General features: G+C 62.3%; 53 protein-coding genes and 1 pseudogene (1 of these 54 cut by a window edge). 28 read left to right on the top strand and 26 right to left on the bottom strand.

The window, feature by feature from the left end; translation table 11 throughout:
* The 4 genes and pseudogenes from PQR54_RS00270 to PQR54_RS00255 all read left to right on the top strand — a co-directional run.
* Positions 1-749, top strand: partial view of a complex I NDUFA9 subunit family protein gene (locus PQR54_RS00270; RefSeq protein WP_408243599.1) — the 3' portion only. It extends 205 nt beyond the left edge of the window; only the last 749 of its 954 coding nucleotides appear in the window; the start codon falls outside the window, past its left edge; its stop codon occupies positions 747-749.
* Positions 750-775: 26 nt separating this feature from the next.
* Positions 776-1,429: a glutathione S-transferase family protein gene (locus tag PQR54_RS00265; RefSeq protein ID WP_408243598.1), complete on the top strand. Its 654-nt coding sequence runs from the start codon at positions 776-778 to the stop codon at positions 1,427-1,429.
* Complete coding sequence (locus PQR54_RS00260) at positions 1,426-2,658, top strand: multifunctional CCA addition/repair protein (protein ID WP_408243597.1); 1,233 nt, start codon at positions 1,426-1,428, stop codon at positions 2,656-2,658. The genes PQR54_RS00265 and PQR54_RS00260 overlap by 4 nt, the downstream gene beginning before the upstream one ends.
* A gap of 669 nt (positions 2,659-3,327) precedes the next feature.
* Positions 3,328-3,778: pseudogene (locus PQR54_RS00255) on the top strand (hypothetical protein).
* Positions 3,779-4,459: 681 nt separating this feature from the next.
* Here the strand turns inward: PQR54_RS00255 and PQR54_RS00250 are convergent.
* Positions 4,460-4,654, bottom strand: coding sequence for a DUF2905 domain-containing protein (locus tag PQR54_RS00250; RefSeq protein WP_408243596.1), 195 nt, complete (start codon positions 4,652-4,654; stop codon positions 4,460-4,462).
* Between the two features lie 22 nt (positions 4,655-4,676).
* Entirely contained in the window at positions 4,677-5,867 is a 1,191-nt protein-coding gene (locus tag PQR54_RS00245; protein WP_408243595.1) for a class I SAM-dependent methyltransferase, read from the bottom strand.
* 13 nt (positions 5,868-5,880) lie between these two features.
* Here PQR54_RS00245 and PQR54_RS00240 point away from each other — a divergent pair, with 13 nt between their 5' ends.
* The 5 genes from PQR54_RS00240 to glmS all read left to right on the top strand — a co-directional run bounded on the left by PQR54_RS00240 (position 5,881) and on the right by glmS (position 11,582).
* The gene (locus PQR54_RS00240) at positions 5,881-6,699 is read left to right on the top strand and encodes an SDR family oxidoreductase (RefSeq protein WP_408243594.1); all 819 of its coding nucleotides are present in this window, start codon (positions 5,881-5,883) and stop codon (positions 6,697-6,699) included.
* A gap of 89 nt (positions 6,700-6,788) precedes the next feature.
* The gene (locus PQR54_RS00235; RefSeq protein WP_408243593.1) at positions 6,789-7,184 is read left to right on the top strand and encodes a dihydroneopterin aldolase; all 396 of its coding nucleotides are present in this window, start codon (positions 6,789-6,791) and stop codon (positions 7,182-7,184) included.
* A 3-nt stretch (positions 7,185-7,187) separates the two neighbouring features.
* A complete protein-coding gene (gene ttcA / locus PQR54_RS00230) occupies positions 7,188-8,207 on the top strand; it encodes a tRNA 2-thiocytidine(32) synthetase TtcA (protein ID WP_408243592.1) in 1,020 nt (339 codons plus the stop codon).
* Positions 8,208-8,333: 126 nt separating this feature from the next.
* Positions 8,334-9,695: a bifunctional UDP-N-acetylglucosamine diphosphorylase/glucosamine-1-phosphate N-acetyltransferase GlmU gene (gene glmU, locus PQR54_RS00225; protein WP_408243591.1), complete on the top strand. Its 1,362-nt coding sequence runs from the start codon at positions 8,334-8,336 to the stop codon at positions 9,693-9,695.
* A gap of 69 nt (positions 9,696-9,764) precedes the next feature.
* On the top strand, positions 9,765-11,582 hold the full coding sequence (gene glmS, locus PQR54_RS00220; RefSeq protein ID WP_408243590.1) for a glutamine--fructose-6-phosphate transaminase (isomerizing): 1,818 nt from the start codon (positions 9,765-9,767) through the stop codon (positions 11,580-11,582).
* A 150-nt stretch (positions 11,583-11,732) separates the two neighbouring features.
* On the opposite strand, the gene PQR54_RS00215 is transcribed toward glmS, so the two are convergent.
* Positions 11,733-12,380 (bottom strand): DUF429 domain-containing protein, encoded by a 648-nt coding sequence (locus tag PQR54_RS00215; protein ID WP_408243589.1) that lies wholly within the window; start codon positions 12,378-12,380, stop codon positions 11,733-11,735.
* A 194-nt stretch (positions 12,381-12,574) separates the two neighbouring features.
* On the opposite strand from PQR54_RS00215, the gene PQR54_RS00210 reads away from it, so the two are divergent.
* Complete coding sequence (locus PQR54_RS00210) at positions 12,575-12,952, top strand: response regulator (protein WP_408243588.1); 378 nt, start codon at positions 12,575-12,577, stop codon at positions 12,950-12,952.
* 4 nt (positions 12,953-12,956) lie between these two features.
* Here the strand turns inward: PQR54_RS00210 and PQR54_RS00205 are convergent, their stop codons facing one another.
* The 3 genes from PQR54_RS00205 to PQR54_RS00195 all read right to left on the bottom strand — a co-directional run bounded on the left by PQR54_RS00205 (position 12,957) and on the right by PQR54_RS00195 (position 14,719).
* Positions 12,957-13,559: a hypothetical protein gene (locus PQR54_RS00205; RefSeq protein ID WP_408243587.1), complete on the bottom strand. Its 603-nt coding sequence runs from the start codon at positions 13,557-13,559 to the stop codon at positions 12,957-12,959.
* 74 nt (positions 13,560-13,633) lie between these two features.
* Positions 13,634-13,894, bottom strand: a complete 261-nt coding sequence (locus PQR54_RS00200) for a DUF6723 family protein (protein ID WP_408243586.1) — start codon at positions 13,892-13,894, stop codon at positions 13,634-13,636.
* Between the two features lie 177 nt (positions 13,895-14,071).
* Complete coding sequence (locus tag PQR54_RS00195) at positions 14,072-14,719, bottom strand: glutathione S-transferase family protein (RefSeq protein ID WP_408243585.1); 648 nt, start codon at positions 14,717-14,719, stop codon at positions 14,072-14,074.
* A gap of 115 nt (positions 14,720-14,834) precedes the next feature.
* Between PQR54_RS00195 and PQR54_RS00190 the strand changes: the two genes are divergently transcribed.
* From PQR54_RS00190 to PQR54_RS00160, 7 genes are all read left to right on the top strand, one after another.
* On the top strand, positions 14,835-15,818 hold the full coding sequence (locus tag PQR54_RS00190) for a helix-turn-helix transcriptional regulator (protein ID WP_408243584.1): 984 nt from the start codon (positions 14,835-14,837) through the stop codon (positions 15,816-15,818).
* 148 nt (positions 15,819-15,966) lie between these two features.
* Positions 15,967-17,196: an alkaline phosphatase family protein gene (locus tag PQR54_RS00185; RefSeq protein ID WP_408243583.1), complete on the top strand. Its 1,230-nt coding sequence runs from the start codon at positions 15,967-15,969 to the stop codon at positions 17,194-17,196.
* Positions 17,197-17,219: 23 nt separating this feature from the next.
* Positions 17,220-18,470 carry a cytochrome-c peroxidase gene (locus PQR54_RS00180; RefSeq protein ID WP_408243582.1) on the top strand — a complete coding sequence of 417 codons (1,251 nt, stop codon included), beginning with the start codon at positions 17,220-17,222 and terminating at the stop codon, positions 18,468-18,470.
* Between the two features lie 114 nt (positions 18,471-18,584).
* Positions 18,585-19,238, top strand: a complete 654-nt coding sequence (locus tag PQR54_RS00175; RefSeq protein ID WP_408243581.1) for a lytic transglycosylase domain-containing protein — start codon at positions 18,585-18,587, stop codon at positions 19,236-19,238.
* 156 nt (positions 19,239-19,394) lie between these two features.
* Positions 19,395-20,081, top strand: a complete 687-nt coding sequence (locus PQR54_RS00170; protein ID WP_408243580.1) for a DUF2242 domain-containing protein — start codon at positions 19,395-19,397, stop codon at positions 20,079-20,081.
* A gap of 565 nt (positions 20,082-20,646) precedes the next feature.
* On the top strand, positions 20,647-20,853 hold the full coding sequence (locus tag PQR54_RS00165) for a hypothetical protein (RefSeq protein ID WP_408243579.1): 207 nt from the start codon (positions 20,647-20,649) through the stop codon (positions 20,851-20,853).
* Positions 20,850-21,101, top strand: a complete 252-nt coding sequence (locus tag PQR54_RS00160) for a hypothetical protein (RefSeq protein WP_408243578.1) — start codon at positions 20,850-20,852, stop codon at positions 21,099-21,101. The genes PQR54_RS00165 and PQR54_RS00160 overlap by 4 nt, the downstream gene beginning before the upstream one ends.
* An 83-nt stretch (positions 21,102-21,184) precedes the next feature.
* On the opposite strand, the gene PQR54_RS00155 is transcribed toward PQR54_RS00160, so the two are convergent.
* Positions 21,185-22,117: a DMT family transporter gene (locus PQR54_RS00155; protein ID WP_408243577.1), complete on the bottom strand. Its 933-nt coding sequence runs from the start codon at positions 22,115-22,117 to the stop codon at positions 21,185-21,187.
* A 207-nt stretch (positions 22,118-22,324) separates the two neighbouring features.
* On the opposite strand from PQR54_RS00155, the gene PQR54_RS00150 reads away from it, so the two are divergent.
* A complete protein-coding gene (locus PQR54_RS00150) occupies positions 22,325-23,077 on the top strand; it encodes an IclR family transcriptional regulator domain-containing protein (protein WP_408243576.1) in 753 nt (250 codons plus the stop codon).
* 224 nt (positions 23,078-23,301) lie between these two features.
* Entirely contained in the window at positions 23,302-23,511 is a 210-nt protein-coding gene (locus PQR54_RS00145) for a hypothetical protein (RefSeq protein WP_095418012.1), read from the top strand.
* A gap of 154 nt (positions 23,512-23,665) precedes the next feature.
* Here PQR54_RS00145 and PQR54_RS00140 read toward each other — a convergent pair whose 3' ends face one another.
* Both PQR54_RS00140 and PQR54_RS00135 read right to left on the bottom strand, forming a co-directional pair.
* Positions 23,666-23,944 carry a hypothetical protein gene (locus tag PQR54_RS00140; protein WP_012434605.1) on the bottom strand — a complete coding sequence of 93 codons (279 nt, stop codon included), beginning with the start codon at positions 23,942-23,944 and terminating at the stop codon, positions 23,666-23,668.
* A 128-nt stretch (positions 23,945-24,072) separates the two neighbouring features.
* Positions 24,073-24,834, bottom strand: coding sequence for a Mut7-C RNAse domain-containing protein (locus tag PQR54_RS00135; protein ID WP_408243575.1), 762 nt, complete (start codon positions 24,832-24,834; stop codon positions 24,073-24,075).
* 94 nt (positions 24,835-24,928) lie between these two features.
* Here PQR54_RS00135 and PQR54_RS00130 point away from each other — a divergent pair, with 94 nt between their 5' ends.
* Both PQR54_RS00130 and PQR54_RS00125 read left to right on the top strand, forming a co-directional pair.
* The gene (locus tag PQR54_RS00130; protein ID WP_134457616.1) at positions 24,929-25,798 is read left to right on the top strand and encodes an NAD(P)-dependent oxidoreductase; all 870 of its coding nucleotides are present in this window, start codon (positions 24,929-24,931) and stop codon (positions 25,796-25,798) included.
* A gap of 89 nt (positions 25,799-25,887) precedes the next feature.
* Positions 25,888-26,523, top strand: a complete 636-nt coding sequence (locus tag PQR54_RS00125) for a LysE family translocator (protein ID WP_408243574.1) — start codon at positions 25,888-25,890, stop codon at positions 26,521-26,523.
* Between the two features lie 273 nt (positions 26,524-26,796).
* On the opposite strand, the gene PQR54_RS00120 is transcribed toward PQR54_RS00125, so the two are convergent.
* The 6 genes from PQR54_RS00120 to PQR54_RS00095 form a co-directional block, all read right to left on the bottom strand.
* Positions 26,797-27,621 carry an OmpW/AlkL family protein gene (locus PQR54_RS00120; protein WP_408243573.1) on the bottom strand — a complete coding sequence of 275 codons (825 nt, stop codon included), beginning with the start codon at positions 27,619-27,621 and terminating at the stop codon, positions 26,797-26,799.
* A gap of 172 nt (positions 27,622-27,793) precedes the next feature.
* Complete coding sequence (locus PQR54_RS00115; RefSeq protein WP_408243572.1) at positions 27,794-29,038, bottom strand: DUF2957 domain-containing protein; 1,245 nt, start codon at positions 29,036-29,038, stop codon at positions 27,794-27,796.
* A gap of 138 nt (positions 29,039-29,176) precedes the next feature.
* Entirely contained in the window at positions 29,177-30,607 is a 1,431-nt protein-coding gene (locus tag PQR54_RS00110; RefSeq protein WP_408243571.1) for a DUF2957 domain-containing protein, read from the bottom strand.
* 491 nt (positions 30,608-31,098) lie between these two features.
* The gene (gene argC / locus PQR54_RS00105) at positions 31,099-32,046 is read right to left on the bottom strand and encodes an N-acetyl-gamma-glutamyl-phosphate reductase (RefSeq protein ID WP_408243570.1); all 948 of its coding nucleotides are present in this window, start codon (positions 32,044-32,046) and stop codon (positions 31,099-31,101) included.
* 206 nt (positions 32,047-32,252) lie between these two features.
* On the bottom strand, positions 32,253-32,825 hold the full coding sequence (locus tag PQR54_RS00100; protein ID WP_408243569.1) for a flavodoxin family protein: 573 nt from the start codon (positions 32,823-32,825) through the stop codon (positions 32,253-32,255).
* Between the two features lie 223 nt (positions 32,826-33,048).
* Entirely contained in the window at positions 33,049-33,651 is a 603-nt protein-coding gene (locus tag PQR54_RS00095; protein WP_408243568.1) for a YbhB/YbcL family Raf kinase inhibitor-like protein, read from the bottom strand.
* A gap of 265 nt (positions 33,652-33,916) precedes the next feature.
* Here PQR54_RS00095 and PQR54_RS00090 point away from each other — a divergent pair, with 265 nt between their 5' ends.
* The gene (locus PQR54_RS00090) at positions 33,917-34,606 is read left to right on the top strand and encodes a response regulator (RefSeq protein WP_408243567.1); all 690 of its coding nucleotides are present in this window, start codon (positions 33,917-33,919) and stop codon (positions 34,604-34,606) included.
* Positions 34,607-34,698: 92 nt separating this feature from the next.
* On the opposite strand, the gene PQR54_RS00085 is transcribed toward PQR54_RS00090, so the two are convergent.
* Positions 34,699-35,385 (bottom strand): orotate phosphoribosyltransferase, encoded by a 687-nt coding sequence (locus PQR54_RS00085; RefSeq protein ID WP_408243566.1) that lies wholly within the window; start codon positions 35,383-35,385, stop codon positions 34,699-34,701.
* A gap of 375 nt (positions 35,386-35,760) precedes the next feature.
* Between PQR54_RS00085 and PQR54_RS00080 the strand changes: the two genes are divergently transcribed.
* The gene (locus tag PQR54_RS00080; RefSeq protein ID WP_408243565.1) at positions 35,761-36,993 is read left to right on the top strand and encodes an MFS transporter; all 1,233 of its coding nucleotides are present in this window, start codon (positions 35,761-35,763) and stop codon (positions 36,991-36,993) included.
* Positions 36,994-37,306: 313 nt separating this feature from the next.
* Positions 37,307-39,589, top strand: a complete 2,283-nt coding sequence (locus tag PQR54_RS00075) for an NADP-dependent malic enzyme (protein WP_408243564.1) — start codon at positions 37,307-37,309, stop codon at positions 39,587-39,589.
* A 222-nt stretch (positions 39,590-39,811) separates the two neighbouring features.
* Here PQR54_RS00075 and PQR54_RS00070 read toward each other — a convergent pair whose 3' ends face one another.
* Positions 39,812-43,411: an indolepyruvate ferredoxin oxidoreductase family protein gene (locus PQR54_RS00070; RefSeq protein ID WP_408243563.1), complete on the bottom strand. Its 3,600-nt coding sequence runs from the start codon at positions 43,409-43,411 to the stop codon at positions 39,812-39,814.
* A 357-nt stretch (positions 43,412-43,768) separates the two neighbouring features.
* Between PQR54_RS00070 and PQR54_RS00065 the strand changes: the two genes are divergently transcribed.
* A complete protein-coding gene (locus tag PQR54_RS00065; RefSeq protein WP_408243562.1) occupies positions 43,769-43,969 on the top strand; it encodes a hypothetical protein in 201 nt (66 codons plus the stop codon).
* A gap of 158 nt (positions 43,970-44,127) precedes the next feature.
* Here PQR54_RS00065 and hppD read toward each other — a convergent pair whose 3' ends face one another.
* Positions 44,128-45,225 (bottom strand): 4-hydroxyphenylpyruvate dioxygenase, encoded by a 1,098-nt coding sequence (hppD, locus tag PQR54_RS00060; RefSeq protein WP_408243561.1) that lies wholly within the window; start codon positions 45,223-45,225, stop codon positions 44,128-44,130.
* 155 nt (positions 45,226-45,380) lie between these two features.
* Here hppD and PQR54_RS00055 point away from each other — a divergent pair, with 155 nt between their 5' ends.
* On the top strand, positions 45,381-45,878 hold the full coding sequence (locus tag PQR54_RS00055) for an Lrp/AsnC family transcriptional regulator (RefSeq protein WP_116143819.1): 498 nt from the start codon (positions 45,381-45,383) through the stop codon (positions 45,876-45,878).
* A gap of 83 nt (positions 45,879-45,961) precedes the next feature.
* Here the strand turns inward: PQR54_RS00055 and PQR54_RS00050 are convergent, their stop codons facing one another.
* The 8 genes from PQR54_RS00050 to paaA all read right to left on the bottom strand — a co-directional run bounded on the left by PQR54_RS00050 (position 45,962) and on the right by paaA (position 52,238).
* Positions 45,962-46,630 (bottom strand): GNAT family N-acetyltransferase, encoded by a 669-nt coding sequence (locus PQR54_RS00050; RefSeq protein ID WP_408243560.1) that lies wholly within the window; start codon positions 46,628-46,630, stop codon positions 45,962-45,964.
* A 241-nt stretch (positions 46,631-46,871) separates the two neighbouring features.
* Positions 46,872-47,480 (bottom strand): TetR/AcrR family transcriptional regulator, encoded by a 609-nt coding sequence (locus PQR54_RS00045; protein ID WP_134457631.1) that lies wholly within the window; start codon positions 47,478-47,480, stop codon positions 46,872-46,874.
* A 14-nt stretch (positions 47,481-47,494) separates the two neighbouring features.
* On the bottom strand, positions 47,495-48,307 hold the full coding sequence (locus PQR54_RS00040; RefSeq protein ID WP_408243559.1) for a DUF1835 domain-containing protein: 813 nt from the start codon (positions 48,305-48,307) through the stop codon (positions 47,495-47,497).
* A gap of 147 nt (positions 48,308-48,454) precedes the next feature.
* Positions 48,455-49,543: a 1,2-phenylacetyl-CoA epoxidase subunit PaaE gene (gene paaE / locus PQR54_RS00035; RefSeq protein ID WP_408243558.1), complete on the bottom strand. Its 1,089-nt coding sequence runs from the start codon at positions 49,541-49,543 to the stop codon at positions 48,455-48,457.
* Position 49,544: 1 nt separating this feature from the next.
* Positions 49,545-50,096, bottom strand: a complete 552-nt coding sequence (paaD, locus tag PQR54_RS00030) for a 1,2-phenylacetyl-CoA epoxidase subunit PaaD (protein WP_408243557.1) — start codon at positions 50,094-50,096, stop codon at positions 49,545-49,547.
* Positions 50,097-50,103: 7 nt separating this feature from the next.
* Positions 50,104-50,907: a 1,2-phenylacetyl-CoA epoxidase subunit PaaC gene (gene paaC, locus PQR54_RS00025; RefSeq protein WP_408243556.1), complete on the bottom strand. Its 804-nt coding sequence runs from the start codon at positions 50,905-50,907 to the stop codon at positions 50,104-50,106.
* An 8-nt stretch (positions 50,908-50,915) separates the two neighbouring features.
* Complete coding sequence (paaB, locus tag PQR54_RS00020) at positions 50,916-51,200, bottom strand: 1,2-phenylacetyl-CoA epoxidase subunit PaaB (protein ID WP_007179854.1); 285 nt, start codon at positions 51,198-51,200, stop codon at positions 50,916-50,918.
* A 39-nt stretch (positions 51,201-51,239) separates the two neighbouring features.
* Positions 51,240-52,238, bottom strand: a complete 999-nt coding sequence (paaA, locus tag PQR54_RS00015) for a 1,2-phenylacetyl-CoA epoxidase subunit PaaA (RefSeq protein ID WP_408243555.1) — start codon at positions 52,236-52,238, stop codon at positions 51,240-51,242.
* 215 nt (positions 52,239-52,453) lie between these two features.
* On the opposite strand from paaA, the gene PQR54_RS00010 reads away from it, so the two are divergent.
* Together PQR54_RS00010 and PQR54_RS00005 are read left to right on the top strand one after the other, a co-directional pair.
* Positions 52,454-54,076 carry an NAD(P)/FAD-dependent oxidoreductase gene (locus PQR54_RS00010; protein WP_408243554.1) on the top strand — a complete coding sequence of 541 codons (1,623 nt, stop codon included), beginning with the start codon at positions 52,454-52,456 and terminating at the stop codon, positions 54,074-54,076.
* A gap of 89 nt (positions 54,077-54,165) precedes the next feature.
* Positions 54,166-55,437, top strand: coding sequence for an SGNH/GDSL hydrolase family protein (locus tag PQR54_RS00005; protein WP_408243553.1), 1,272 nt, complete (start codon positions 54,166-54,168; stop codon positions 55,435-55,437).
* Positions 55,438-55,849: the final 412 nt, after the last annotated feature.

The raw sequence follows: 55,849 nt of genomic DNA, 5'->3' as shown, positions 1-55,849 counted from the left end.
ATTGCGTGATCAACCTCGTGGCCACGCTGCACGGCAAACGCGGCACGCCGTACGGGCCGGAGTTCGCGCGGATGCATGTGGAATTGCCGACCAAAATCGTGGCCGCGTGCGAAGGCAAGGGCGTGCACCGGCTGCTTCATGTCAGCGCGCTTGGCGCCGACTCGAACGGCCCGAGTATGTACACCCGCTCGAAGGGCGACGGCGAGAAGGCCGTGCACGCGGCGAATCTGGCGTGGACGATTTTCCGGCCCTCCGTGGTGTTCGGCCCGGAGGATCAATTCCTCAACAAGTTCGCCGTTCTGCAACGGATGTTTCCGGTGATTCCGCTTGCCATGCCGGATGCGAAATTCCAGCCGGTCTATGTCGGCGATGTGGCGAAAGCGATCGTCAACGTGCTCGATCTCGATGCCGCCGGCGGCCGAACGTACGAACTTGGCGGCCCGACCGTTTACTCGCTCGAAGATCTGGTCAAGTATTGCGGCGATGTGATCGGCAAGCATGCACGCATCATCCGCTTGCCGGAGGCGCTCGCGCGCCTGCAGGCGCTGACCTTCGAAATGGCGCCCGGCGAACCGGTGATCTCGCGCGACAATCTCGATTCGATGAAAGTCGACAACGTGTTGAGCGGACCGCTTGCGCCCGAACTCGGCATTGAGCCGGCCAGCATCGAAGCGATCGCGCCGATCTATCTGACCGGCACGTCGACGCGTTCACGCTTCGACACATTCCGCGCCAGCGCGGGACGTTAAATTTTCTCCCATTCCTTATACAAAGCATGAAGCTGCTTATTGGTGATAAGAACTACTCGTCGTGGTCGATGCGGCCGTGGCTGCTATTCAAACACTTCGGCATTCCGTTCGAGGAAGTGTTGATCCATCTGAATCAGCCGGACACCAACGCGAAAGTGCTCGCGCTTGCGCCGTCGGGTCCGGGCAAGATCCCGTGCATGGTCAACGACGACGGTTCGGCCACGTGGGATTCGCTGGCGATCGCCGAAACGCTGGCTGAGCGCTTTCCTCAACACGCGCTGTGGCCGCGCGACGCGGCGGCACGCAGCCGCGCGCGCAGCGTGAGCGCGGAAATGCATTCGGGCTTCGGGGATTTGCGCTCGAACATGTGGATGAACATTCGCGCATCGTTCCCTGGCAAGAACGCGACGCCGGGCGCACTCGCCGATATCGCGCGTATCGAGGCGATCTGGCGCGACTGTCTCGACACTTACGGCGGCCCGTTTTTATTCGGCGAGTTCAGCATTGCCGACGCAATGTACGCGCCGGTCGTGATGCGCTTCAACACGTGGCGGCCGGCGTTGTCGGAGGTCTCCAAAGCTTATATGCGACGCGTGACTGAGCTGCCGGCGGTAAGAGCGTGGATCGAAGATTCGCTGAATGAAACGCACGCGATTCCATACCAAGACGTATGCCCATGAACATCTACGCAGTAGGCGGCGCGATCCGCGACGAGTTGCTGGGCGTACCGGTGCAGGACCGTGATTATGTCGTGGTCGGTGCGACGCCGGAGCAGATGGTGGCGCAGGGGTACCGTCCGGTGGGCAAGGATTTTCCGGTCTTCCTGCATCCGCAGACGCACGAGGAGTACGCGCTCGCCCGCACGGAGCGCAAGACGGCGGCCGGCTATCACGGCTTCCAGTTCTTCTATGCGCCGGACGTCACGCTCGAAGAGGACCTGGCGCGCCGCGATCTGACCATCAACGCCATGGCGCGCGAGGTGCGTCCGGACGGCGAGCTGACCGGCCCGGTGATCGATCCGTTCAACGGCCAGGGCGACTTGCAGGCGCGCGTGTTTCGTCACGTCAGCGATGCGTTTCTCGAAGACCCTGTGCGGATTTTGCGGGTCGCGCGGTTTGCAGCACGCTTTGTGGATTTCACCGTCGCGCCGGAGACGCTGACGCTCATGCGCAAGATGGTGGCCGACGGCGAAGTCGATGCGCTGGTGGCCGAGCGCGTGTGGCAGGAAGTATCGCGCGGCTTGATGGAGAAGAAGCCGTCGCGCATGTTCGAGGTGCTGCGCGAGTGTGGGGCGTTGGCGCGGATTCTGCCCGAGATTGACGCGCTGTTTGGCGTGCCGCAGCGTGCCGATTATCACCCTGAGGTGGACACGGGTGTGCACGTGATGATGGTGGTCGATCATGCCGCGCAGCAGGGTTATGCCTTGCCGGTTCGATTTGCTGCGCTGGCGCATGATCTCGGCAAGGCGACCACACCTGAAGACGTGTTGCCGCGGCATATTGGCCACGAGGGGCGCAGCGTGGATCTGTTGAAGCCGTTATGCGAGCGGTTGCGGGTGCCGAACGATTGCCGCGATCTTGCGGTGCTGGTTGCGCGTGAGCATGGCAATATTCATCGCGTGATGGAGATGGGCGCTGCCGCGCTGGTGAGATTGTTGGAGCGTAGTGATGCGATTCGGAAACCTGCGCGGTTTGCTGAAGCGTTGCAGGCGTGTGAGGCGGATGCTCGCGGGCGGCTTGGGTTTGAGATGCGGGAGTATCCGCAGGCTGAGCGGTTGAGGGTGGCTCTTGTCGCTGCGCGTGGCGTCGATGCTGGTGCTGTGGCTAAGCGGCTTGCTGATGCGCCTGCTGGGATTAAGGATGCTGTGCATCAGGAGCGGGTGCGGGCGGTGGAGTCAGCTATCGCGTGAGGGTTGGGTCTGCTCGGCGGTTTTTTTGTTCTTGGGGTGTTGGCCTTTCCTTGAATTTTTAGTGGTCTATTAGCGTTGCCCCTGTGCGGGGCGGCACCTACTTCTCTTTGCCGCCGCAAAGAGAAGTAGGCGAGAGAAAGCGGCTCAAACCGCTAATTCTTAAGCGGGTCCCCCGCGCAGCCGCGGTAGTGGTGCATCTGGAATCGGTGTTCTCGCGCATTCCGCATTTGGTGACAAGGCGCTCATTCTTCCGGCGGCGCTACGCGCGCCGTCGCGGTCGTTCTTCAACGAATCGCTTCGTTTTTTTCTGGTTTCTGCTGCGTCGTAGTACTTCATTCGTGGGCGTGGCTGGGAAATTTCAGAAATCGGGCCGGTGCGCGGCTTTTAGCTCGTGCGGGTGATCACTCGTGAAGCAAGACGTTTAAACTCAACTTGCCGTCGTTCAAGGACGGTCAGGTTTGACAGCCTGCACCCAAACCCGCACGCTTGCCCGAGCAAGTATGTGCGTCTGTTTCTGCACGTCCATTTCCAATGGGCGGGCCGTGATAGGGAGACCTTTTGGGTCTGCTGGTTTGGTTTGGGCCAGTCTGTCAACCTTGTCACTGTGCCCGCTCACCACCGCGTAATCGCATGTGTGGGCGATCGAATACGTTTCAGGGAGATCGCGCCATGAGTAAATCTGCCAAGCATTCACGCACCACGTCGCGCCCACCCGTTGATGCACTTCAATACGAGAAACTCGCCCTCCGCTTTCAGACTGGTTGAGCAGTAGCGAAGCCTACTGGACAAGCTGGTGACACTTGTGGCATCGATAGTTAGGAGTCCGGCTGTGACACGAGAAGAAAGACACCACCAGCGGAAGCTGATGGAACTGCTGTTGGACACCGTCGAGGACTACCAACAGGAGGTTGAGAATGACCGCGAGTTATACCAGGTCATCGCACTCGACGCGAAGGGAATTCCACAGAGCCGCATCACGGCGCGCCACGCAGCGGACCTTCTGGCAAAGGCTACGCGGACAGCGGCGGATAGCCAAGAGCGTAACGGCGCAGCGAGGGGGACGCGGAACAAGCAGATGCAATTCAACACGATCTCGCGTCGGACAGTGACGGCACACTGACGGCGAGCCGCGAGCCGCGAGCCGCGAGCCGCGAGCCGCGAGCCGCGAGCCGCGAGCCGCGAGCCGCGAGCCGCGGCATCGCACCGCGGCCATGAAGAAAGGCGCATGCGCCTTTCGGCTTCCGAGGGTTACTGCCGCACGACGCGAAGCGCGAGCCGCGGCGACCGCGAATGTACTAGCGTTGACTTTGTCCCACGCAATTCCCGCTGAAAGAACCAAAAGCCTTTAGCAGCACTTCGCCGAGACGAATCCGACGACTCCCACCGCGCACAGATAAACCCAAGGACTCGTTAGCTCCCACTCCGCACTGCGTGCGTCGCGGATGGGTATGCTTGGGAAACCTAAGGTTTGACGAGTGCAGCGAATCAAGCAGCGGCAGCAAAAGCATTGTGGGCGCTGATGAATTCGAACGTATCGGGTGGCGTTAAGAATGACGCTTCGGCGCGCGTAGCGCCGCCGGATGTATGACTGCTTTGTCACGCACGCCGAATGTGCGAGAACACGGATTCCAGATGCACCACTACCGTGGCTGCGCGGGGGACCCACTTAAGAATTAGCGGTTTGAGCCGCTTTCTCTTGCTTACTTCTCTTTGCGGCCGGCAAAGAGAAGTAAGTGCCGCCCCGCACAGGGGCAACGCTAATAGACCACAAGCAAATCAAGGAAAGGCCAAAAACCCCCACTCACAAGAGCCTCACAACAATCGACAACACCATAGAAAGCACCAACGTCGACATAAACGGAAACGGGTACTCCCGCCCAAAAATCCGCAAAGTGACATCGCCAGGCAAACGCCCAATCCCAATCTTCCTAAGCCACGGCCAGCAAGACGACAGCACCGCCACGGCAATAAACGTAGTCAACAGCCAGCGAATCATGGCCAGCTCCTGAAGCAAAAATTCACAACGTATGCGACCGGTCGCCACTGGAAAACGCTTGCAGCGTGTCATCCAGTCCGCGCGAAAACGCGATCACCTTGAACAGTTCACCCATCTCCGCCTCCGACAACAACTTCTGCACCGCATTCGCCGCAGGCAAATACCTCGCCGTGTCCGCAGGATCGATTTCAGATAATACGTCGGTAATCCCGGCATTCAGCAGAAACCGCGCTTGCGACGTAAACCCCAGCAAATCCGCCCCCGTCTCGACGCCCGCTTCGGCGATGCCGGTAAATTCCACATGCGCCGTGATGTCCTGCAAACCCGGATAGAGGAACGGATCGCCATGCGCGCGGTGCCGGTAGTGACACATCAACGTGCCCTGCGCACGCTGCGCGTGGTAATACTCGTGACGCGGAAAACCATAGTCGATGAAAAAGGCCGCGCCGCGCGCAAGCATCGTGCAGATGGTCCGCGTAAATGCGCTCGCGGCTTCGTGCGTTTCGGTCACGTAGTCTTCGCCGGCGATTTCGATTTCAGACAGCAGCGCGAGGTCCGCAGCGGCGGACACAGGCCGGTCCTCGAATTCGAACGCCTCGTTGCGCCACACCACGCCGCGCTCGAGCCACGCCCCACCGTTGAACGCGAACAGCCGCACCGGCATCGCGTCCAACACCTCGTTGCCGATCACGACGCCCTCGAATCGCTCCGGCAAAGCATCCAGCCAGCGCACTTTGGCAGCGAGCGTAGGCGCAGCGGCTTCGATCGTCTCCCGCTGGCGTTCGCGAAGCTCGCCCGACAGATCCACGATCGAGTAGCTGTCGAATTCCGCGCTCAATGCGTCGAGCGCGTTCAGCACGCCTGCGGCGAGTTTGCCCGTGCCGGCGCCGAATTCCATCACGTCGCGCGTGCCGCTCGCTTGCAAGGCCTCGGCAACCGGGCGCGCCAGTGTGGCGGCGAACAGCGGCGACAGTTCCGGTGCGGTAACGAAGTCGCTGCCGTCGTCGCCGCGCAGCCCGAATTTGCGGGCGCCGCCGCTGTAATAGCCGAGTCCCGGCGCGTATAGCGCACGTTCCATGTAGCGGTCGAACGGCAACCAGCCGCCGGCGGCGTCGATCTCCGCACGGATCTGCGCGACCAGCGCTTCGGACTGCGCAAGCGCGCTCGGGCCGGGAGCAGGTAAACTATCGGGTTGGTGAGCTTTCGGATTCATCCCCGCATTGTAAATGACCGCCTCTCTGGACACCGCCGCCCCCCGCGCGCCCGAAACGCCGCGCGTCGTGCTGATTACCGGCGCCGCCCGCCGTATCGGGCGGGCGCTCGCGCTCGGCTTTGCCGCGCGTGGCTGGGACGTGGCCGTCCATTACGGCGCCTCGCGCGAGGAAGCCGACGAACTGGTCGATGAAATCACCGCCCTGGGCCGCCGGGCCGTCGCCTTGCAGGCCGAATTGGGCGATGAAGCGCAAGTCGAGCGGCTTTTACCGGCTTGTATCGACGCTTTGGGCCGGCCGTCGTGTATCGTCAACAACGCGTCGCGCTTCGAGGAAGACACGGCGCAGACCGTCGGTTACGAGCTGCTGCTGAAGTTGACCGCGATGAACGTCGGCGCGCCGCTGGTGCTGGCGCGCCAGCTGTTCGAGGCGACGCCGGAAGCCGCGCGCACCGACGAAAGCCTGCGCAGCGTCGTCATCAACGTGCTGGATCAGAAGCTGTACAACATGAACCCGGACTATCTGTCTTACACGCTGACCAAGGCGGCGTTGCAGACAGCCACGGTCGCGCTGGCGCAGGCGTTGGCGCCGAAAGTGCGGGTGGTCGGGCTCGCGCCCGGTCTGACGATGCAATCCGGCGATCAAACGCCGCAAGGTTTTGAAGCCGCTCACCGTACTACGCCCTTGGGCCGCGCGTCGCGGGCCGAGGACATTGTCGCCGCCGCGCTGTATCTCGCGGATGCAGCGGGCGTCACCGGAACGACGCTGGTGGTCGACGGCGGGCAGCACCTCGTGCCCCTGCCGCGCGACGTTATGTTTTTGACGGGCGCCTGAAGCGCGCGCGGCCGGCCGTAATACGGCGACCGCCGCGCCGTGAAACGCCCCTTTGCGTGCTCCGCACGCTTTTTTCGACTGGAACGAACATGTTTGCCGCTCTTTCGCATCCCCGGCTCGCCGATTGCCGCCGGCTCTTTCTGCGCAATTACGAAGTGCACATCAACATCGGCGTGCACGACTTCGAAAAGCGCGGCGAACAGCGCGTCGTGATCAACGTCGAACTGTACGTGCCGCTCGCGCTGTCCACGCCGGTTCAGGACAAGCTGAACGAAGTCGTCGACTACGACTTCATGCGCTCCACCATCTCACGCCGCGTCGAGCAAGGTCACATCCACTTGCAGGAAACGCTTTGCGACGACCTCGTCAAGACCATGCTGGAGCATCCGCAAGTGCGGGCCGCGCGCGTGTCGACGGAAAAGCCGGACGTTTATCCTGATTGCGACGCGGTGGGCGTCGAAGTCTTCCGTATCAAAGAGGATTGAGCCATGAATGCTCCGGAAATCCTGAACGGCGCCGCGACCGCCTCGACTACTTCGACTGCTGATGCCACCGAGGCCACGCAAGCGGCCGCGCGGACCAAAACGCCGCTCACGCGTCGTGAGCAGAAGGAAGCGTACGAGAACAACAAGCTTTTCAAGCGGCTTGCGCGCCAGGTCGGCGAGGCAATCGTCGACTTCAACATGATCGAGAACGGCGACAAGGTCATGGTGTGCCTGTCGGGCGGCAAGGACAGCTACGCGATGCTCGAAATCCTGATGCGGCTGCGCGAGCGCGCGCCGATCAATTTCGACATCGTCGCGGTGAACCTCGACCAGAAGCAGCCGGGCTTTCCCGAGCACGTACTGCCCGAATACCTGAAGCAGCTCGACATTCCGTTTCACATCGAGAATCAGGATACGTACAGCATCGTCAAGCGGCTGGTGCCGGAAGGCAAGACCACCTGCTCGCTGTGCTCGCGGCTGCGGCGCGGCATTCTTTACCGCGTGGCCGGCGAACTCGGCGCGACCAAGATCGCACTCGGCCATCATCGCGACGACATTCTGCAAACGCTGCTGCTGAACATGTTCTACGGCGGCAAGCTGAAGGGCATGCCGCCCAAACTGCAATCGGACGACGGCAAGAACATCGTGATCCGCCCGCTCGCCTACGTGAAGGAAGCCGATCTGGAGAAGTACGCCGAGCTGCGTGAATTCCCGATCATTCCGTGCAACCTGTGCGGCAGCCAGCCGAATCTGAAGCGCGCGGAAATGAAAGCGCTGATCCGCGATTGGGAGAAGCGCTTCCCGGGCCGCATCGAAAATATGTTCAACGCACTGTCGAACATCGTGCCCTCGCATTTAATGGATCACAAGCTGTTCCCGTTCGCGGGTCTGCATGCGACCGGCGAGGCCGATCCGCAAGGCGATATCGCGTTCGACGAGGAGCCGTGTTCGACCGATGCCGGCGACGGAGCAATGCCCGGCGCAACTAAGTCGATTTCCATCGTCCAGTTCGACGATCTTTGACGAAAAACGCCCGTGGTATGGGCGTTTCCGCACATTGCAGTACGCATCGAGGCCGCCACAGCGGCCTTTTTCGCTAGAGGGTGCGTGTTAGAATCGACGCCTCCAAACTCGTCTATTTGCCGTGCCATGAACATTGTGATTTTGGCGGCAGGCACCGGCAAGCGCATGCGGTCCGCGCTTCCCAAGGTGCTTCATCCCCTGGCTGGCCAGCCGCTCCTCGCTCACGTCATCGACACGGCTCGCACGCTCAAGCCCACGCATCTCGTGGTGGTGATCGGCCACGGCGCAGAAGCCGTGCGCAAAGCGGTTGCCGCGCCGGACGTACAGTTCGCCGTGCAGGAACAGCAGCTCGGCACGGGGCACGCGGTGCAGCAGGCGTTGCCGCTGCTCGATCCATCCGCGCCCACGCTGGTGCTTTACGGCGACGTGCCGCTCACTCGCGCCGGCACGCTGCAGGCGCTGACCGAGCGCGCGGGGCAGGGCGGCTACGGCGTGCTCACCGTCACGCTCGCGGACCCGAGCGGCTACGGCCGCATCGTGCGCGATGCGCAAGGCAAAGTGGCGCGCATCGTCGAGCAGAAAGACGCGACGCCCGAGCAGTTGGAGATCGCCGAGATCAACACCGGCATCATCGTCGCGCCGACCGAGCGTCTGGGCGGCTGGCTCGCCGCGCTGAAGAACGACAATGCGCAAGGCGAGTTCTATCTGACCGACGCGGTCGAAATGGCGATCGAAGCCGGACTCGAAGTCGTGACCACGCAGCCGGAAGACGAGTGGGAAACGCTCGGCGTGAACAGCAAGCAGCAGCTTGCCGAGCTGGAGCGGATTCATCAGCACAACGTGGCGGATGCGCTGCTGGTCGCGGGCGTGACGCTCGCCGATCCGGCGCGTCTGGATGTGCGCGGCACGCTCGAATGCGGCCGCGATGTTTCGATCGACGTGAACTGCGTGTTCGAAGGCCGCGTGACGCTGGCTGACAACGTCACCATCGGACCAAACTGCGTGATCCGCAATGCGAATATCGGCGCCGGTACGCGCGTCGACGCATTCACGCATATCGAAGGCGCCGAAGTCGGCGCGAATGCCGTGCTCGGACCGTATGCGCGCTTGCGCCCCGGCGCTTCGCTGCACGACGAGTCGCATGTCGGCAACTTCGTCGAGGTGAAGAACGCGGTGCTCGGCCGCGGTTCCAAAGCGAATCACCTCACGTATATCGGCGACGCGGATATCGGCGCGCGCGTGAATATCGGCGCGGGCACCATCACGTGCAACTACGACGGCGCGAACAAATTCCGCACGATCATCGAAGACGACGTGTTCGTCGGTTCGGATACGCAACTGGTTGCGCCGGTGCGCGTGAAGCGCGGCGCGACGATCGCGGCGGGCACCACGGTCTGGAAAGACGTTGAAGCCGACGCGCTGGTTCTGAATGACAAGACGCAAACGAGCAAAACGGGCTACGTGCGTCCGACCAAAAAGAAGAGCTGATAGGCGTGAGGCGCGTAACAAACGCGCTCATTGAATTCCAGCACTTAGAGCACTGAAAAGGAATGAGCCATGTGTGGCATTGTCGGCGCGGTAGCGCAACGTAACATCGTTCCCGTCCTGATCGAAGGACTGCGTCGCCTCGAATATCGCGGCTACGATTCGTGCGGCGTGGCCGTGCTCGGCAAGGACGGCCCACGCCGCGCGCGCAGCGTGGCGCGCGTGGCCGACCTCGACGAGCAGGTGCGCGAGAGCCACCTCGAAGGCATCACGGGTATCGCCCATACGCGTTGGGCGACGCACGGCGCGCCGGTCACGGACAACGCACACCCGATTTTCTCGAAAGATACATTGGCGTTGGTACACAACGGCATCATCGAGAACTACGAATCGCTGCGTGAAATGCTGCGCGGCAAGGGCTACACTTTTGTCTCGCAGACCGACACAGAGGTTATCGCGCATCTGATTCACAGCCTGTATCGCGGCGATCTGTTCGCGGCGGTGCGTGAAGCCGTCGGGCAATTGCACGGGGCGTATGCGATCGCCGTATTGCATAAGGACCAGCCGCATACGGTGGTCGGTGCGCGGCAAGGTTCGCCGCTGGTGGTCGGGCTCGGCGAGGGCGAGAACTTCCTCGCCTCCGACGCGTTGGCGCTCGCGGGCAGCACGGAACGGTTCATCTTCCTCGAAGAAGGCGACGTTTGCGAACTGTCGCTCGATGGCGTGCGCATCGCCGATCGCGACGGCAATGAAGCGCAGCGCGAAGTGCGTCAGGTAGCGGCGTATGGCGGCGCGGTCGAACTCGGCCCGTATCGCCACTTCATGCAGAAGGAAATTTTCGAGCAGCCGCGCGCGATCACCGACACGATTCCGCAAGCGGATTCGTTCGACGCATCGCTGTTCGGCGAGGGCGCGGGCAAGGTGTTCGCGGAGATCGACAGCCTGCTGATCCTCGCGTGCGGCACGAGCTACTACTCGGGGCTGACCGCGAAGTACTGGCTCGAATCGATTGCGAAGATTCCGACTCAGGTGGAAATTGCCAGCGAGTATCGCTACCGTGAGTCGGTGGCGAATCCGAAGCAACTGGTGGTCGTGATCTCCCAGTCGGGCGAAACGGCGGATACGCTCGCGGCGCTCAAGCATGCGCAGGCGCTCGGTCATAAACATACGCTGGCGGTCTGCAACGTCGGTACGAGCGCGATGGTGCGTCAGACGGAGTTCTCGTTCCTGACGCACGCGGGCCGCGAGATCGGGGTGGCGTCGACCAAGGCGTTCACCACGCAACTGGTTGCGCTATTCGTGCTGGCGGCGACGCTGGGCAAGATGCGCGGTCGTGTGAGTGAAGAGCAGGAAGCGGAATACCTGAAGCAACTGCGCCACTTGCCGGCGGCATTGAATAGCGTGCTGGCGCTGGAGCCGCAGATCATCGCGTGGTCGGAAGAGTTTTCGCGCAAGGAACATGCGCTGTTCCTCGGGCGCGGCCTGCACTATCCGATCGCACTCGAAGGCGCGCTGAAGCTCAAGGAGATTTCATATATTCACGCCGAGGCTTATCCGGCTGGCGAGTTGAAGCATGGGCCGCTCGCGCTCGTGACGGAAGCGATGCCGGTGGTCACGGTGGCGCCGAACGACGCGCTGCTGGAAAAGCTGAAGTCGAATATCCAGGAAGTGCGCGCGCGCGGCGGTGAGCTGTATGTGTTCGCGGATGCGGATACGAAGATCGTCAATGACGAAGGTCTGCATGTGATCCGGATGCCGGAGCACTATGGTTTGTTGTCGCCGATTCTGCATGTGGTGCCGCTCCAGTTGCTGGCGTATCACACGGCGTGTGCGCGGGGCACGGATGTGGACAAGCCGCGGAATCTGGCGAAGTCCGTGACGGTGGAGTAATTGCCGGGCTGGGTCGTTTGACGGTTGTTAGTGTGTAATCGAAGCGCCTCTACCTCGCAGGTAGAGGCGCTTCGCGTTATACGGCGTCTTATTCGTTGCCGGCGGCCCTTGAGCACGCGGGTATAAGGTCAATCGCTCAACGAGCCCGACTTAGGTCCTTCTGCCGTCAATTTGAGCCGGCACGACGATGAATCCGCCGAGCTCATCGCCATACGTCACGACTTTGCCTTCTTGCAGGAAATGAGCGGCCAACGCGCATAGCGCCGCATCCACTTCGTCGATAGACCTCAGCGAAGCTGCTTCAATTCCCGCATCTTTCAGAACCTCACGGCGTTGCGTTCGTTTTTTCTTTGCAGAAGCGACCTCAGTCTTGAGAAGCGCGCTGGTAATGGCGTGGGGAAACGTCTCAAAGCAGACTCGGCCGTTGGCTTCGCATCGATTGGTGAACAGAGGAAAATGCGGTGCGAATGCCTGATAAACACGCTCGCCGTTGAACATCCACTCGTAAAACCCGCTCTCACTAGCCATGGCCAGTTCACGAGTCGGCGTGGCAAATGAAAAGATTCGTTGCCGGGCAAGTTGTTTCTCGGCTTGCCTGCCGGCTTCACCAATTCGCCACAAACAGGGCGCATCAACACCTACCGCGGCCACCTCGAATTCAAGGCACTTTTCGAGCATGTAAGCGGGCGGCTCCTTGCTGATGTTGCACACAATCTCGGTGCCACGAAGAATGACGAGGTGATTCCCTTTCCGGTCTCCACCGATATCGATTCCAGCTACGACTCGTTCCGACTTCATCGTGCAATTGCTCCTGAATTGAATCCCAGCGTCGGCGCGCGATGTTCTCCCTGCGGCTATCGTTACTGGTGCGATGCTATTTCACTCAGTATCTTTTACTGCATTGGAGGTGATTGAGCTGAGCCTGAACGGCCGTGTGAACTTTGGCCGCGACCAAGCTGCCAAACGGAATATGGCGACTCGGATAAATGGGTATGGCAAGCGTACTGCTGGTAGACGATGACGAGGAGGCATTGGCCGCATGGAGCGCCATTTGTGCCGCTGATGGCTTTGAAGTAAGGAGCGCGAGCGACGGCCGGGCGGCCTTGGCTATGTTCATTGAAGCCCCAGTCGATATAGTGGTCGCGGATTGGCGGATGCCAGTCATGTCGGGTAGCGAGTTCTGCCATCGGTTGCGAACACTTCCTGGACTAGCCGACTTCGCTTTCATTCTGGTTTCGGGAGAGCCTAGTCCGCCTGCTTTCGTCAGCTACGACGGGTTCCTTCGTAAGCCGGTAGATGGGCCAATTTTATTAGCCACGATGCATCGGCTGCTGGCTGAGCATGTGACGCATCGGCAACGGCAGCGATAGGTCGCTATTCCCTCACCAGTTCCACCGCCGCCGCCGAAACAAATTCCGCGCGCACGCTATCGCCGACTTTCAACCCATCCAGCGAAATACCCTTCGCGGCCCTGAGCACTTGCTGATGCTTCGGGCCGCGCAGCGTCACCATGCGGCTCTTGCGATCGATCTTCATCACGGTGGCGACCACCTTCACGCTATGCGCCGACGACGCGTAGCCCGCCGACGCCGGAATTGCCGCGGTCGTCTCCACGCGCTCGCGCACCCCTTTTGTCGCGAGCTTGTCGATGTTCAACAGTAGCGCCTGCTGATAAGCAACGTTGAGCTTGTCGCCGACCTTGAGCCGGCTGACATCGGCCAGAGAAGGATTGACGTCGACATCGGCGAGATTGCCGCGTGGACCGCGCAGCGTGACGCTATTCGTGGCGGTATTGATGGCGACGACGCGAACCTGTGCGTGAATCACCTCGGCGCTTGCGAGTGCCTGTTGTCCGGCGGGTGCACTGGCGTCCTGCGCGAAGCTGGATTGAGAGAGCATGGCGGCGAGCACGCTCACGAGGTAGGCCGCACGCCGCACGACGGCGGCTGATGAACCGACTTTGCGCGCACAGATCATTTGCTGCTCCCGAAGTGATCACCACCGACGATGAAACTCGAGCGATCAACGCAACACCGGCCACGCACTCGCGTCTACAACTCCGGCCGCGCCAGGTCGCTGATAACAATATGTTCGCCGTACACCTGCGCCGCCGCGACAGCTTCGAGCTTGGTCGCGTACGGCCCGAGTTCAGGCGCGCCGTCGAACGGAAACAGCACGCGTCCGTCGGTGGTTCGAACCACTTTCAACACGCCGAAGAAACGCCGGTAGCCGGCCAGCTTCGACGTGGCTGAAATTTCAAAGTCGTCTTCCGACGTCGCGGGGATGCTGGGAATAAATGCGATCTTGCTCATACCTGAAAACATCTCTTGTTCGGTGGGCCGGCAGCGGCATGAAACGCCAAGCCTACACCCGGTTGTCCGGGGAAGATATTCGCCGGCGGGCTTCATTGTCTCAAATCCGGGCGGATTCAACCGGCGAGCCTACACGCGAGCCGGGCGGTGGTCGGTGACGGCCGCCCGCAAGTCTGGTCAAGCGTCTTTGACGGCCGCCGCGTGCTCGGCCGCCAGCGCCGCGTCCCGCTCGCTCACGCGCACGAAACTCGGCCGCGAGCAGATGCGGCCGCAATACTCGAGCAGGACCGGCGTTTCGGGCACCAGCTTGAACATCATTCCCCAATGCAAGGCGATGCCCCACAGGATATCCGCCGCCGACATCGTGTCCCCGAGCAGGTAGGGCGCGGCTTGCAGCTGGCTCGTCACCGTTCCGAGCATCGAATCGAAATCGCCGTAGGGTGACGTGGCGGCCGGGGCGGGCTCGCGCTTCATCGCCTTGTCGACCAGCGCGGGCTCGTAGCACGCCGCGTAGTACACCAGCCAGCGCAGATACGGTCCGCGCGATGGATCGTCGAGCGCCGGCGCGAGACCGGCTTCAGGAAACAGATCGGCCAGATAGATGAAGATCGCGACCTGTTCGGTAACCAGCGCGTCGCCGTGGAGAATCGCCGGCACTTTACCGAGCGGATTGATGGCGAGATAGGGCGCTTTACGCTGTTCGCCGGCTTTCATGTTCAGCACCTTTAACTGGTAAGGCGCGCCAAGTTCTTCTAGCAGCGTGAGTGCGCTGACGGAGCGGCATTGCGGCGAGTGGAACAGCGTGATCGTGCGATCTGTGGTCATGGCTTGAGCCTTCCCGAATGAGCGTGGTGGACTGAAGAACCGGGCTCGGAGGCAACGACGAGGCGCCGGAGATGTCTTTATCCTAAGCGTCCATACCTGTCAGTTTGTGGCAGGTATGACTACACTTGTCCGCATGAGAGCGAGCCGCCTTCTTTCCATCCTGATGACGCTGCAGGCGCGTGGCCGCGTCACCGCGCAATTCCTCGCCGATGAATGCGCGGTGTCGTTGCGCACCATCTATCGTGATATCGACGCCCTGAGCGCCGCTGGCGTCCCCGTTCATAGCGAGCGTGGGGCGGAAGGCGGCTACCGCCTGCTCGACGGCTACCGCACACGGCTGAACGGCCTGTCCTCGCAGGAAGCGGAGTCGCTGTTCCTCGGCGGCCTGGCCGGCCCGATGCAGGCGCTCGGCCTGGGCGCGGTGATGGCCGGTGCGCAGACCAAGTTGCTGGCCGCGCTGCCGGTCGAATTACGCTCGACCGCGGAGCGCATGCGCTCGCGTTTTCATCTCGACGCCCCCGCGTGGTTTTCGGACGCGGACGAGCCCGCCCATCTGCCTTTGATCGCGCGTGCGGTGTGGGAGCAGCATCCGCTGGAGATTCGCTATCAGAGCTGGAAGGCCGAGAAGTCTCGGCGGATCGAACCGCTCGGCATCGTGCTGAAAAGCGGCGCATGGTATGTGGTCGGGCGCGTCGGGCAGGATGTGCGCATCTACCGCATTTCGCGCATTCTAGAATTGAGCCTGCTGGACGAGACGTTCGAGCGGCCGCCCACGTTCGATCTTGGCGCCTACTGGCGGGACAGCACGCAGCGTCTCTCCGAAGAAATGCACGCGAGCGAAGCGACGCTGCGTCTGTCGCCTTGGGGCATGCGGATGCTCGACGTCTTTACGTCGCCGTTCGCGCGCTCGGCGGCGATCATCGGCGAGCCGGATCCTGCCGATGGTTGGCGCACCGTGACGCTGCCCGTCGGCTCCGTGAGACAGGCGTGCGCGGAGCTGCTGCGCTTCGGCACCGAGGCCGAAGTGATGGCGCCACCCGAGTTGCGCGCGCAGATGTCGGAGGTTGCGGCGGCGCTGCATCGCCGTTATGCGCAATGACGGCGTGACGCGATGTCCCGCAGGCGTCTCATACACTGCGTGAGATGACCGGCATACGGCAACCATGCGACACGATTCACGCCGACGTCATACACGCTGCATAAAGTTTGCCCCGCGAATAAAACACTAATCCCCAAGGGCAAAAAACATGTCACAACGCAACGGGTTGCGTGCATTTCTCATGGTCGTTTGCGCGGCCTTGATCGGTTTGGTCGTCGCTGCGTGCGGATCGTCGTCTTCGTCGCTGAAATTGAGCGGGCAGCAGCAGATCCGGCATGTCTTCGTGATCACGCTCGAGAACGAAAACTACGCGACCACGTTCGGCGCGAACAGCAAGGCGCCGTATCTTTCGCAAACGCTCGCCGCGCAGGGCGCGATGGTGCAGCAGTACTACGGCACTGGGCACGTGAGCCTTGACAACTATATTTCGATGATCAGCGGTCAGGCGCCGACGCCGGAAACGGACAACGACTGCATCACCTTCCAGGACTACAAGCTCACTGGCGTGACCGCGGACGGCCAGGCGATCGGCTCGGGCTGTGTCTATCCGGCGAGCATCAAGACGCTGCCGGACCAGTTGAAGGCTGCGGGCTACACGTGGAAGGGCTATGAAGGCGACATGGGCAACGACCCGGCGCGCGAAGCCGCCACTTGCGGCCACCCGGCGCTCAACACCACGGACCTGACGCAGTCGGCCGAAGCGCCGAGCGCGGCTGTGCCGCTGGGCGACCAGTACGCGACGCGTCATAACCCGTTCATGTACTTCCGCTCGATCATCGATTCGCCGGACTGCGGGCAGAACGTGGTCAACCTGAACAAGCTGACTACCGATCTGCAGTCGGTCTCGACCACCGCCAACTTCAATCTGATCACGCCGAACCTGTGCGACGACGGCCACGACGCGCCGTGCGTCAACGGTCAGCCGGGCGGCCTGACGAGTGCGAACACGTTTCTGCAGAAGTGGGTCCCGATTATCACGGCTTCGCCCGCGTTCCAGCAGGACGGCCTGCTGATCATCAACTTCGACGAAAGCAGCTACGCGACTGTGACGCAGTCGGGCACGAGCGAGGACCTGATCTTTTCCGGCGCGACCTGCTGCAGCCAGCAGCCGGGTCCGAATCTGCCGGCGTTCCCACAGACTTCGTCGCTGACTTACAAGGGTTTGACGATCAACCTGACCAAGCATAGCTTCGGCGGCGACCAGACCGGCGCGGTCATGATTTCGAAATTCATCAAGCCGGGCACGGTGTCGACGGTGCAATACAACCATTATTCAATGCTCAAGAGCATTGAAGATATCTTCCAGCTGGACCACCTCGGTTATGCGGGGCAGGCCGGTCTCGTCGGGTTCGGCGGCGACATTTTCACGAACCTGTAAGCGACGCGATGCCGTTTCCTGCAATGCGATTCATCGGGCGCGTCGGCGTGCAATGGGCGGGGCTCGCTGTTCTGCTTGTTGCAACGCTGCCGGCCGTTGCTGCAGCGGCTACTGCCGCGGCCGATCCGAAACCCGTCTATAGCGACGCCGCCGCGCTCGGCAAGCTGATCTTCTTCGACGCCACGTTGTCCGCATCGGGCAAGATGTCGTGCGCGAGCTGCCATAGCCCGTCGCATGCTTACGGGCCGCCCAACGGGCTCGCGGCTCAGTTGGGTGGGGCGGATATGCGCACGCAAGGCACGCGCGCCGTGCCGAGCCTGCGTTACGTGCTGAACCGCACGCCGATGTGGAGCCACGCGCAGGCGGCGAGTCTGTCCGAGCGTCTGAGCGAAACGGACAACGCGCCGGTGGGCGGTTTCGGTTGGGATGGGCGCTTTGACCGTCTGCACGATCAGGCGAGTTTCCCGCTGTTCAATCCGAACGAGATGGCCAACAAAGATCCGACTGCCGTGCTCGCGAAACTCGAGCAGGCGCCTTACGCGGCGCGCTTCAAGGAAGTGTTCGGGCAGAACATCTTCGTTGACCGCGCCAAGGCGTTCAGTCAGGCGATGTATGCGATCGAGCGCTTCGAGCTCGAGGACCCGAGCTTTCATCCGTATACCAGCAAATTCGATTACTACCTGGAAGGAAAAGCGCAACTAACGGCACGAGAGTCGAGAGGCAAGAAATTGTTCGACAATCCGGCGGGCGGCAATTGCGCCTCCTGCCATATCGACCAGGTGGGCGTCGACGGCTCTCATCCGTTGTTCACGGACTTCAATTTCCAGGCGCTCGGCGTGCCGCGCAATCCGCAGTTGCATGCGAACGCAGATCCGAAGTACTTCGATATGGGCTTATGCGGTCCACTGCGGACCGATCAGTCGAGCGACAAAAGCAATTGCGGGCTCTTCAAATCGGTGTCATTGCGCAATACGGCGACGCGCCACGTGTTCTTTCACAACGGCCGGTTCCATACGCTGAAGGACGCACTGCGCTTCTACGTGCAGCGCGACACCAGTCCGGCGAAGTGGTATCCGAAAGACACGCGCGGCAAGGTCGACAAGTTCAACGATTTGCCGGTCGCGCTGCGCGTCAACGTCGATACGACCGACGAGCCGCTCACACGCAAAGCCGGCGAGCGCCCGGTCTGGTCGGAGCGCGATATCGACGACGTCGCCGCTTTCCTGGCGACGCTGAACGACGGCTACGTGCCGAAGCCGAAGCCCTCGCACTGAAGGCGAAAGGCGAAAGGGCCGGCCGCGATTCCTAAGACGAATTTCGACTCTTTCTGGGTCTAATTTGGGGGCAGAGCTATAATGCCCGGATCCCCTTTTTTCCCGTCCTCCGCTATGAGCCGGTTACTTTGCCTGATCGTGCTTTCGCTCGGCCTGATGCAGACCGCGACGGCCGACGAAAACACCGACCGAATGTCCGCGTATCTCACGCAAAAATTCGGTCTGGCAAAAGAAAAAGCTCAAAAAATTTCCGACGCGGTGCAATCCGCCGCCTCGAAGTATTCCCTCCCGCCGGCGCTCCTGCTGGCGATCATCTCGATCGAATCCCGCTTCAAGGAAAAGGCCAAGGGCGCCAACGGCGCAACCGGGCTGATGCAGGTCGTGCCGGGCGCGCATCGCGGGCTGTTGAGGAACGTCAAGGACCTCACCGAGCCGACCGCGAACATCGAAGTGGGCTCGGCGATTCTGTACGGCTATATGCGCTCGGCCAACGGCGACATGAACGCCGCGCTCAAGAGCTACGGCGGGTCGCAAGCGTACGCGCAGAAAGTGAGCTTGCGCGTCGAAGACTTTGCCGCGGTCGCACCGTCGCAAGACGCCGCCCAGCAATCGGACGCGCCGGCCAGCATGTGCGCGGCAGGGCGCACATCTGACCGTTGCGCGGAACCGGGCAACTGGGCCAACGCGTTTACCGTTCCGGCCGTCAATGCTGCCGGGTTGAACGGCGCCGCTACGCCCGCAACCGGACTTCACGCGACGTCGCACTAAGCGACATTCCAGCGCTTTTCCCGCCGCGGCGTTGCTGTCGCGGCAATGCTCTGTCACGTCCTGTACGGCACCCGTTGCGCGCTTTTTACGCACAGTTCGCAACCGCTCTACAATGCATTCCCATTCGCGCTGACGCAGCGCCTCTTCCGATCGACCATGTTGACCTCGCTCTCCAGAATCACAGCCGCCGCGTGTGTCGGCCTGCTGACCCTTGCCGCCTGTGGCAGCACGCCGCAGCCGAAATTCCAGCAGGAATTGTTCGAAACGGGCGCGAGCCCCTATGCGCGCAATTTCAATTCGAGCACGACGGATAGCTGCGAGGCCGCGCGCCGGGCGCTCCTGAGCCAAGGCTATCTGACGACGATGACGCGCAACGACACCGTCGACGGCACCAAAAACTTCCAGCCGACGGGCGACACTCACGTGGTTGTCGAATTTCATGTGGTCTGCACGCCGGGAGAAGAGGCGAGCGACACCAGCATCGTCTACGTCAACGCCGTGCAGAACGGCTTTGCGCTGAAGAAAAGCGATACGTCGGCGAGTGTCGGACTGAGCGTACTGGGTTCGCTGTCGCTGCCGATTCGCTCGAACAGCGATGCGATGGTCAAGATTTCGAGCGAGACCATTCCGTCAGGCAAGTTCTACGACCGGTTCTTCGGGCTCGTGAACCACTATCTGCAAACGGTAGTGCGCACGCAACCGGTCGCCAATAACCGCATCGAGACGCGCCTCTTGCCGGTGCCGGTCGAAGCGACGCCGCCGGTGCCCGTTCCCGAGATGCCCGACGCGATCGGCAAGGCGGCGGCCGTGCAGCCCGCGAGCGGAGCCGCCGTAGTGCCCTGATCCATCCGCAGGATTTCGCGGCGTCGAGGCTGGTCAAGATCCGATCAGCCTTCAATCGCATCGCGATCCTATGTCTTTTACTTCATACGTATACATATGTAGTAATAGTTAACAAGGGTTAACCCCTTCTGTGGATAACTCGCAAATGTTCCGTCACATCAACGTCATGCAAACTCCATAACCCTGCGAATCACGTCTGTAGAAAAACTACCAAGTCGGGATAACTTTGATGGGGCTTGCCTCGCGAGGCGTCTTATCAAGAATCCGCACACAGGCTGTTCCATGCGCTATCCCAAAGTTATTCATAGGGAAATGTGGATAACTCGCGTTTGAAGTCGTTTTTCCAACAGATGCCGGGCAAGTTTTTCAACTTGCCCAAGCGCTCGCCAGCGTACAGACCGCCCCCCGCCATACGCGCACATTGAAGTCGGACGGTACAAAGATTGCGTATCTCTTTTTGCAAGCGCAACTGTTGCTATTTAGTCAAAACCATTTCGGCAACGGCTGATCCAGGCATAGAGTTAAAGTGTTTTCTGAAGTTATTGGTGCAGTGCGGGGGTGTGTAATGAAACGCAGAACAGCACGACAGCTTGTCCGTCTTCTCTCGGATATTCGACATGCCACCCATTGCAGCACGCTGCGGGCGGCAGCCACCAACCGGGCCATCGCGCTCGCCTCCACTGAACACGAAGCGGATGTCGCCGACAGCGACGACAACACCGAGGCCGCGCGCGACGCGCATCAGGACAAGCCGGCCCGGAGCAGATCATGAGAACGTCGAGCGAACAGTCACTGCGATTTCTAGTCGATAAATGGCTCGCGCCGGAGCCTTCGGCGGCGGTTCATGTCACCGAATTCAGCCGCACTCGCCTGGGAGGCCGGCGTTATGTGCGCGTCGAGACTTCGCTTCAGGCGGGCTCACGCGGCCTGTTCTTCTTTCGTCACGACGACGGCTGCTGGTGTGTGTTTCCGCCGACCGCCGATACACCGGCATTGCTTGCGTATCCGCGGGCGGCCTGAGGGCGGCAAGCAAGCCGACGACACCGACCACCTGCGCAAACACATTGCACGCGCCAGTGCAGAATGCGGCGCTGGCTTCGTCCTCAAGACGACGCGTGGGGCACACGTTCACGCCCGCGTTGCCACGCCGGCATCACCTGACACACGATCAAACCCGCGAGCATCAGCGCGCATCCGAACAGTGCGCGTGCCGACAGTGTTTCGCCGAGCACGAGCCACGCCGCAAGCGCGGCGAACACACCTTCCATGCTGAAGATCACCGCCGCGTGCGACGGCGCCGCATGCTTTTGCGCGACCACCTGAATCGTATAGGCGACGCCGACCGACAGCGCCCCGCCGTACAGGATGGTCGGCGCAGCGCGCACGATCACCGCGAAGCTGATTGGCTCGATGGCGAGACCGACGATGAGACATGCGAGCCCGCACGTCACGAACTGCACGAGCGCGAGCATCAGCGTGTCGTGGCGTAGCGCGAAACGTCCGACGAGCATCATCTGAATGGAGATCACGAGCGCGCCTGCGAGCTGATACCAATCGCCGTACAGCATTGAAAAATGTTCGTTGACGCTCAGGAAATACATGCCCACGGCCGCGAGCACCGCACCGAGCCACGCGCCGATTCCCGTCCGATGTCTGAACAGCACGCCCAGCAGCGGCACGATCACTACGTACAGCGAACTGATGAAACCCGCGTTGGCGACCTTCGTGTATTGCAGGCCGATCTGCTGCAATGAAATCGAGGCGGCCAGCACTACGCCGAGCAGCGCGCCCGCGCCGAGTAGCTCGCGTGCGCCACCGGGTTCGCGCTTCGACAGTTCAGCGAGTGCGGAGCGCCGCACGCAAACGATCAGCGTCAGCACGACGAGCGCGCCGTGCAGGAAGCGCAGGCCAGTGAAGAGAAACGGGCCGATCGCATCGAGACTCAGGCGTTGCGCGACGAACGCGGAACCCCAGATTATCGCGGCGATTAGCATCAGAACATTGGCGCGCAGGTGCTGGCGAGTTTCGGCTTTCAACGGTGGTCTTTCTAATTCGGTTGTCGTGACGGGCAGGCGTAGATTTTATCCGCGTGCGCGGAAAACCCGACATGGAGCGAACACCTGAGCGCGATCGCGACCGATGGCCGTTCGTTTCCCAGCCGACTCGCGCGATAATAGCGCGAGTCGGCCATGGAAGTCAGGACACGACTGACCCAACGACCGACTGTTTTTCAGGCGAACGCAATGGATGAGAAAGACTGGATCGCCGGCGCCGCGAAAGCGCTGGCGATCATCGAAGCATTCGACGAAGAGCACGCGCGCATGACGCCGACCATGGTGGCCGGCCGCGCGGGTCTATCTCGCACGGCGGCGCGCCGTTATTTGCTGACGCTGCGTGAACTCGGTTACGTGGATACCGACGGCAAGCTGTTCTGGCTCGCGCCGCGCGTCTTGCGGCTCGGGCAGTCGTATCTGGATTCGGCGCGCTTGCCGCGCACCGTGCAGCCGTTCCTCCAACGCATTACCGCAACCGTGCAGGAAACCGCGCTGGTCGCGATTCTCGACGAACACGACGTGGTGTACGTTGCGCGCAACGGCGTGAACCGGGCGATGGCGGTGGGCTTCGTGCTCGGCTCGCGCGCGCCGGCGCCGTTGTCGTCGGCGGGACTGGTTCTGCTGGCGTTCCAGGCGCCGGAGAGCATCGAGCAGTGGCTGGCGTCGTATCCGATCAAGGTATTCACGCCCCACACCTATTCGACGATCGACCAGTTGCGCGATGTGCTCGGCGAAATTCGCCGCAATGGCTACGTGGTCACCGACCAGCAATTGGAGTTGGGCGTGCGCGGCGTCGCGGTGCCGCTGCGCGACCGGCATGGTTCGGTGGTCGCGGCCATTAGTGTCAGCATGCCGATCGGACAGGAGTCGGCCAATGCCGCGCTACACCGCGTGTTGCCGACTCTTTTGGAGAACGCCAGCCTGCTGCGCAACCTCGTTTGAGACGGTCTAGGTGAATCCCCTGGTATGGGGTGTTTAATGAGTGAAAGCGGGTCGAAAGCAAGCTGTCTCCCGGAAAATACATATCGAGTTTTGGGCATGACAAACCGCCTACACTGGGTAATACTCTCCCGCGGGGAGCGGGAAGGCGCCTCAAGCCCTGTCTGCTTCACCGTGCAGCTTATTCATTCACATTGACTCAGTCGTCCAGGTTTGGGGAACAACACATGAAAAAAGTTATCGTCTCGCTCGCAGCCGCTTCGATCGCGCTGGTTTCTGTTCAAGCTTTCGCACAAGCGTCGGACGCAGCACCGGCTGCTGCAGCAAGCGCGCCGAAGAAGCATCACGTCAAGAAGCTGAAGACGCACGGCAAGCGCGCTCCGGTTTCGGCAGCCGCTTCGGCAGCTGGCACGAACGACAAGGGCACGCAAAACTAAGCTGCCGCCCGATTCTTCGGGCCAGCTTCACCGGTCGATCGCACGGCGCCGCTTGCCGGCGAGTGCAGCACGATCCGGTTGAAGGCGTTGCAAGCAAAAAGGCCAGAGCACGAGCTCTGGCCTTTTTGCATTTGAGACAGCTTTGTTGCGGTGATCAGCCGGCAAGGCCGCGTTTGATGACTTCGTTCAGCAGACCGGTCATGCCTTCGGGGTGAGTTGCGGCGCGCTCTTTCAGTTCGGTCACCAGATCGCCGTTCAGCTTGCACGCAAACGCGACGAGGCCCTGCGCCTGATCGAGCTTGCGCTGTTCGCGGCGATCGAGCTTCGGTTCGGCCGCGGCGGCTTTGCCGAAACGGTCGGCGGTCGACAGCTTCATTGCGTTGTTCAGCTTGAGTGCCTTGTTCTTTTCAAGGTCGGTTTTTTTCATCGCCATTCGGAAGGCCTCTGCCAGATAAGTAATCCCGCATTGTACGCACCGCGCCGGACGTCGCGCGAGCGCGCGGCGTTTGGGTTCCGCGCGCACGGTTGGCACGCGTATTCGAACCCGGGATGAAAGTCGATTTAGGTTCGCACGGACTGGCCCGGCGCGGCAGCCACGCTGTCCATCAGCGCGCGCATTCTTTGCCAGTGCGTGCCTTCCCAGAACACGCGGCGGCACACATCGCAGGTAACGAATTGCGCATGCCGTTCCAGCACGCCGTCGGGCGCACGGGTGCCGACTTCTTCCTTGGGAATGCGCCGCAGCGGCACATTGCACATCAGGCATAAGCGGAACGGTTGCGCGCTGCCGGCCAGATCAAGCCGTTCAAACACTTCGCGCAATTGTTCGCGCGGCCTGAGCGTGCGAATGTAGCAGCCATGCGTGATGCTGCGGCGTTTCAATAACTCACGGTCGCGTGTCAGGACGATGCGCTGCTGCGCGGCGGCGAGCGCTTCGATGTCGGCGTCGGGGTAGTGGTTGTCGTATAGCGTATCGAAGCCGGCGAGCCGCAGAAGCGGCGCGAGACCGCCCAGATGCGCGTCGGCGATGAAACGCACCACGCGCAGCGGACGTTCGCGCACGCGCAGGAGCGGCTGGATATCGAGCGCTTCAAACTTCGGATAGACGGCTACGCGATCGCCGTCCGCAAGAGGATGATTGAAACCGACCGACTCGCCGTTGACCAGAATCAGTTCGACCTCGGTATGCGGCACGCCGAGCGCTTCGATCATGTGCTTTGCGGTGGCGCCCGGCGCGCAGGCGTAGGTGAACGCGCGCCGGCGCAGCGGCCGGGCGAGAAAATCGTTCAGCTCCTCGTAGAAGCGGAATGTCGCGGTCACCATCACCGCAGTATCGCACCGTGTTTCTTTGTGCGCTGTCCTGCACGTGTCGCATGGGTGTGTTTTACTTCCAGTTCTTTAGAAGACGGAGCGACAGATGGACATCGGTTTTATCGGTCTCGGCGAGATGGGCGCCGCGATGGTTGCAAACATGTTGAAAGCTGGGCATCAGGTGCGCGTGTGGAACCGCTCACCGGAGCGCGCGCAGCCGCTCGCCGACGCAGGCGCGCGGGTCGTCGCGACGCCGGCCGAAGCGTTTGCGGGCGACGCCGTGTTCTCCATGCTCGCCGACGATAGCGCCTTGCGCGAGGTCATCACCGCTTCGTTGCTGGAACACGCTCCGCGCGGGCTGATCCACGTGAACATGGCGACGATCTCGGTGGCGCTGGCCGAAGAACTGGCGACGGCGCACGCGTCGCGCGGCGTCAACTACGTCGCCGCGCCGGTGTTGGGCCGGCCCGACGTCGCGGCGGCGGGCAAGCTGACGATCGTGGCGGGCGGGCCGGCTGAATCGATCGACCGCGTGCAGCCGATTTTCGACGTGATCGGCCAGAAGACCTGGCGCATCGGTTCGCTGCCGCAGCAGGCGAACGTCATGAAACTCGCCGCCAACTTCATGCTCGGCGCGGCCGTCGAAACGCTCGGCGAAGCGGCCACGCTGGTGACCGGGCACGGCGTCGCCATGCAGGATTTCCTCGATGTGATCACGAGCGGCCTGTTCCCGGGGCCGGTCTATTCCGGCTACGGCAAGCTGATCGCGGAGCAGCGCTACGAGCCTGCGCTGTTCAAGGCGCGCCTCGGTCTGAAAGACATTCGCCTCGCGCTGGCTGCTGCCGACGCCGTGACGACGCCGCTGCCGATCGCCAGCGTGGTGCGCGACAGCCTGATCGAAGCCGTGGCCCATGGCGACGGCGAGAAGGATTTCGCTGTGCTGGGCCAGGTCGCCGCGCGGCGAGCCGGGCGCTAAAAGCTAAAAGCTGAAAGCAACTGACCGGCGGCACGGAAGGACGCGGGCGGGCATAATAGCCGCCCGATCCCTTATCCCACCTGATTCCCATGAGTCTGCATACCTGGTGGCTATTCGTCGCCACTGTCTTCGTTGTTTCCGCAATCCCCGGTCCGAACATGCTGCTCGTGATGACGCACGGCGCCCAGCACGGCTTGCGCCGCTCCAGTGCGACCATGGCGGGTTGCCTGTCGGCGCTGGTGCTGATGCTGGCGGTGTCGGCGGCGGGTCTCGGCGTGTTCCTCGAGGCGTGGCCGGCCATGTTCAACGCGCTGCGGATGATCGGCGCCGCTTACCTCGTGTATCTCGGCATCAAGGCGTGGCGCGCGCCGGCTGACGAAGCCGCCGCCGGCAATGCCGACGAGCTCGCCGCGAAGCCCGTGCGCTCGCGCTTCGCGTTGTTTCGCAACGGTTTTCTGGTGGCGGGCAGCAATCCCAAGGCGATCCTGTTCGCCGCGGCGCTGCTGCCGCAATTCATCGACGCCGCGCAGCCCAAGCTGCCGCAGTTCGGCGTGCTCGTCGCCACGTTCGCCGTGATCGAGGTGAGCTGGTATCTGGTGTACGCGGGATTCGGCACGCGCATCGGCGCGAAATTGAAGAGCCGCAGCGTCGCCCGGATGTTCAATCGGCTGACGGGCGGCGTGTTCGTCGGCTTCGGCGCGATGATGGCGCTGGTGCGCCACTGAGCGCGAGCCGCAGCGCCACGTCAACGGAGACGGCAAGACATTTGGCGGATTGTTGCGTATTTGCAACAGAGAGGGTCTACCCTAATTTGCATGTTGCGCCGCACCAAGCGGTTTGCTATAGTTTGTCTTGTCTCCTCCATGTCTCCTCTGATATGGATTCAGCCCGCCAACTTAGGCGGGCTTTTTTTTGCCTCGAATTTCCAGTTCCCCAGAAAAGACAAAGCCGGCTGTCCCTTGCGCAGGGCCGCCGGCTTTGTTGCGTCAGGACCGAACTCAGAACTTGTAGGAGACGGCGAGGAACGAAATGATCGGGTCGGCCTTCAGTTCCGCCTTCGACACGCCCAGTTCCGTGCCGTCCGCCGCCTTGATGATGACCGACGAGGTCGTCTTCAGCGGAATGTAGGTGACCGATGCCACGAGGCCCCAATGATCGGTGATGTTGTACGCAAGGCCCGCGTTGAACACCGGCGCCCAGGACGACGACGCTTTCGCCGACACCTGCGTCTGCCCCGGCTTGCCTGCGCCGGCGGCCAGCACCGCGCCGAGGTTGTTTTGCGTCGACTGGACGAAGTTCTGGCCCAGCTGAACGTCGGAGAACCAGTTATACGACACGCCGATGCCGACAAACGGCCGAAAATGCGCGGTCGGAGCATTGAAGTAGTACTGAAACAGCAGCGCCGGGCTCCATTGGCGCACGCTTTTGACGATCGGGTTGGCTTGCGGATCGCCCAGATCCTGCTGGCCGAGTGCGCCTGCCGGTCCCGGTGGCTTGATGGTGCCGTGCCCATAGATCTTGAAGACCGGCGGCACGCCCGCCACCGTCGTCACGGCGATGTGATCGGTGAGGTAGTGGCTGAAGACCAGGCCGACGGTGTTGGCGCTATTCGTGGACAAACTCGTGCCGGCCGAGGTGAAAGAATTCGGCAGACGCAGCGGCGTGTTGATCGGCGTCGGCGCGACATTGGTGGTGAGCGGCGAGCTCGAATCCTGCGGCATCACGTGAAACCAGCCGAGCACGGCGACGTTGTCGCCCGCATGCTGGGCGTGCGCGCTGGCGGACAGGCAGGCGGCCAGTAACGCGAAATAGATTTTTTTCATCTTGTTCCTCCTGAGGCGCGGCTGAAGCTCATCGCGCGCGGCAAGCGGCGGCGGATTCGCGACCACGCCGGCGCGCTGCATATTCGTTGGGCACCGGCTGCCGCGCGTGACGCTGCGCAGCAGCCGGGACGCGAACGCCACGTTGCGGATTGGCGAGCGCGTGCTGCCTCCGTTACTGGACGAAGGCGCCGATCGTGAAGTACGGTGAGGCCGCGTTGGTCAGATCGAGGTAGCCGAACACGCCACCCGTGAAGATCATCTTTCCGGTCGGCGTGGTGCCGGTGGAAGCGCCCACTTTCGTTGTCGTCACCACGCCCGGCACAGCTTGCGTGAAGTCCAGATTCAGCGCCGTCGCGAGCGATGCCTGCGAGGCGTTGAACGGATCGAGCAGCGTGGCCTCGGTGCCTTCGAGCGCGGTGGTGCGGTAGTCGAACTGGCTATCCACGCCGATGTACTCCCCGTTCTGCGAGTTCACCGTGATCGCGCTTTGCGGCGCCAGAATCGAGATGCCCGACTCGTCGTCGGCGTACGGGCCGAGCGCGCCGTTTTGTGGCACGGTCACCGACGAGTTCGCCGCGCCCGTGCGCACCAGGATCGGCACGAGCTGGTTGCGCAGCTTGCCGACGATCATGTAGCCGCGCGCTTCCGGAGTCGCCGCGAGCGTCGGTTTAGCCTGGCCGAGGAAGTTGTTGGTCTGGAACGCGCCACTGCCGTCCGCCGCCGGCGCAAAGTTGCCGCCCGGCTGCTGACATTTGCCGGCGTTGACGCCGGAGTTGTCGCACTCGGTCCACGTGCCGTCCGCGTTGATCGTGATCTTCGAATCGACCGCGACCGGCGCGAAGTTTTGCGACGGCACCTGGTGATAGCCGAGCTGGTTGTACGTGCCGGCCACGTTCGCGAGATTCGTTTCAATCGACGAGAAGCCGATGAACGGGTAGTACGGAAACTTGGTATCCGGCACGGCGCCCACGCCGAGAATGCCGCCGAACGAAATCTCGGCGCCCGGGATCGTGCCGCCCGCCACGCCTTCGCCGACGAAAATCCGCGCCGGACGATTCGGATCGAGACTCGCGCCGTTCAGGCGGAACGCGCACTGGTTCAGCTTGTTCGTCGGCAGGAGAGTTTCCTGAGTCAGCGTGCCGCTGGCGGACTGGCCCGCGCGCGTCGGGACGACGGTGCCGGTGGTCGCGGGGATCGGCGACTCGATGTAATTCACCTGCCAGGTCATCTTGGTCGTATCGAGTTGCAGCTTCACCAGTTCGCCGTCACCGCCGCCGCCCGTGAACACCGTGCTGTAGTCCAGCGACGCCGGACACAGCCGGACTTCCGTCACCGGTCCGTCGCCTCCGCCGCCACCACCGCATGCCCCCAGCAACGGTGCAGCAAGAGCGAGCACCGAAAGGATTCTCCAATTCATACCGCCTCCAGAATTTTCTCGTTGTGTGTGGCCGGCTCCCAGTCCCGCCACCTTTTTGCTATTTGTCTCTCGCACGACCCACTGCCGGTCCGCTGTGGCTTACTCGCATGACTCATTTGCGTGACTCATTTGCGAGATCTACTTGCTGATCTGCGCTCCGATGCCGAAGTACGGCGCGCTCGAAGCCGTGCTGCTGAGTTGCGACGTCGGCGCTACGCCGCCATTGACGGTCCCTTGAATCTCGATCGCATACAGGCCGCCCGAAGCGATCGCGAGTCCTTGTTGACCGTTGGCCTGCTGGACACCGACCAGTCCCGGACTCGGCAACGCGTAGCCCAGGCCGAAGCCGTCTTCCCCTGCGGAAGTCGACGGATTGATGAAGGTGCCGACGCCGCCCTGGATCAACGCCGCGGTGTACTTGAAGTTGGAGTCGGCGCCCACGTAGCCGCCGTCGAAGCCGCCGGAGGCAAGCGGTGTGGCGGCGGCGAGCATGGCGATGCCGGACTCGTCGTCGACCTTGGCGTCAAGGTGCAGCGGGGGGGTGCCCAGATTCACGGAGCCGGTGCGGATCACGAGCGGCACCGTGGCGCCGTTGATCTGGCCGAGAATCATGTGCGCCGACGCGGACACGCCGCTCGGTTGATTCAGCGGCGGCAGCTTGAGTTGCGTACCGATCTGCGGCGCGTTCTGGCTGTCGAAATAACCGCTGCTGTTGGCGGTCCACGCCGTGCCGGTCGTCAGGCAGCCGCTCGAACTCGGCGTAAAGGCCGCGTTCGCCGGATTGGAGCCCGTGCAGTTGCCGGCCGCGTCGAAGGTTTCGACCGTGTTGGTGGCGGTCGCCGCGTACGAGCCCGACGGCACCAGGTGATACAGCAGACCGTTGTAAGTGCCGGCCAGCTTGGTGACGTCGTTCGTCGTGCTGGCGAAGCCGAGGAACGGATAGAAATCGAAGTGCCGGTTGGGGACTGCGCCGACGTGATCGATGATGCCGGGAATGATGGTCAGCCCGTCGTACTCGACGGTCGCGCCCGGAATGCCGCCACCGGCCACTCCCTGGCCGACCAGGATCATCGGCGGGTTCGGGTTGTTGACGAAGTCGGGCGTCGTGTAGGTCGTGCCGTTGGCAGGCGCGGTGCCGGTGCCTTTGCCGAGAATGAATGCGCAACGCGTTTGCTCCGCGGTCGGCAGCGTGCCGGTCGGCGGATGAATTACCGCGCCGGTAATCTGAGTGCCTTCGCGCGTGATCGTGACATCGGCGCTGGTCAGCGGGATCGGCGACTTGAGCCACTTCAGCGTGTACGTCATCGCCGTTGCGTCGATGTTCAGTTGCACCACTTCGCCGCTACCCGCGCCACCCAGGAAGGTGCTCTTGACGATGTCGGCGGTTGCCGGGCACAACGCCGCTGCGCCGGCGCCCGAGGCGGGCGGACCTTGCACGCCGCAGCTCGCGCCCGAACATTGCGGTGCGTTGATCGCGCCTGGATTGTCGGCCTTACCGCCGCCGCAAGCGATCAGGAATGGGGCTGTGGCAATGGCCAGCGCGAGGCCTCGAGTAATGGCGTGCGACATGCAGCTGTCTCCCTTCATGTAATTGTGCGAGCTAATTTCGCTGCGCGGATAATGGCTGTCAATTGAATGAGCCGTCTAAAAAGACCGATTCAAACAGCGCATTTATTGCCGCCCGCGCACGGCGTGGACATCTGCCAGCCTTTTAAACAAAAAAGGATTTTTCGGCTGGCAGCCGGCAACGTTGCTTCGCCGCACTCCCTTGCCAGGTAAGCCTTCGAGCAAAATGGCTCTATCATCTGCGAACGACCGTTCGCGAAAAAATCCGGAGTTTCCCTATGCGGAAAACTGTGCGCCATACGCCGACATCAGGAATGAATTACCGGGGATTTATCGAGTAGTCCGATTTTATTTTTTAAGAAATACGGGCTACTACTGATTAATCGGGGAGAGGGAATTTTGAGTGGCGCGCATTTAAAACAAAAGGCCGGTCTTTTGCAGACCGGCCTTTCATTTGATTGACGGCGAAATACCGTCCGCAATTGCGAGCTGGATTAGCGTTTCAAGCCGCTTTCCTCAGCGGCGCCGATCGCGAGGTTCATGCACTGGATCGCCGCGCCCGACGCGCCCTTGCCCAGGTTGTCCAGACGCGCGACGGTCACGAAGCGTTCTTCATTGCCGAACACGAACAGGTCGACCCGGTTCGTGTCGTTGTTCGCCTGCACGTCGAAGAAGCCGCTGTCGAGGTTCGCTTCCACGTCGAACGGTGCGACGTGCACGAACGCCTCGCCCGCGTAGTACTCGGCGAACAGCGCCTGCACGTCTTGCGGCGTGGCTTTCTTGGCCAACTGGTTCGGCGAGAAGAAGGTGGTGACCGCCAGACCCTTATAAAAGTCGCCGACGATCGGCGTAAAGATCGGCGCCGACTTCAGGCCCGTATGCGCGGCCATTTCCGGCAGATGCTTGTGCGTGAGACCGAGCGCGTACGGACGCGGGCTCTTGAGCTTGTCGTTGCCGCCGGCTTCGTAGTCGGCAATCATTTTCTTGCCGCCGCCGCTGTAGCCGGTGATCGAGTAAGCGTGCGCGGCGAACTCAGGCGCCACCACGCCGGCTTCGACCAGCGGACGCATGGCGAGCACGAAGGCTGACGCATGGCAGCCCGGCACGGCAATGCGTTTCGCCGTGCGCAGACGCTCGCGTTGCGAGCGGGCCAGTTCGGGCAGGCCGTAAGCCCAGTCGGCGGAGGTGCGGAACGCGGTGCTGGCATCGATCAGGACGGTGCGATCGTTCTCGACCAGCGAAGCGGATTCGCGCGAGGCGACATCCGGCAGGCACAGGAACGTGACGTCCGACGCGTTGATGAGACGACGGCGCTCTTCGAGGTCTTTGCGCTTCGCTTCTTCGATACGCAAGATCTCTACGTCGGCGCGTTGCGACAGGTATTCAAAAATCTTCAGGCCGGTCGTGCCTTCCTGTCCGTCGACAAAAACTTTCGTGCTCATCTCGCTCTCACTGGCTTGCTGGAAACGGGGCGCGACACCGCGCTGGAACGTCATTTTAAGACGTGACGGCGCCGGGCGTGCAAAAGGGGTGAAAAAGGGGTGAAAAAGGGGTGAAAAAACGACGATGCGCGCCGAACATGACATCGGCGTGACCCATTGTGAGGCAGATGCAAGCCGATGCCGGCCGGATCGCGGCAGTCCGCGCGTTAGCGCGCCCCGGCGATCCAGCGCGCCGTGACCGCGGCTACGCGTGCGCCGAACATCCGCGCCGTTTCGAGATCACCGGGCGGCGGTGCTTCTTCCGGCGAAGCGTCGGCCGGTGACTGCGTGAGCAGGCCGGTCGAGCCGCCCACATAGTTCAGGTCGTTGCGGGTCGCCGCCTTGGTGTTGGACGGCATCATGCCGGTGCCCGCCCAGATCATGCCGTGCTGCATGGCCAGCGTGACGAAGTACTGGATCGTCGAGAACTTGTCGCCGTTCATGGTAGCGGAGTTGGTGAAGCCGGCCGCGATCTTGTCCTTCCACGCCTGCTCGAGCCACGGCTTCGAGCTTGCATCGGCGAATTTCTTGAAGTCGGCGGAGGGGCCGCCCATGTAGGTCGGCGCACCGAAGATGATGGCGTCGGCGGCGGCCAGTTCGGCCCAGGCTGCATCGTCGATCTCGCCGACCGGCATCAGTTTCGCGTCCGCGCCGGCTTCGAGGGCGCCCGCCAGTACGGACTCGGCGGCCTTCTTCGTGTGGCCGTAGCCGCTGTGATAAACGATGACGATCTTCGACATGAGACGCTCCAGCAAAGTGAAAAGACGATGGGTCGGGCACGGTCGTGGTGCGCACCTGCAGCGGCGCGCCGGCGTCGAGCACGTCGCACACGGCCGCGCCGCACATTAGCGTGCGCGGATGACAGGAATCTCCGCGTGGGCGGCAATAGGACGCAAGCCGTACGCCAGCCCGCGCCGGCGCGGTTTGCATGCGCCCCGCTGCGCTGTGCCGCGATACGCGAAATCAACGCCCGTAATTGACCACCATCCGCGCAAAGCCGAGCGTGGCGGTGCCGATCTCATGATCGAACATCAGCGCGGGACGGCCTTGCGCGAGACGCAGGTCGACGGTGCTGAGCGCATAAACGGTAATGACGTAGCGATGCGGTTTGCCCGGCGGCGGACAGGGCCCGCCATAGCCGTCGGTATCGAAGTCGTTGCGCGCCTCCACCGCACCAAGTTTGCTGAGGAAACCGGAAGAACTCGCATTCTCCGGCAAGCTGGTGACGGTCGCCGGAATGCCGGCCACCGACCAGTGCCACCAGCCGCGGCCCGGCGCATCCTGATCGAACATGGTGACCGCGAAGCCGCGCGTGCCGGGCGGCGCGTCGTGCCAGGAAAGTTGCGGTGAGCGGTTGCCGCCTTTGCAGTCGTCCTGATTGAAAACCTGAGCGTCCGCTACGGTGCCGCCCGCGCGGAAGCTGGCGCTCGTCAGCGCAAACGCGCCTTCGGCAAGAGCATGAGGCCCGTGCGCAGCCAATAGGGCGAGACCCAGCATGGCGCAGGGGAACGACGGCAGACGGCGGAACGGCGAAGCAATCGAAACAACCAGGCAACGCGAGCGCATGTGCCGGTTCTCCTGTGAGGGCGCGAGGCGGTTGTCCTCGCGATGGTTATTGTCCCTATTTTGTGCCTCAAGGTCGATTCAAGTCTAACATTAGCTCTACGACGCATCATTGTCGCGGTCCGCTGGAATTTGCGGACCAGAATCGGCTATAGTCGGAGGAATTTTCCGCGCGGAGACAGCCCGCGCCCTCACCCGTTTCAGAAGCAAGAATACATAAGACATGTCGGAAGTTTTGCAGAGTGGTTTATCTGTCGAGGGGAGGGCAATGCAAGATCCAGTCAGGGTTGTGGTGGCTGACGACCATCCGGTTATTCTGTTCGGCGCCGAGCAGGCTTTGCTCAAGTTTCCTGGTTTGCAGGTCGTCGCGCGTGCGCGACAGTCAACCGAATTGATCAAAGTGCTGCAAACCATTGCCTGCGACGTGCTCGTCACGGATCTGGCAATGCCAGGCGGTCAATACGGCGACGGTTTGCCGCTGATCGGTTATCTGCGCCGCAATTTCCCGAAGCTTCCCATCGTCGTCCTGACGATGCTCGAGAACGCCGCGTTGCTCAAGCGGCTGAGCGAACTTGGCGTGACATCCGTCGTCAACAAGTCGGACGATCTCAGCCACATTGGGCTCGCGGTGCAGCACGTCAGCCGCAACCTCGAATATATGAGCCCGTCGGTGAAAGCGTCGCTCGATACATTGCGCATGAATGCCGGCGGTAAGAACGACGAAGTCATGCTGTCGAAGCGCGAGCTGGAAGTGGTGCGCCTGTTCGTGTCGGGCATGACGATCAAGGAGATTTCGGAGCACCTCAACCGCAGCATCAAGACCATCAGCACGCAGAAGAACACCGCCATGCGCAAGCTCGGCATCGAACGGGATTCCGAGTTGTTCCAGTACGCGCAGAGCAATGGCTTGCTGAACCTGTCGTCGCATTCAACCGAAGACACTAGCGGAGCGTCTTAAGGTCGCACGCAAGGCTTAAGGCAAAAATAGAAAAGGGCGCCTGTCGATAAGACGGGCGCCCTTTTTATTCGAACCGCGCGAGGCGGCGACGCTTACTGCGGCGTCGAGGTTGCGCCGCCGTGCGCAGCCGACCACTCAGCCGGTGCGTGCAGGAATTTTTCCACTTCGTCGAGCGTCCTGGTGTCGAAGTACTTGTTTCCCTTCGCGACGCGCAACACGTCCCACCACGTGGCGAGCGCGTGCAGATCGACGTCGATGTCTTTCAGCACCGACACGCTTTCCTTGAAGATGTTGTAGTGGAACAGCACGAAGCAGTGGTTCACCGTGGCGCCGGCGGTGCGCAGCGCGTTGATGAAGTTGATCTTGCTGCGGCTGTCCGTGGTCAGGTCTTCGACCAGCAGCACGCGTTGACCTTCGGTCAGCAGGCCTTCGATCTGCGCGTTACGGCCGAAACCCTTCGGCTTCTTGCGCACGTATTGCATCGGCACCATCAGGCGATCGGAGAGCCATGCCGCGAACGGGATGCCGGCGGTTTCGCCACCGGCGACCGCGTCGATCTGCTCATAGCCGACGTCGCGCAGAATCGTGGTCTCGGCCATTTCCATCAGGCCGCGGCGCACGCGCGGATACGAGATCAGCTTGCGGCAGTCGATATAAACCGGGCTCGCCCAGCCGGACGTGAAAATGTACGGTTTCTCCGCGTTAAAGTGCACGGCTTGCACTTCGAGCAGCATTTTGGCGGTCGTGTCGGAGATCGTCTGGCGATCGAAGCCTGTCATGGGCGGATCCTTGGGTGTGAGCGGGGAGAAGCGGGCGCGGGGCCCGGTGGCGCAGCAAGCGTGGTATTCCGCGCCATGTTGGGCGGAATACGCGGCCGGTCAGTGGAGTGCAGGCCGGTTTTTGCTGCGCGCGTAGGCCGACATTTTACCCGAAACGGACCCTTCCGAGGAGGCCGTCGTGCGTGGCCGCGGCGAATGACGGTCATAACGGACGCATCGGGCGAGCTGGCCACGGACTGAAGCGTTGCGCCGGGCGCTCGCCTCGATGAGTACTTTTTGGTTCGCTTGTGGGCCGCTGGGGGCACCTTTACACTCACGCGAATTTCTCGGGCGCTTGCCGCCGTTGCCGCCCATTCGACCTACGGATTGCTTTCAATGAACGTCGCTCCTTCCGCCACCGACCCCCGCGAATCCGTGAGAAATGGCTATGCCGGCCGCGCGTTGATCGCCTCGGTGCTCGGCTACGCGATGGACGGCTTCGATCTGCTGATCCTCGGCTTCATGCTGCCGGTGATTGCCGCCGATTTGCATCTGAGCTCCACGCAGGCGGGCTCGCTCGTCACCTGGACGCTGATCGGCGCGGTGGCGGGCGGGGTGATCTTCGGCGTGCTGATCGACTATTTCGGCCGCGTGCGCATGCTGACGTGGACGATCCTGATCTTCGCCGTGTTCACCGGCTTGTGCGCGCTTGCGCAAGGCTATGCCGATCTGCTGGCCTACCGGACCATTGCCGGAATCGGGCTCGGCGGCGAGTTCGGCATCGGTATGACGCTGGTGGCCGAAGCATGGCCGGCGTCGCAGCGGGCGCGCGTGTCGTCGTATGTCGGCTTGGGATGGCAGCTCGGCGTGCTGGCGGCGGCATTGCTGACCCCGCTGCTGTTGCCGGTGATCGGCTGGCGCGGCATGTTCGCGCTCGGGCTGTTGCCGGCCGTGGTGTCGTTCTTCGTGCGGCGCCGCGTCGAAGAACCGGCGCTCTTCACCGAGCGCGTGGCGCGCGGCATGCGCAAACTGCCGCTGAAATTACTGGTGGCGGACGGCCGCACCACGCGGGCAAGCATCGGCGTGGCGATTCTCTGTTCGGTCCAGAACTTCGGCTACTACGGTCTGATGATCTGGCTGCCGAGCTATCTGTCGAAAACCTTCGGCTATTCGCTGACCAAATCCGGACTGTGGACCGCCGCGACGATTCTAGGCATGGCGTGCGGCATCTGGCTGTTCGGCATCGCCGCCGACCGCTTCGGCCGCAAGCCGACTTTTCTGTTCTATCAGGTGGGCGCGCTGGTGATGGTGTTCGTCTACGCGCACTTGAGCACACCGATCGCTTTGCTGATCGGCGGCGCGGCGATGGGCGTGTTCGTCAACGGCATGATTGGCGGTTACGGCGCGCTGATCTCCGAGCTTTACCCGACCGATGCGCGCGCCACTGCGCAGAACGTGCTGTTCAATGCCGGCCGCGCGGTGGGCGGTTTTGGACCGGTGGTGGTGGGCGCCTTGGCCGCACGCTATTCGTTCGGCGCGGCGCTCGCTTTGCTCGCGTCGATCTACCTGTTCGACATCTTCGCAACACTTTTCCTGATTCCAGAACGACGCGGCGCCGAGCTCGAGTGAGTGCGAACGGCGTGTCCATGACCTGCGGATGACAAGCCGCAAGAAGCCCGTCGAATGCGGCGCCGCAGCATTGCCGGCGCGCTGTTTCGCCGATGGTGAGCATGGTTAACCAGTCAGTGCATCGTCTCATTCGGGGTGTACACTAACCGACCCGCGAAGCACTCCGCATCGTCCTGTCCTCCGGCGAGGTTCGACGCGGCGCCCAACCGGCGCAAGCGAAAACCGCCTCAATCGATTATCCATTCGATAGATGCACGCGACGCTGACGGTGCGGTGTGCCGGGCCCAATTACTTACGTCTCGCAGGCCAAAAAATGGACGAACAACTTAAGCAAAGCGCTCTCGCATACCACCAGAATCCGAAACCCGGCAAGATTTCGGTCACGCCCACCAAGCCGCTATCGAACCAGCTCGATCTGTCGCTGGCGTACTCGCCGGGCGTCGCCGCGGCCTGTATGGCGATCTACGACGAGCCGCTCGACGCGCAGAAGTACACCTCGCGCGGCAACCTGGTCGGCGTGATCACGAACGGCACGGCCGTGCTCGGTCTCGGCAACATCGGACCGCTCGCCGCGAAGCCGGTGATGGAAGGCAAGGGCTGTCTCTTCAAGAAGTTCGCGGGCATCGACGTGTTCGACATCGAACTCGCCGAGTCCGATCCTGACAAGCTGGTCGAAGCCATCGCGATGCTCGAGCCGACGCTCGGCGGCATCAACCTCGAAGACATCAAGGCGCCCGAGTGCTTCTACATCGAGAAGAAGCTGCGCGAGCGTATGAAGATTCCGGTCTTCCACGACGATCAGCACGGCACCGCGATCATCGCTTCGGCGGCGATCCTGAACGGCCTGAAAGTAGTCGGCAAGAAGCTCGACGAAGTGAAGCTGGTTTGTTCGGGCGCGGGTGCGGCGGCAATCGCCTGTCTGGACCTGCTGGTGAATCTGGGCCTGTCGAAGAAGAACGTGCTCGTCACCGACTCCAAGGGCGTGATCTACGAAGGCCGTGGCAACCTCGATCCGTCGAAGGAACGCTACGCGGCGAACACCGAAGCACGTACGCTTGCCGACGCGATCCGCGGCGCTGATGTGTTCCTCGGTTGCTCGAGCGCAGGCGTGCTGAAGCCGGAGATGGTCGCCGAAATGGGCACGCAGCCGCTGATTCTCGCGCTGGCGAACCCGGAACCGGAAATCCGCCCGGAAGACGCCAAGAAGGTTCGCCCGGACTGCATCATCGCGACTGGCCGTTCGGACTATCCGAACCAGGTCAACAACGTGCTGTGCTTCCCGTTTATCTTCCGCGGCGCGCTGGATGTCGGCGCGACCACGATCACGGAAGAAATGAAGCTCGCCTGCGTGCGCGCCATCGCCGAACTCGCGGAAGAAACCGATCAGGGCGATGAAGTCGCGAAGGCGTACGAAGGTCACTCGCTGGAATTCGGTCCCGAGTATCTGATTCCGAAGCCGTTCGATCCGCGTCTGATCATCAAGATCGCGCCGGCCGTCGCGCAAGCCGCGATGGATTCGGGCGTGGCGACCCGTCCGATCAAGGACATGGACGCGTATCGCGAAGAACTCGGCACGACGGTGTATCGCACGGGCATGGTGATGCGTCCGGTGTTCGCAGCCGCGAAGTCGGAGCCGGCGCGTATCGTGTTCGCCGAAGGTGAAGACGAGCGCGTGCTGCGCGCCGCGCAATTCGTGCTGCTGGAAAAGATCGCCAAGCCGATTCTGGTGGGTCGTCCGTCGGTGATCGAGATGCGTCTGAAGAAGATGGGCTCGAAGCTCAAGTGCGGCGACGACTTCGAAATCGTCGATCCGGAAGACGATCCGCGCTATCAGCAATCCTGGCAGGCATACCACGAACTTGGCGCGCGTGAAGGCGTGACGCCGGACGTGGCGAAGGCCGCGATGCGCAAGTTCAACACGCTGATCGGCGCGATCCTCGTGCGCCTCGGCGAAGCGGACGGCATGATCTGCGGCATGATCGGCCAGTACCACGCGCATCTGAAGTTCATCGAGCAGGTGCTGGGCAAGGCGGACAACGTGCAGAACTTCGCCGCGATGAATCTGCTCATGTTGCCGGGCCGCAATCTGTTCATCTGCGATACGTACGTGAACGAAACGCCGACCGCGGAGCAACTCGCCGATATGACGATGCTGGCCGCGGGTGAGATGGAGAAGTTCGGTATCACGCCGAAGGTGGCGTTGCTGTCGAACTCGAACTTCGGCAGCGCGCCGTCGTCGTCGTCGCAACGCATGGCTGCGGCTCGCAAACTGATTGTCGAACGTGCGCCCTCGCTCGAGATCGACGGTGAGATGCATGGCGATGCCGCACTGTCGGAAGTGGTGCGCAAGGCTGCGTTCCCGGGCACGACGCTGAGCGGTGAAGCCAACCTGCTGATCATGCCGAATGTGGAAGCGGCGAACATCACGTACAACCTGCTGAAGATGATCGGCGGCGAAGGCGTGACGGTCGGCCCGTTCCTGCTGGGCGCGGAAAAGCCGGTGCACATCCTGACGCCGGCTGCGACCGTGCGCCGGATCATCAACATGACGGCAGTGGCTTCGGCCAACGCACGCAAGGCGGTGAACGCGAAGTAATGCGGACGCTTTGAGAATCGGAGCGGCGCCTCGTCGACGCGCGCGCGACGAATCTGCGAAAAGGCCATGGATGTCGTGTCCGTGGCTTTTTTATTGACACACGCTGTCGTTGCACCAGCGTCACGCGTCACGTTTCACAGCGCAGCAAGTAAAAAAGGCGACTGTCCGCGAGGACAGCCGCCTTTCTGTTTTCAGGCCGGCGAGCCGGTCAAGCCATTCCGATCACGCCGCGTGTTGCGTCTTGCCGGCCTCAGGCGAGCGCCACCGCGCAAGCAACTCGTTCCATTTGACGCGCACGCCCTTCAGGTTGTTTTCCTTCACGTGACCATAGCCGCGAATGCCGTCCGGCAGATTCGCCAGTTCGACGGCCAACTCACGCTTCTGCGTAGTCAGGCCGGCGATCAGTTCACGCACCAGCGCTTCATACTCGCCGATCAACGCACGTTCGGTGCGACGCTCTTCCGTCTTGCCGAACACATCGAGCGCTGTGCCGCGGAGGAACTTGAAGCGTGCCAGCACGTGCATCGCGCTGAAAACCCAAGGACCGTACTTCTTCTTCACCAGATGACCCTTGGCATCTTTCTTCGAGAACGTCGGCGGCGCGAGGTGAATGTGCAGCTTCCAGTCGCCTTCGAAATTCGCCTTCAGCTTTTCGATGAACGCCGGATCGCTGTACAGACGCGCGACTTCGTACTCGTCCTTGTAGGCCATCAGCTTGTGCAGGTTCTTCGCGACCGCTTCGGTCAACGGCAACTGGCCGTCGATCGAATCGAGCGCCGACTCCGCTGCACGCACTTGCGACACCAGCGCGCGATAACGGTCGGCATACGCGCTGTTCTGCCACGCGGTCAGATACTCGGCGCGTTTGTCGATCAGCGTGTCGAGCGCCTTCGGCGTGTGCAGCGAGATGATCTTGCTGCTCGTAGTTTCCGCAGCCGCACCCCGTCCTTGCGATTGCGCGAGCTTGCGAACGCCGGCCAGATCGTGCGCGGCACGGCGGCCCCACTCGAATGCCGCACGGTTTTTCTCGACCTGCACGTTGTTCAACTCGATGGCGCGCATCAGCGACTGATACGTGAGCGGCACCCAGCCGCGTTGCCATGCATAGCCGAGCACGAACGGGTTCGTATAGATCGCGTCGCCGAGCAGCGCGACCGCGAAGTGATTCGCGTCGACCGTATCGACACCGTCGTCGCCGGCGGCGGCGCGCACGTCGGCTTCCGTGCTGCTGCCCGGGAAGCGCCAGTTCGGGTTCTTGATGAGTTCGGCGGTCGGCGTATGCGCGCTGTTCAACACCACGCGCGTGCGGCCCGCCTGCATACGCGACACGCATTCGTCGCTGGCCGTGACGATCGCGTCGCAGCCGATCACGAGACTCGCTTCGCCCATGGCGATACGGGTCGCGTGGATGTCGGCCGGATTCTTCGCGATCTGCACGTGGCTCATCACGGCGCCGCCTTTCTGTGCAAGGCCGGTGACGTCGAGCACGGTAACGCCCTTGTTCTCCAGATGCGCGGCCATGCCGAGCAGCGCGCCGATCGTCACGACACCCGTGCCGCCGACGCCTGTTACCAGCACGCCGTACGGCCGCTCCATGGAAGGCAAGTCGGGTTCCGGCACCGGCGGCATCGCGTCGCCGGCAAGACCGGAAGCGGCCTTCGGCTTGCGCAACTGACCGCCTTCAACCGAGACGAAGCTCGGGCAGAAACCGTTCACGCACGAGAAGTCCTTGTTGCAGGTGGACTGATTGATCTGGCGTTTCGTGCCGTACTCGGTGTCGAGCGGCTCGACCGACAGGCAGTTCGACTTCACCGAGCAATCGCCGCAGCCTTCGCACACCGCCTCGTTGATCACGACGCGGCGTGCCGGGTCCGGATACGTGCCGCGTTTCCTGCGGCGGCGTTTCTCCGTCGCGCAAGTCTGGTCGTAAATCAGGATCGTCGTGCCGGACACTTCGCGCAGTTGGCGTTGCACCTCGTCGAGCTTGTCGCGATGGTGAATGTCGATGCCCGGCGCGAGGCCGACGTTCGCCGAGTACTTCTCCGGCTCGTCGGTGACGATCACGATTTTCGTCGCGCCTTCGGCAGCGAGTTGATGCGTGATCTGCGGCACGGTCAGCACGCCGTCGACCGGCTGGCCGCCAGTCATGGCGACCGCGTCGTTATAGAGAATCTTGTAAGTGATGTTGGCCTTCGACGCGATCGCCGCGCGAATCGCCAGCAGCCCTGAGTGGAAGTAGGTGCCGTCGCCGAGATTGGCGAACACGTGCTTGTCGTTGCTGAACGGCGCCTGGCCGATCCACGCGACGCCTTCGCCGCCCATCTGGCTGAAGGTGCTGGTGCTGCGGTCCATCCACACTGTCATGTAATGGCAGCCGATGCCGGCCATGGCGCGTGAGCCTTCCGGCACGTTGGTCGACGTGTTGTGCGGACAGCCCGAGCAGAACCACGGCTTGCGTTCGGCTTCGACGCGCGGCCGTGCCAGCGCCTTTTCCTTCGCTTCGATCACGGCGATACGCGTGGCAATGCGGGCGCGGACATCGGACGGCAAGTCGAACTTGTCGAGCCGCGTGGCGATCGCCTTGGCGATGATCGCCGGTGAAAGTTCGTAGTGCGCCGGCAGCAGCCAGTTGCCCATCGGCACCGACCATTCGCCGCCCGCGCCGTCTTTCTCGTCGAACTTGCCGAACACACGCGGACGTTGCGCGTCGGGCCAGTTGTACAGTTCTTCCTTGATCGCGTATTCGAGAATCTGGCGCTTTTCCTCGACCACCAGAATTTCGTCGAGGCCGCGCGCGAAGGCCTGCGCGCCTTGCGCTTCGAGCGGCCACACGCAGCCGACCTTGTACAGACGGATGCCGATGCGCGAACAGGTTTCGTCATCGAGACCGAGGTCGGTCAGCGCTTGACGCACGTCGAGATACGCCTTGCCGCCGGTCATGATGCCGAAGCGTGCATGCGGCGAATCGATTTCGACGCGGTCGAGCTTGTTGGCGCGCACGTAGGCGAGCGCCGCGTACCATTTGTAGTCCAGCAGACGCGCTTCCTGCACCAGCGGCGGATCTGGCCAGCGAATATTCAGGCCGCCCTCGGGCATCGCGAAGTCTTCCGGCAGGATGATCTTCGTGCGATGCGGATCGATGTCGACCGATGCCGACGACTCGACCACATCGGTCACGCATTTCATCGCGACCCACAGGCCGGAATAGCGGCTCATCGCCCAGCCGTGCAGACCGAAGTCGAGATATTCCTGCACGTTCGACGGGAACAGAACCGGCAGGCCGCACGCCTTGAAAATGTGCTCGGACTGGTGCGCGAGGGTGGACGATTTCGCGGCGTGGTCGTCGCCGGCAAGGACGAGAACGCCGCCGTTGCGCGCCGAACCAGCCGAGTTGCCGTGCTTGAAGACGTCGCCGGAACGGTCGACGCCTGGGCCTTTGCCGTACCACATCGAGAACACGCCGTCGTATTTGGCGCTCGGGTACAGGTTGACTTGCTGCGAACCCCAGACGGCGGTAGCCGCGAGGTCTTCGTTGACGCCTGGCTGGAAAACGACCTGATGCGCGGCGAGATGCTGTTTCGCCTTCCACAAGGATTGGTCGAGTCCGCCGAGTGGCGATCCACGGTAACCGGAGATAAAGCCGGCGGTGTTGAGCCCGGCGGCCCGGTCGCGTTCCTGCTGCAGCATCGGCAGACGCACCAGCGCCTGGATGCCGCTCATGTACGCGCGGCCGCGTTCGAGGGTGTATTTGTCGTCGAGCGTGACGGAAGATAGCGCGGCTTCGAGCGAGGCTCGCTGACCTGCGTCTAGCGGGGCGTTCATTATGTGTACTCCTCCAACCAGTTTGGGATCACCAAAACTTTTTTGGGCCGCGGCATCTTGTGAATGCGTAGGGCCGGGGCCGTCATATTGACGTGTTTTAAGTGATGGTAGCACTGGTGGAAACCCGCCGCAGCTTAGGAAGAACGAGGCTTCCGCTTTTGTCGCGAATCTCGGCGTGCATGCTCGCTTCTCGCCGCGCACTGCTCTGGCGACCGCCTGTAACAAGCTGTAAAAACTACAAATCTGCGGAACCGCGCTCGAAATGTCTGTCTAACCCCCACCTGTGAGCAATGTCCGCGCAACGCTCCGCATTCGGCGGAGCTTCACGACAACAGGGCAGTTAGAAAAGGAGTACGCATGAACACTAGAAACATCCAGACCTTCCTGATGGTTTCGGCAGCATTTTTCGCCATGAGCGCACCGGTGCGCTCGAATTCGGGCAGTGCAGGGGCACTGTCGAACGCGGTAACCCGTACGGCGCAGGTCGCGCCCGCACGCATTGCCATGAACCGCGTCACGCGATCCGTTAAGTCCGGCGAGGAAGACCAGAATTCGTGATGCGCCGTGCATGCGGTGTGTCGGTTGAATAACCAGCCGTTGTCCGACCAAGGTTTTGCTTGAGACAACGGCGCCAATGAAAAAGGGCGAGGATCGCGAGATCTTCGCCCTTTTTTATTTGGGTCTACGCATCCGCTCTCGTGAAGCGGCGCAGGCCGTCAGGCTTTGTCTTGCACCACACCACGGCGAATCTGATCCAGTTCGATCGATTCGAACAGTGCCTTGAAGTTGCCCTCGCCGAAGCCCTGATTGCCCTTGCGCTGAATGATCTCGAAGAAAATCGGGCCGATCTGGTTTTCGGTGAAAATCTGCAGTAGCAAATCTTCGGGCGCGCCATCGATCAGAATCTTGCGTTTGCGCAGTTCGTCGAGCGGCTCGCCGTGATTCTGCACGCGGCGATCAACCAGCTCGTAATACGTGTCGATCGTGTCGAGCAGCGAGATATTCGATGCGCGCAAGCCGTCCACCGTGCGGTAGATGTCGTTGCTGCCGAGGGCAATGTGCTGAATGCCTTCGCCGTGATACGCGTCGAGATATTCCTGAATCTGGCCGGCGGTTTCCGAACCTTCTTCATTGATCGGGATGCGGATCTTGCCGCACGGCGAGGTCATCGCCTTTGACTTCACGCCCGTCACCTTGCCTTCGATGTCGAAATAACGCACTTCGCGGAAGTTGAACAGACGTTCGTAGAACTCCGCCCATTCCTGCATCCGGCCGCGATGCACGTTGTGCGTCAGGTGGTCGATGTAGGTCAGGCCGTGTCCGACCGGGTTCGGATTCGCGCCCGCAATGGGTTCGAAGTCGACATCGTAAATGTCGATGTTGCCGATGCTGTTCGGCTCGGCGCCGTTCTTGCCGCGCCAACGGTCGACGAAATAAATCAGCGAGTCGCCAATGCCCTTGATCGCCGGAATGTTCAATTCCATCGGGCCGGTTTTGTTGTCGAAGCCCCAAGCGCCTTTTTCCAGCGCTTCCTTGTACGCCTTAGCGGCGTCCTGAACGCGGAAAGCGATCGCGCAGATCGAAGGGCCGTGCAAACGCGTGAAGCGTTGCGCGAACGAATCCGGCTCGCCGTTGACGATGAAGTTGATTTCCCCTTGGCGGTACAGCGTCACGTCCTTATGACGATGCCGGGCGACGGCGGTGAAGCCCATCTGTTCGAACAGCTTGCCGAGCGCCTTCGGATCCGGCGCGGTGTATTCGATGAACTCGAAGCCGTCGGTGCCGAGCGGATTTTCCCAAGTTGTAACCTGCATTGTCTGTCTCCTGATGGGCGCGAGCCGGATGGGCGATTGCGCGACTGAATGACGCCAGTGTAAAGGCCTGTCTGCGGCGAAAACTTGCGAACTTAAGCGCGCGTCGATACGCTGACGCTAGTTTCTAGCTCAACATTTCGAATGGACGGCAGAAAATGGCCAATATAGAGATAGACGCCATCGACAGGCGGATTCTGGCGATTCTTCAGGAGAACGGCCGGCTGTCGAATCAGGAGATCGCCGAGCGCATCAATCTTTCGCCGAGTCCGTGTCTTCGGCGTATCCGTCGGCTGGAGGAGAGCGGGGTGATCCGCGGCTATGTGGCGCTGCTCGATGCGCAACAGCTCGGGCTCGATTTGCTTGCCTATGTGAATGTGCGACTCGAAAAGCGCGGCGGTCCGGCGCTCAGTTCGCGCGGCGACGCCACGCATGCAGATCTGTTTCGCGCGGCGGTGCAAACGTGGCCGGAAGTGGTGGCATGCCATGCAATGACCGGCGACATGGATTATTTGCTGCGCGTGCAGGTGAAAGACATGGCGCACTTTTCACGCTTCGTGCAGGACCAGTTGCTACATCATCCGTCGGTAATCGACGTGAAATCGAGCTTCTCGCTGGAAAAGTTTAAGGAGACGACCGCACTGCCGATCTTGTGAGGCGAGCGTGGCAGGCGAGGCGAAAGGCAAACAAAAAGGGCAGCCACACGGCTGCCCTTTGTTCTTGCTGAAGCTCAGCGCTCTTAGGCTGCGACAGCCGTCGGCAGGAACGACTCGAACAGCTTCGACGCCTGACGCGCTTGCCGCTTGAGCGCATAGTCGAACACCGCGGCCTGTTCCTGCAGCATTTCCGTGATGATGCTCGATTGATCCGCCGGCGGCAGCGTGAGGTAAGCGTCTGCCTCGCCGTACGCGTATTCGATCTTCATGCCGGCTTTCTTCGCGATGTGCATCATGGTCGAATTGCGCGACAGGCAGTGCATATACAGCATGGTGACGTGCGTATTGCGGCTGCGAATGGCGGCACGCTCGAACAGCTTCGAGCCGATGCCCTGGCCGCGGACGCTTTCCAGCACGGACACGCCGAACTCGGCCGTGCGCTTGTCGCCTTCGGCCGGCAGGTAAGCCAGGTGGCCAACGCCGGTCAACTGCAATTGATCGTTGAAGACGCCGAAGACGGTGTCGCGCTTGAAGTCGATCGCGCGAACATAGTTTTCGATGACGTGGTCTGGCACGATCTGGCCAAAGCGCAGGAGTCGGTCGTCTTGGTCGAGAGAGAGGAAGTGGGTGAGCAGGCGTTCGCGGTCGACTGCGGTGAGTTCGCGGACCAGAGCAGGCGCACGACCGGCTGGCTGCATCAAACGATCGTGCGCGACGATCGGCTCAGCGGCGCGGGGTGTAGTCAAGTTCATGGTCGGGTTCTCCTTTTGGTCGAGCAGCGTGGTGCACCGCAAAAGCAATTTTAGCGGAGATCGACACCGCGTACTAGGGAAAACCCGTACCAATATTTGAGGGGAGTGCCTAAAAAGTTTGCGCCCTATTTTATGCGATTGATTTTAAATAATAAATAAATGAGACGAGCGTTCGTGACACGATGTCGCACATCAGTCACTTTCAGCCATTATTTCGTATGAATATTGTTGCGATGCGGAATCAGGCCGGGTTTGAACCCAATCCGTGGTCCACCATGCCGACCACTTGTTCGGCAAATTCACGGTAACCCATCCGGCCGTCCGGCTTCAGCCAGGTGAAGGTCCAGTTGATCATGCCGAACACCATCATGGTGAGCGCGGTCTGGTTGTCGCGCGTGGCGCGCTCCGGATAGGCGCGCGCCAATTGCCGCGCAAAAGCCGCCACCACGTCACGCTGACGGTTCAGGATCACTTCGCGCTGAGTATCGACCAGATACTTCACGTCGTTCAACAGCGCGACGTGCCGGCTATGCGATGTCTCATACTCCGACAGAAACGCCCGGATCAGCTCGGCGAAGGTTTCCCGCTCCGACAAGCCGCGCCGCTGACTCGCGCCTTCCACCTCCGCGATGATCAGCATCAGCCGCTTGGTGTAACGGTCCAGCAGATCGAACAGGATCGCTTCCTTGCTCGCGTAGTAGTGGTAGAGGCGCGCTTTCGAGGTGCCGCTCGCGGCGGCGAGGTCGGCCATCGAGGTGCTGGGATAGCTGGTCTGGGCGAACTTCGCCGCGGCGAGTTCGAGAATCTGTTCGCGCTGGGTTTCGTGGTCGGGCGCTCGGGTGCGGGCCATAGTCGTCTGTTCTATTAATGTGGACAGGGGGCGAACGCCGCGCACAATTCGAGCGTGCGCCAGGCGCTCGCGTCGCCGCGCAGCTTGATGCGCCGGGTTGCGGCCAGTTCGCGGAAGCGCCACAGCACAACGGTGTCGCTGACCAGGAACCCGAGCTCGGCGGTCATTAATTCAGCGGCAACGCGCGCGGCGGGCTGCCAGTCTTCAGTCACGTGCTCGAGAATCAGCGCGTCCAGTTCCGCGAAGCTGCCGCTCGTAAAAGTATTGTCTCGCCAGCGCCGCGTTTCGCCGTTCGCGTGTTTGACTTCCTGCCATTCGAGCGCGAGCCGGCTGATGCGCAGCACGGAAATCGGCGCGGCGTCCGGCAGCCGCGATTGCAGAACGGCCGGCGCGAACATGCCGACCGAGGTCGCGCGGTCTTTGCGGCTGTGTGCCCACGCGCCCGGATCGGTGAGATCGCGAATCGACAGACGCACTTCGTTCAGACGCTGGGGGTTGTTGCGCAGGTGGTAGCAGACGCGGCGCAGCATCAATTGATCCGATGCGCTTTCGCCGTGCCAGACCACCAGATTTGCTTCGCCGCGCGCGATATTCTCCAGCGCCGCGGCCTGCTCGCGGAATTCCCGCAGGAAATCGCGCTTCGTGTCGGCGCTCACGCGATCCCAGAAGTCCGCGCGCACGTCGGGCGCGTCGTCGACGCCGCGCAGCGGGCCGACCGCGAGATCGTCGCGCAGTGCGTGCACGCGCTCGTCGCGGCCTGCATCGCGCAATGCGGTGCGCAGTGACTCGGCGGCGACGTCGCCGTTGGTGAGGTGGATCGTGCTCATCGGCAGTGGCGTAGGGCGGTTGACAACATTAGGGGCCGCTCACCGACCGGAACAGGTGTCCGGCCGCGAGCGGCCCCTAGTGTAAGCGGATCGCGGACCTGCTGAAAGCGCGACGGGCGTCTTGCGGGGCCTCCTGCCGCACGCGCCTCAACGTTCGTCGTAGCTCACCACCACGCGGTCGCTGATCGGATGGCATTGGCACGTCAGCACGAAACCGTCGCGGATTTCGTGTTCTTCGAGCGTGTAGTTTTTTTCCATCTTCACTTCGCCTTCCAGCACCTTCGCGCGGCAGGTGCAGCAGACGCCGCCCTTGCACGCATAAGGCAGCGCGAGACCGGCGCGCAGGCCGACGTCGAGCACGCTCACGCCCTGATACGGCAGGCGCAGCTTGCGGCGTTTGCCGTCGAGGACGATTTCGAGGTCGGCAGCCGGCGTATCTTCGGTGATTTCGACCGGCGGCACGCCCGCTTGCGGCAGCGGCGAACCGAAACGCTCCACGTGCACCTTTTCCGATGGCACGCCGGCGGCTTTCAGCGCGGCTTCGGCGGCGTCCATCATCGGACCGGGGCCGCAGATGAAGGCTTCGTCGATCGCGTCGGCCGGCAACAGATTCTCGATGAAGGCCGCGCACTTATCCTGATCGAGCACGCCGTTGAACAACTCGACGTCCTGCAGATCGTCGGACAGCACGTGATAGAGCACGAAGCGGTTCATGAAGCGGTTCTTCAGATCCTCGAGCTCTTCCGCGAACATGATCTGATCGACGCTACGGTTGCCGTACACGAGCGTGAAGGTGCTGCGCGGTTCGACTTCGAGCGTCGTCTTGATGATGGCCAGCACCGGCGTGATGCCCGAGCCTCCCGAGAACGCCAGATATTGCTGACCCTGATCGGCGTTCAGATGGGTGAAGAAGCGCCCGTCCGGCGTCATTACGTCGATCGTGTGGCCGGGCTGCAGCGTGTCGAAGGCAAAGTTCGAGAAACGGCCGCCGCGTACGCGCTTGATGCCGATGCGCAGTTCGCCGTCGCGGTCGTAATCGGTGACGCCGACGCAGATCGAATACGAACGGCGCGTTTCCTCACCGTCGATATGCGTCTTCAGCGTGACGAACTGGCCTTGCGTGAACCGGTAGTGGTCGCGCAGATCGGCGGGGACTTCAAAGGCGACCGAAACCGAATCGGCGGTTTCAGGCCGCACTTCGCGGATACGCAGCGGGTGAAATTGCGGAGTGGCCATATCAGTATGGTTTGAAGTAGTCGAAGGGCTCGCGGCAGTCGAGGCAGCGGTACAAGGCTTTGCAGGCGGTCGAGCCGAATTGCGCGAGACGCTCGGTGTGCGCCGAGCCGCAACGCGGGCAGGACGGCGCGGGCAGCGCGCGTGGCACGAAGCGCATCACTTTTTCCTGCACGGGCGCGGGCGAACCGCAATTGCCCGTGGGCGGCGCGATGCCGTAGGCGCGCAGCTTTTCGCGCGCGTCGGCGGTCATCCAGTCGGTCGTCCAGGCCGGCGCGAGCACCGTGGCGATCCGATAGGGCTTGAGTTCCGCCGCGTCGAGCGCATGCGAGACGTCCTCGGCAATCTGCGACATGGCCGGGCAACCGGAGTAGGTCGGCGTGATCACGACTTCGAGCGTGCCGTCGGCGCCGCGCCGCACATCGCGCAAAATGCCGAGCTCGCGAATCGACACCACCGGAATCTCCGGATCGGGCACCGTTTCGAGCACGGCCCATGCGTGTGCGAGGGTGGCGTCGGTCGTTTCGGTCGTGCGGAGGGCTGTCGAAGTCGTCATCGTCGGATTACCAGGTGGCGCCGGGATGCTGGCGCGCAAGACTCTGCATTTCGGCCAGCACGAAGCCCATGTGCTCGGAGTGCTCGCCGTGCTTGCCAGTCGTGATGTGCTTGACCGGTTCGGGCAGCGTCAAGCTGGCTTCGGCGAGCGTCGCGCGCACGTCGTCGAGCCACGCTGTTTCGAGGTCCGACGTCAACGGGCCGATGCCGGCTGCCGCAATGCCTTCCTCGACAGCGTCCGTGCTGAAGAACTCCCGCGTGTACGGCACGAGATAGTCCAGCGCGGCTTGCGCGCGGCGGTGCGATTCCTCGGTGCCGTCGCCGAAACGGATCAGCCACTCGCGTGCGTGATGCACGTGGTAACTGGTTTCCTTGATCGACTTGGACGCGATCGCAGCCAATTGCTCGTCGGTAGACGCCGTGAGGGCAGTCCACAGATGCGCCATCAGCGTCGAATAAAGGAAATTGCGGACGATCGTGACCGCGTAATCCTTCTCGGTTTTCGCGGTGGCCGACAGCGGGCCGACATGCGGCAATTCGGCGAGCGTGTAGTTGGCGAACTCGCGTTCGGCGCGAAAGTACGCGTAATCGTCTTCCGTGCGGTTTTTGCCGGTGAGTTGCTGTTCGAGCGAGGCAGCGTGCGTGTACAGCAGGCGCGCCTGGCCGATCAGGTCGAGACTCATGTTCGACAGCGCGATATCCTCTTCGAGGATCGGGCCGTGGCCGCACCATTCGGTATTGCGCTGACCGAGAATCAGCGCGGTATCCGCGAGGCGCAGCACATACTGGAGATGTTGGGGCGTAATGGTCATGGCCGCGCTTACATGTGGTTGACTTCGTCGGGGAGCGTGTAGAACGTCGGGTGGCGGTAGATCTTGTCGCCAGCCGGTTCGAACAGCTCCGCCTTGTCTTCCGGCGCGGACGCCGTAATCGCCGACGACGGCACCACCCAGATGCTCACGCCTTCCTGGCGGCGCGTGTAGACGTCGCGCGCCATGCGCAGCGCCATCGGCGCGTCGGCGGCGTGCAGGCTGCCGCAGTGTTTGTGGTCGAGTCCCTGCTTGCTACGCACGAAGACTTCCCAAATCGGCCATTCCTTGTTCATTGCAGATCTCCTGATTCTTTGTCCGGCATACCGCGCGGGTTAGGCGGCGTGCTGTTGTGCGCGCTGGCGCTGTTTTTCAGCGTGGGCGAGGGCGGCTTCGCGGACCCAGGCGCCGTCGTCGTGCGCTTTGACGCGGGTGGCGAGACGCTCGCGGTTGCACGGGCCATCGCCATTCACCACGCGCCAGAACTCTTCCCAGTCGATGTCGCCGTAGTCGTGATGGCCGCGCGCTTCGTTCCATTTCAGGTCCGGGTCGGGCAGCGTGACGCCGAGCACCTTGGCCTGGTCGACGGTGGCGTCGACGAATTTCTGGCGCAGGTCGTCGTTCGAAATACGCTTGATGCCCCATTTCGACGACTGGTTGCTGTGAATCGAATCCTTGTCGCTCGGGCCGAACATCATCAGCACCGGCCACCACCAGCGATTCACCGCCTGCTGGACCAGTTCACGCTGTGCTTCGGTGCCGGCCATCATCGACATGAGTGCATCGAAGCCCTGGCGTTGATGGAACGACTCTTCCTTGCAGATGCGGATCATGGCGCGTGCGTACGGGCCGTACGTGCAGCGGCACAGCGGAATCTGGTTCATGATCGCCGCGCCGTCCACCAGCCAGCCGATCACGCCGACGTCCGCCCAGGTGGGCGTCGGGTAATTGAAGATGCTCGAATATTTGGCTTTGCCCGAGTGCAGCGCGGCGATCAGCTGATCGCGCGACACGCCGAGCGTTTCCGCCGCGCTATATAGATAGAGGCCGTGGCCGGCTTCGTCCTGCACTTTGGCGAGCAGAATCGCCTTGCGCTTCAGGCTGGGCGCGCGCGTGATCCAGTTACCCTCCGGCAGCATGCCGACGATTTCCGAATGCGCGTGCTGCGAGATTTGCCGGACCAGCGTCTTGCGGTAGGCCTCCGGCATCCAGTCCTGAGCTTCGATCTTGCCGTCGGCGGCCATGACCGCGTCGAACTGCACCTGCACGGACGAGTCTGCGCCTGCATCGAGCGGAGCGACATTGCCGGGAATATCCAGGGATTGCGTGTACATGGGGACGCTCTCTGCGGAAGTTGTCTGTGTGTGCACAGTATAAACCAACCGACCGGTCGGTTAATAAATTTTTTGAGATGAGCCGGTCGGGCCGATAGGGGGGTGGGCTGTCTCCTTGGCAAGCGTTTCGTCCGGCCGCCGCCCGGTCTCCACACTAAACCTATAAAATTGCGAATTGGCCGCGATTTGCGGCCTTCCTGCATCCCCCGGTACTCATGTTACGTCTAAGCGAAATCAAACTCCCGCTCGATCATCCCGAGAGCGCCCTCGAAGCCGCTGTGCGCGCGCGCCTCGCGGAACTCGGGGTGGCCGCGGACGGGCTCATCCGATACACCGTGTTTCGCCGCGCGCACGATGCGCGCAAGCGCGCCGACATCAAGCTCACGTACATCGTCGATGTCGAAGTCACGGATGAAGCGGCGGCGCTCAAGCGGCTCGCCGACGTGCCTCATTGCGGCGTGACGCCCGACATGACCTACCGGTTTGTCACCAAAGCGCCGGCGCAGATGACCGCGCTGCGCCCCGTCGTGATCGGCATGGGACCGTGCGGCCTGTTCGCCGGGTTGATCCTGGCGCAGATGGGTTTCCGGCCGATCATCCTCGAGCGCGGCAAGGCCGTGCGCGAACGCACCAAGGACACCTTTGGCCTGTGGCGCAAGTCGGTGCTCAATCCCGAGTCGAATGTGCAGTTCGGCGAAGGCGGCGCGGGCACCTTCTCCGACGGCAAGCTGTACAGCCAGATCAAGGATCCGAAGCACTACGGCCGCAAGGTGCTCGAAGAATTCGTGCGAGCCGGCGCCCCGGAAGACATCCTGTTTCTGAGCCGGCCCCATATCGGCACGTTCCGTCTGGTGAGCATGGTCGAAAAAATGCGCGCGACCATTCACGAGTTGGGCGGCGAGGTGCGTTTCGAAACCCGCGTCGAGGATATCGAGATCGATCAGGGCAAGGTGCGCGGGCTGAAGCTGTCGACCGGCGAAACGCTGCGCTGCGACCACGTGGTGCTGGCGGTCGGCCATAGCGCGCGCGATACCTTCCAGATGTTGAACGACCGCGGCGTCTATATTGAAGCGAAGCCGTTTTCACTCGGTTTCCGGATCGAGCATCCGCAGGGTTTGATCGATCGCAGCCGGTTCGGCAAGTTTGCCGGTCATAAACAGCTTGGTGCCGCCGACTATAAGGTGGTGCATCACTGCAGCAACGGCCGCGCCGTCTACAGTTTCTGCATGTGCCCGGGCGGCACTGTGGTGGCGGCGACCTCCGAGCCGGGCCGCGTCGTGACCAACGGCATGAGCCAGTATTCGCGGGCCGAGCGAAATGCCAATGCCGGGATCGTGGTCGGCATCACGCCGGACGACTACCCGGGCGGGCCGCTCGCCGGCATTGCTTTCCAGCGTAAATGGGAAGAGCGGGCTTTCGAGCTCGGCGGCGGTAACTATATGGCGCCGGGCCAGCTTGTCGGCGACTTTATCGCCGGGCGGCCGTCCACGTCGCTGGGTTCGGTGGTGCCGTCGTACAAACCGGGCGTGCATCCAACTGATCTCAGCACGGCGCTTCCCGACTACGTGATCGAGGCCATTCGCGAAGCCTTGCCGCAGATGGACAAGAAGATCGCCGGGTTCGCGATGCACGATGCCGTGCTGACGGGCGTTGAGACGAGAACGTCGTCGCCGATTCGCGTGCGTCGGCGGGACGACTATCAGAGCATGAATGTCGAAGGCCTGTATCCGGCCGGCGAAGGCGCTGGCTACGCTGGCGGGATCTACTCGGCGGCCATCGACGGGATCGAGGTTGCCGAAGCGCTCGCGTTGAACATGGCAGCGGCGCAGGCGGCCTGAGTTGGCCGCGCGTAAATGCCTTCGCGGAGACCCGCGACGGCTGGACCGATCGGGCACAATGCACGTTTCGCCTCCAACCGACCACCCGAATGACCATTCGCACCTTGGCTGCCGCATGCGGCGCGGCGCTGCTTGCCCAATTTGCCGCTTCCCCGACCGTTTTCGCAGCTGACACCCCGGCGCATTGGGTCACCGCATGGGCGACCGCGCTGCAACCCATCCCTCAAAGGGCGGACTTGCCGCCGCTCTACCGCGCACCGGAAGTTGCCGGGCGCACAGTGCGCCAGATCGTCTATCCGACGTTGTCCGGAAAATCGGCGCGGGTCCACCTTAGCAACCGGTACGGCAAAACTCCGCTCGTTATCGAAGATCTGCGCATCGCACGCTCGGCGGGCGGCGCCGCGGCGGCTGGTAACGGCGAGACGCGCGTGACGTTCGGCGGCAACGGCGCGGTCTCGATTCCGCCGGGTGGTGAGTTGGACAGCGACCCGGTCGCTATCGATATCGCCGAAAGCGCGCCTTATGCTGTCAGCGCATTTATGGGGCCCGAGCAGCGGATCGTGGCGTGGCATCGAGTGTCGAACCAGGTGAATTACGTTTCTGCGCCGGGCAATCACGCGGCGGACGCTTCCGCGGAAGCGTTTCGCAGCCGGTTTACACAATATGTGTGGATGACCGGATTGTCGGTGGACGCGGCGCCTGCATCCGCCGCCGTCGCCGCGATCGGTGACTCGATCACCGACGGCATGCGCTCCAGCCTGAATCAGAATCGCCGCTGGCCGGACGCGTTGGCGCGCCGGTTTGCCGCTAGCGGCGACCGGTCGACCGCAATCGTCAATCTCGGGATCAGCGGCAACCGTTTGCTGAGCGACTCTCCTTGCTACGGCGACGCGCTCGCGACGCGCTTCGAGCATGACGTGCTCGCGCGCCCGGGCGTCAAGACAGCGATTCTGCTGATCGGCATCAACGACATCAACTTCGCGGCAATGCCGCCGCACAAGGGTCTTGATTGCGACTTTCCGCACACCTCGGTGACGGCCGCGGATCTGATTGCCGGCTACCAGCGGTTGATCGCCACGGCCCGGCATGCCGGTGTGAATGTGTTCGGTGCGACGCTGACGCCGGCGTCGCTACCGCCGCAGCGAGAAAGCATTCGGCTCGCCGTCAACCAGTGGATTCGGACCAGTCATGCCTTCGACGGCGTCGTGGACTTCGACGCCGCGCTGCGTGACCCGGCGCAAGTGGATCGCCTGCAACGCAACTTCGATAGTGGCGATCACATCCATCCAAGCGACGCCGGCTACGCAGCAATGGCGGACGCGGTCCCGATGGACGCGGTAGTGAAATCGACCCGCAAGTGAGCCGCCAAAAAAAGATTTCGGTCAAACCCTTGTCATATGGCTGACGTTCACCTAAGATTCGCCTCCTCGTTGCAGAACGAGAGCCGCGGCAGAAACCAGCGGCCGTAGCGTCAACAAGGTTTTAAGCGAAAGCGCAAAAATGTTGTTGACGAAACGAAAAAGAGCCTTCATAATCTCGTTTCTCTGCTGCTGATGCAGCGACGCAGAACGAAGCGGTACCGGGTGGTTGTGATGTTGATGGTTGATATCAGCAGCGTGCGGTGCCGGTTTGGTAGTGAGTGCGTAATCGATCTTTAAAAATTAACAGCCGATAAGTGTGGGCGCTTGATGCGCGACGCGCCGGTGGGTTCTTCGGGATCTGCCGGGAAGCGAAAGTATCAAGTCTCACACAGTAATGAAAGGAAGGTTTTTC

Origin of the sequence: Paraburkholderia phytofirmans, assembly GCF_046028095.1 — a bacterium.
GTDB classification, from domain to species: domain Bacteria; phylum Pseudomonadota; class Gammaproteobacteria; order Burkholderiales; family Burkholderiaceae; genus Paraburkholderia; species Paraburkholderia phytofirmans_A.
The sequence above is the reverse complement of the archived record's forward strand: the minus strand, read 5'-3'. Positions and strand labels throughout refer to the sequence as shown.

Excerpts from the sequence above, each read along its gene's own strand:
- PQR54_RS00250 (WP_408243596.1), bottom strand. The coding sequence starts at position 4,654 with ATGATTCGCTGGCTGTTGACTACGTTTATTGCCGTGGCGGTGCTGTCG.
- glmS (WP_408243590.1), top strand. The coding sequence starts at position 9,765 with ATGTGTGGCATTGTCGGCGCGGTAGCGCAACGTAACATCGTTCCCGTC.
- PQR54_RS00115 (WP_408243572.1), bottom strand. The coding sequence starts at position 29,038 with ATGAATTGGAGAATCCTTTCGGTGCTCGCTCTTGCTGCACCGTTGCTG.
- PQR54_RS00080 (WP_408243565.1), top strand. The coding sequence starts at position 35,761 with ATGAACGTCGCTCCTTCCGCCACCGACCCCCGCGAATCCGTGAGAAAT.
- PQR54_RS00145 (WP_095418012.1), top strand. The coding sequence starts at position 23,302 with ATGAAAAAAGTTATCGTCTCGCTCGCAGCCGCTTCGATCGCGCTGGTT.
- PQR54_RS00265 (WP_408243598.1), top strand. The coding sequence starts at position 776 with ATGAAGCTGCTTATTGGTGATAAGAACTACTCGTCGTGGTCGATGCGG.
- PQR54_RS00210 (WP_408243588.1), top strand. The coding sequence starts at position 12,575 with ATGGCAAGCGTACTGCTGGTAGACGATGACGAGGAGGCATTGGCCGCA.
- PQR54_RS00120 (WP_408243573.1), bottom strand. The coding sequence starts at position 27,621 with ATGAAAAAAATCTATTTCGCGTTACTGGCCGCCTGCCTGTCCGCCAGC.
- PQR54_RS00140 (WP_012434605.1), bottom strand. The coding sequence starts at position 23,944 with ATGGCGATGAAAAAAACCGACCTTGAAAAGAACAAGGCACTCAAGCTG.
- PQR54_RS00260 (WP_408243597.1), top strand. The coding sequence starts at position 1,426 with ATGAACATCTACGCAGTAGGCGGCGCGATCCGCGACGAGTTGCTGGGC.
- paaE (WP_408243558.1), bottom strand. The coding sequence starts at position 49,543 with ATGGCCACTCCGCAATTTCACCCGCTGCGTATCCGCGAAGTGCGGCCT.
- PQR54_RS00055 (WP_116143819.1), top strand. The coding sequence starts at position 45,381 with ATGGCCAATATAGAGATAGACGCCATCGACAGGCGGATTCTGGCGATT.
- PQR54_RS00240 (WP_408243594.1), top strand. The coding sequence starts at position 5,881 with ATGACCGCCTCTCTGGACACCGCCGCCCCCCGCGCGCCCGAAACGCCG.
- PQR54_RS00070 (WP_408243563.1), bottom strand. The coding sequence starts at position 43,411 with ATGAACGCCCCGCTAGACGCAGGTCAGCGAGCCTCGCTCGAAGCCGCG.
- PQR54_RS00100 (WP_408243569.1), bottom strand. The coding sequence starts at position 32,825 with ATGTCGAAGATCGTCATCGTTTATCACAGCGGCTACGGCCACACGAAG.
- PQR54_RS00130 (WP_134457616.1), top strand. The coding sequence starts at position 24,929 with ATGGACATCGGTTTTATCGGTCTCGGCGAGATGGGCGCCGCGATGGTT.
- PQR54_RS00205 (WP_408243587.1), bottom strand. The coding sequence starts at position 13,559 with ATGATCTGTGCGCGCAAAGTCGGTTCATCAGCCGCCGTCGTGCGGCGT.
- PQR54_RS00045 (WP_134457631.1), bottom strand. The coding sequence starts at position 47,480 with ATGGCCCGCACCCGAGCGCCCGACCACGAAACCCAGCGCGAACAGATT.
- PQR54_RS00090 (WP_408243567.1), top strand. The coding sequence starts at position 33,917 with ATGCAAGATCCAGTCAGGGTTGTGGTGGCTGACGACCATCCGGTTATT.
- PQR54_RS00125 (WP_408243574.1), top strand. The coding sequence starts at position 25,888 with ATGAGTCTGCATACCTGGTGGCTATTCGTCGCCACTGTCTTCGTTGTT.
- PQR54_RS00165 (WP_408243579.1), top strand. The coding sequence starts at position 20,647 with ATGAAACGCAGAACAGCACGACAGCTTGTCCGTCTTCTCTCGGATATT.
- paaC (WP_408243556.1), bottom strand. The coding sequence starts at position 50,907 with ATGACCATTACGCCCCAACATCTCCAGTATGTGCTGCGCCTCGCGGAT.
- PQR54_RS00185 (WP_408243583.1), top strand. The coding sequence starts at position 15,967 with ATGTCACAACGCAACGGGTTGCGTGCATTTCTCATGGTCGTTTGCGCG.
- PQR54_RS00085 (WP_408243566.1), bottom strand. The coding sequence starts at position 35,385 with ATGACAGGCTTCGATCGCCAGACGATCTCCGACACGACCGCCAAAATG.
- ttcA (WP_408243592.1), top strand. The coding sequence starts at position 7,188 with ATGAATGCTCCGGAAATCCTGAACGGCGCCGCGACCGCCTCGACTACT.
- PQR54_RS00150 (WP_408243576.1), top strand. The coding sequence starts at position 22,325 with ATGGATGAGAAAGACTGGATCGCCGGCGCCGCGAAAGCGCTGGCGATC.
- PQR54_RS00135 (WP_408243575.1), bottom strand. The coding sequence starts at position 24,834 with ATGGTGACCGCGACATTCCGCTTCTACGAGGAGCTGAACGATTTTCTC.
- PQR54_RS00200 (WP_408243586.1), bottom strand. The coding sequence starts at position 13,894 with ATGAGCAAGATCGCATTTATTCCCAGCATCCCCGCGACGTCGGAAGAC.
- PQR54_RS00075 (WP_408243564.1), top strand. The coding sequence starts at position 37,307 with ATGGACGAACAACTTAAGCAAAGCGCTCTCGCATACCACCAGAATCCG.
- PQR54_RS00195 (WP_408243585.1), bottom strand. The coding sequence starts at position 14,719 with ATGACCACAGATCGCACGATCACGCTGTTCCACTCGCCGCAATGCCGC.
- glmU (WP_408243591.1), top strand. The coding sequence starts at position 8,334 with ATGAACATTGTGATTTTGGCGGCAGGCACCGGCAAGCGCATGCGGTCC.
- PQR54_RS00215 (WP_408243589.1), bottom strand. The coding sequence starts at position 12,380 with ATGAAGTCGGAACGAGTCGTAGCTGGAATCGATATCGGTGGAGACCGG.
- PQR54_RS00095 (WP_408243568.1), bottom strand. The coding sequence starts at position 33,651 with ATGCGCTCGCGTTGCCTGGTTGTTTCGATTGCTTCGCCGTTCCGCCGT.
- PQR54_RS00005 (WP_408243553.1), top strand. The coding sequence starts at position 54,166 with ATGACCATTCGCACCTTGGCTGCCGCATGCGGCGCGGCGCTGCTTGCC.
- PQR54_RS00245 (WP_408243595.1), bottom strand. The coding sequence starts at position 5,867 with ATGAATCCGAAAGCTCACCAACCCGATAGTTTACCTGCTCCCGGCCCG.
- PQR54_RS00235 (WP_408243593.1), top strand. The coding sequence starts at position 6,789 with ATGTTTGCCGCTCTTTCGCATCCCCGGCTCGCCGATTGCCGCCGGCTC.
- PQR54_RS00065 (WP_408243562.1), top strand. The coding sequence starts at position 43,769 with ATGAACACTAGAAACATCCAGACCTTCCTGATGGTTTCGGCAGCATTT.
- PQR54_RS00050 (WP_408243560.1), bottom strand. The coding sequence starts at position 46,630 with ATGAACTTGACTACACCCCGCGCCGCTGAGCCGATCGTCGCGCACGAT.
- hppD (WP_408243561.1), bottom strand. The coding sequence starts at position 45,225 with ATGCAGGTTACAACTTGGGAAAATCCGCTCGGCACCGACGGCTTCGAG.
- PQR54_RS00110 (WP_408243571.1), bottom strand. The coding sequence starts at position 30,607 with ATGTCGCACGCCATTACTCGAGGCCTCGCGCTGGCCATTGCCACAGCC.
- PQR54_RS00175 (WP_408243581.1), top strand. The coding sequence starts at position 18,585 with ATGAGCCGGTTACTTTGCCTGATCGTGCTTTCGCTCGGCCTGATGCAG.
- PQR54_RS00040 (WP_408243559.1), bottom strand. The coding sequence starts at position 48,307 with ATGAGCACGATCCACCTCACCAACGGCGACGTCGCCGCCGAGTCACTG.
- paaA (WP_408243555.1), bottom strand. The coding sequence starts at position 52,238 with ATGTACACGCAATCCCTGGATATTCCCGGCAATGTCGCTCCGCTCGAT.
- PQR54_RS00010 (WP_408243554.1), top strand. The coding sequence starts at position 52,454 with ATGTTACGTCTAAGCGAAATCAAACTCCCGCTCGATCATCCCGAGAGC.
- paaD (WP_408243557.1), bottom strand. The coding sequence starts at position 50,096 with ATGACGACTTCGACAGCCCTCCGCACGACCGAAACGACCGACGCCACC.
- PQR54_RS00190 (WP_408243584.1), top strand. The coding sequence starts at position 14,835 with ATGACTACACTTGTCCGCATGAGAGCGAGCCGCCTTCTTTCCATCCTG.
- PQR54_RS00160 (WP_408243578.1), top strand. The coding sequence starts at position 20,850 with ATGAGAACGTCGAGCGAACAGTCACTGCGATTTCTAGTCGATAAATGG.
- paaB (WP_007179854.1), bottom strand. The coding sequence starts at position 51,200 with ATGAACAAGGAATGGCCGATTTGGGAAGTCTTCGTGCGTAGCAAGCAG.
- PQR54_RS00170 (WP_408243580.1), top strand. The coding sequence starts at position 19,395 with ATGTTGACCTCGCTCTCCAGAATCACAGCCGCCGCGTGTGTCGGCCTG.
- argC (WP_408243570.1), bottom strand. The coding sequence starts at position 32,046 with ATGAGCACGAAAGTTTTTGTCGACGGACAGGAAGGCACGACCGGCCTG.
- PQR54_RS00180 (WP_408243582.1), top strand. The coding sequence starts at position 17,220 with ATGCGATTCATCGGGCGCGTCGGCGTGCAATGGGCGGGGCTCGCTGTT.